We start from the raw sequence: 57,671 nt of genomic DNA, 5'->3' as shown, positions 1-57,671 counted from the left end.
CGGCGTGCGTCTGCGGGGTCGGGGGGTGGATCGGGCGGGGCCGGATCCGCGGCAGGGCCCTCTCGTTCCTCCGGCGGCTGCGGATCCCGCCCGTGGTCGGCGGCGGGCGGCTCCACGTCGGTGTCGGCGTGGTCGCCGGCTCCGGGGACGAGCGTACTGCCCCAGTGGGCGTGGGCCGCCACCCCCGCCAGGCCGGCGGCCAGCGCAGCGCCGGCGGCGGTGCGCAGGGCGTGCCCGTTGTCGCGGGCGTTCGGGTCCCGCGCGTGGAGCAGGTTGTCCGGCCCCGGGCAGCGGGCCACCTCGGCCAGGGCCCGGGTCAGTCGGGCTGCCGGGGTGTCTGGCAACGGGGCCGGTGGCGTCCCGGTTGCCCGGGCCAGGGCATCGCGGCTGGTGAGCAGCGCCACCGGCCGCAGGCCAGACTCGTACAGCAGCGCGCGGGCGGCGTTCAGGTCGGTGTGTCGAGCGGCGAGCAGGCGCGGCCGCCGGCGCTCGTCGCCGAGGCAGTAACGCCAGGCGGAGGCCGGTGCAGGCAGGGCGCGGCGGACGTGCAGGCGCAGCACGGCGCGGTGCTCGGAGCGGCGCAGCCCGTCGGGCAGGCGGAGCCGATGGCGCTGCACGCGGCTCTCGGGCACGGCCATCGCGACCCGCGGCCGGCCAGCGTCGAGCCGGCGGCAGGCCGCGCGCAACGCCTCCCGTCGGCCCTCTGCGCCCGTGCCACGGACGGGTTCCGCGGTGTAGGCGTAGTGGCTACGGCGCCGCAGGCAGACGTGCACGGTTCGTCCGGCCACGGCGACGCCGAGCGTCGCGGTGCTGGGCAGGGGCATCCCGTCTCCTCCCTGAGACGCTGGTTCCCGAGCCGCCGCCACCGGTCCCTGGTGCGCGGCGAAGAGCGTCCCCCCACTATAAGGCGGGAACTCGCCCGTTCAAGAGGTGGTCAGTATACTGCCTACAGAGTTTGCCAAGGCGCCTGCGCCCCGTCCCCATGAAGCGATTCCTGCGTACCCTTCTCTACACCACCGTCGCCCTGGTCGGTGTCGGCGCTGTCCTGGCCGCGGCGGCCGTGGCCTACGCCGTGTTCGTGCTCGCCCCGCAGCTGCCGGATGCCGAGTCGCTGCGCGACGTGCGCTTCCAGCAGCCGCTGCGTGTCGTCAGCGTCGAGGGTGAGCTCATCGCCGAGTACGGCGAGCAGCGGCGCCAGCCGGAGGATATCGACGATCTCCCCACCGATCTGCTGCTGGCGTTCATCGCCGCCGAGGACGACCGCTTCTACGAACACCCCGGGGTGGATTACCAGGGCCTTGCGCGTGCGGTCGGCCACGTGGTCCGCGAGCGTTCCTTCGGGCCCGGTGGTTCCACCATCACCATGCAGCTCGCGCGGAACTTCTTCCTTTCGCGCGAGGTGACCATCCTGCGCAAGGTCAACGAGATCCTCCTGGCGCTGCAGATCGAGCGGACGCTGTCCAAGGAGGAGATCCTCGAGCTCTACCTCAACAAGATCTACCTGGGCCATCGCGCCTACGGCGTGGCGGCGGCCGCGCAGGTCTACTACGGCAAGGACCCCGACGAGCTCGATCTGGCCCAGATGGCGATGATCGCCGGCCTGCCGAAGGCGCCCTCGGTAGCCAACCCCATCCGCAATCCGCAGCGGGCGCTCCAGAGGCGTGCCTACGTTCTCGGCCGGATGCTCAACGAGGGCTTCATCAGCCCGGAGCGCTATCAGGAGGCCATGGCTGCGCCGATCACCGCCGATTTGCACGCCCCGCGCAGCCGCGTGGACGCTCGCTACGTCGGTGAGATGGTGCGCCGGACCATGACCGAGCGCTACGGGCCCGAGGAGGCCTACACCGGTGGCTACACGGTCTACACCACCATCGAGAAGGACCGTCAGGACGCCGCCAACCGGGCCCTGCGCAGCGGCCTCCGCGATTACGACCGGCGCCACGGCTACCGGGGGCCGGAGGGCAGCGTTGAAGCGGAGCTGGTTGGCGATCCGGCGGCCATGGAGGAGGCACTGACCGCCCACCCGCCCTTCGGAGGCCTGCAGGCGGCCGTGGTGCTCGCCGTGGAGCCCGAGGCGGCGTGGGTCTGGCCGCGTGGCGGGCGCGTGCTACAGGTCGACTTCGAGACCATGGAGTGGGCGCGCCCCTACCGGGATGCCAACCGGCGCGGTCCCGCCCCGGAGGAGGCGGGCGACGTGGTGGAGGTCGGCGATATCGTGCGTGTCGCGCCGCGGGGCGAGGGGCGCGGTGCCCTCAGCGCCGTCCCCGATGTCTCCGGCGCGCTGGTGGCCCAGGACCCGATGGATGGCCGGGTGCGGGCGCTTGCCGGCGGCTTCGACTTCCGGCTCAGTTCCTTCAACCGGGCGGTGCAGGCGCGGCGGCAGACCGGTTCGGTGTTCAAGCCGTTCATCTACTCGGCGGCCCTCGAGAACGGCTACACGCCGGCCACCCTGGTCAACGATGCGCCGGTGGTCTTCCGGGACGATGCCCTAGAGAGCTACTGGCGGCCGGGCAACTACTCGGGCCGTTTCTACGGCCCCACCCGGCTGCGCGAGGCGCTGGTCTTCTCCCGCAACCTGGTCTCGATCCGGGTGCTGCGCGACGTCGGCATCGACCCGACCATCGCTCACGCCGCCCGCATCGGCTTCCCGGCGGAGAGCCTGCCGCGGGATCTCTCCCTGGCCCTGGGCAGCAACAGCGCCACCCCGCTGCAGATCTCCAGTGCCTTTGCGGCCTTTGCCAACGGCGGGTACCGCGTCATCCCCAATGTCATCGAGCGCGTCGAGGACGGCGCCGGCGAGGTGGTCTTCCGGCCGGATTTCCCGGAGGCGTGCGAGCTGTGTCGCGACGACCTGCCCATGGCCTCGGTCCCGGGCGAACGCATCGGCCTGTTCGATTTGCCGCCGCAGGCCGAGCGTGTCCTGCCCGAAGACAACGCATGGCTGATCAGCGACATGCTCTCCGATGTGGTGGAGCGCGGTACCGGCCGAGGGGCCCGGCGGGTGCTCGACCGCGAGGATCTGGCCGGCAAGACCGGCACCACCAACGACCTGCGCGATGCCTGGTTCGTGGGCTACAACCAGGACCTAGTGGCCACGGCGTGGATCGGCTTCGACGACCAGCGCAGCCTGGGCCGGGGCGAGACCGGCGCCACGGCCGCGCTGCCGATCTGGGCGCGGTTCATGTCGGTAGCCCTCGACGGGGTCGAGGAGCGCTCCGTTCCGCGCCCGGACGGTCTGGTCACGGTGCGCATCGATCCGGAGTCCGGGCGCGCGACGAGCTCCGAGAACCCAGAGGCAATTTTCGAGACCTTCCGCGAGGAGACCGTTCCGGTCCGCGAGGACCGCGATCGCCGGCAACGCGACGGCGAGCATTCGGAGCGGCAGCTCTTCTAGGCGGATGGCACCAGCAGACGGCCGGAGCAGGGGGGAAGCCATGGGACGCAGAAGTGCCAACCACCAGCGCGATCAGCGCATGCGGCTGAGCCTGATACGCGAGGCAGCGCGGCTGATGGCCGAGGACGGCGTACGTGATTACTACGCCGCCAAGCGCAAAGCGGCGGAGCGCCTGGGCGCCAGCGACACCCGTAACCTCCCCGGTAATCAGGAGATCCAGGAGGCGCTGCTGGAGTACCACGCCGTCTTCGGTGGCGAGGAGCACGAGGCCGCGCTGCGCCATCTGCGCCGGCGTGCCCTGGAGGCGATGGATTTCTTCGCCGACTTCCGCCCGCGGCTGGTGGGGCCGGTGCTCGCCGGAACCGCCGACGCCGAGTCGCCGGTGCAGCTGCACGTCTTCGCCGATACCCCCGAGACGGTTCTGATGTTCCTCATGGACCGGCGCATCCCCTTCGAGTCCGATGAGCGGCGCCTGCGCTTCGGCCGCGACGGGTGGTCCATCCAGCCGATGTTCCGCTTCCTGGCCGGAGATACCGAGGTGGAGCTGACCGTTTTCTCGGAGGCCGGCCTGCGCGAGCCGCCCCGCAGCGAGGTCCACGGCGGGGCGATGGAGCGCGCCGGCGTTGCTGAGGTGACCGCGCTGCTCGAGGCGGTGGTGGGCGAGGAGTAAGGGGGCGGGGGGGCCGGGGGGGGGGGGGGGGGGGGGGGGGCCGCCCGTTGCCGCCGGTGGCGGGGCAACGGGGGTCGAGCTCAATCCTTCCGGCGCTGATCGATGGGGACGTAATCTCGCCGCGCTGCGCCGGTGTAGAGCTGTCGCGGTCGCCCGATGCGCTGCTCCGGATCGGCGACCATCTCGTTCCACTGGGCCAGCCAGCCCGGCGTCCGGCCGAGGGCGAACATCACCGTAAAGAAGTCGGTGGGGATGCTCAGAGCCCGATAGATGATGCCCGAGTAGAAATCCACGTTCGGGTAGAGCTTGCGCTCGACGAAGTAGTCGTCCTGCAGTGCCCGCTCCTCAAGCTCCATAGCCAGCTCGAGCTGCGGGTCGTTCTCGATGCCCAGGTCGTTGAGGACCTCGTGGCAGGTCTTGCGGATGATCCGCGCCCGCGGGTCGAAATTCTTGTAGACCCGGTGCCCGAAGCCCATCAGGCGGAACGGGTCATCCTTGTCCTTGGCCTTTTCGATGTACTTCGGCACCTGGCTGATGTCGCCGATCTCGTGGAGCATGTTCAGCACCGCCTCGTTGGCGCCACCGTGGGCGGGGCCCCACAGGGCGGCGCAGCCGCAGGCGATGGAGGCGAACGGGTTGGTGCCGGTGGAGCTGGCCAGGCGGACCGTGGAGGTCGACGCGTTCTGCTCGTGATCAGCGTGGAGGATCAGCAGCTGATCCAGCGCCCGCGCGTGGATCGGATTGATCTCGTACGGCTCCGTGGGGCGCGAGAACAGCATGTTGAGCAGGTTCTCGGTGTAGTAGAGCCGGTTGAGCGGGTAGACGAAGGGCTCGCCCGCCATGTGCTTGTAGGCCGCGGCGGCGATGGTGGGCATCTTGGCCAGCACGCGGTGGCAGGTGAGCATCCGGTTGCGCGGGTCCCCGAGCTTGATGGCGTCGTGGTAGAAGGCCGACAGCGATGCCACCACGCCGGTGAGCATGGCCATGGGGTGCGCGTTGTAGTGGAAGCCGTCGAAGAAGTCCTTCAACGACTCGTTGATCATAGCGTGCTCGGTCACCGCCCGGTTGAACTGGTCCAGCTCATCCTTGGTGGGCAGCTCACCGTGGAGCAGCAGGTAGGAGACCTCGAGGAAGTTGCTGTTCTCGGCCAGATCCTCAATGGGGTAGCCGCGGTAGAGGAGCACCCCGTTCTCGCCGTCGATGAACGTGATGTCGCTGCGACAGCTCGCCGTCGAGGTGAAGCCGGCATCGTAGGTGAAGTATCCAAACTCTTTGTACAGGTTCTGGATATCGACGACGGCCGGCCCGTGCGTTCCCTCGCGGATGGGCATCTCGACACTGTGGCCGGTGGTGTTGTCGGTGACGGTGACGGTTTTCGACGTCATGATGCCCCTCCGCTGCTGCCCTGGATAACCGCGCTCGGCGCAGTCCGGGGGTTACTGGCTGGAGCTGCCCCGGGTCATGCCGAAGCGCTTGCGGAAGCGGTCGACCTGCCCACCAGAATGGACCACACGCTGCTTGCCGGTGAAGAACGGATGGCTCCGGCTGGAGACCTCGATCTTGACCAGCGGGTACTCGTTGCCGTCCTGCCAGGTGATGGTCTCGTCGGTCTGGACCGTGGAGCGGGTCAGGAAGGAAAAGTCCGTCGAGATGTCCTGGAAAACGACTTCGCGGTACTCGGGATGGATGTCTTTCTTCATGGTGACCCTCTGCGACGTTCAGCCGCGTTCTTGAGCATGTTAAACCGCGGATAGTAGCCGCCGCAGCATAGGGGGTCAAGATGGCCTGCCGGCGCGCCGCAACGCTTGACAGCGGGCGGGTCGCCGCCTAGATTCCACGTCACGTGTCAGCCACACGAGGAGACCGTCATGCCGGACGGTAACGGCAGTACGCCAAGCAACGACGTCGTACCGCGAACCAACGCCCGTCCCGGGGTGCCGGCCGACTGACGGAGTCTCTGCCGTCTCTCTGTCTCCGGTGCCGCGGGTCGGGCACCCGAACACTCAGGAGGCAGAGATGACCATCACCACCGAGCATCAAGACCATGGCCTCGGCGCACCGGCTCGCGCCGAGTATGCAGACCGCCTGCCCGCCGCCGCGGCACGGCGCATCGCACAGATGGCCCCGGCCGAGCGCCCGGCGGCGCTGCGCGCCATGCCGGACGGGGAGAGCCTGGCCACCTTCCTGGAGATGCGCCCCGCTGCGCAGGCGAGCGTGCTCGAGCACATGGACCGAGGCCCGGCCGCCCGCCTGGCCAACCGTCTGCCGTTCAATACGCTGGCCCGCGTGCTTGAGCGCCTGGATCCGGAGTGCCGCGACGAGGTCGTACGCAACCTCCGCCCGCTCAAGCGCAGCCGCGTCGAGACGGTGCTCTCCGGGCGTCTGCAGTAATCCGGCTCGCCGCTCTCGCGGGGGTGCCCCGTCGGGCACCCCCGCGCCGCGGCGCCTGGCTGCGTTTTGTCCTGGCCGTTTCCGGCCGCATAATCGGCCGGAAACCCGGGAGGAAAACCCATGTTCCAGGCGCCTGTATCCCGGCTGGCGACGGCATCCGTCCTGCTTGCAGCCTGCGGGGCCGCGGCGGCCGCGCTGGCCGGCCCCCTCTACCGCATCCAGCTCGTCGAACTCGACCTGGCCCTGGCGATGATCGCCGCCGGCTTCGCTGCCGGTGTGCTCGCCCTTGTCCCCGCCGGTGTCGGTTTCGCCTCCACCTTCGGTCTGCACGGCAAGCGCGGTCGCGGCCGGGCCCTGGCCGGCCTGGCCCTGGGGCTAGGGGTCGCGGTGGTCGCCGGGCCCAAGGTCTACGCCGCCGTCCTCGGTCCCAACCTTCACGATCTGGCCACCGACACCGATGACCCGCCCTCGTATCGGGCCCTCGCCCAGGCCCGAGAGCAGGCCGGCGGCGATCGAGCCTACCCTGGCGGAGAACTGGCCGAACGCCAGGCGGAGGCGCACCCGGATCTCGAGGCGCGCACTTACCCGCAGGATGTCTCGGCCATCCTCAGCGCCGCAGAGAGCGCGGCGCTGAGGCTGGAGTGGACCGTGGCGCGAACCGACATGCAGGGCGGGCTGGAGGCCACCGCACGCAGCTACTGGATGGGTGTCATCCACGATATCGTCGTCCGCGTCGAGGATACCGGTGATCACCGTCGCGTCGACGTGCGCGCCGCCACCCGCGGCGGCGAGGCGGACGTCGGCGGCAACGCCCGGCTGGTCCGCGCGTTCTACGACGAGCTGGAGGCCGAGCTGCAGAACTGAACGGGGCGTCGGTGAGCGGGTGATCAGCCTCACTGGGATGCGTTACTATCGCGGCTTATCCGCGGATCGCGAAGCTGAATAGGGAGACTTCCATGAGCGAACGGGTTCAAGTCGGTGGCCTGCAGGTGGCGCGTGAGCTCTACGACCTGGTGGCCAACGAGATGGTGCCTGGGACCGGCATCGACGCCGACACCGTCTGGGACGAGCTCGGCGGCATCGTCCGCGATCTGAGTCCGCGCAACCGTGAGCTGCTGGAGAAGCGCGAGACCCTGCAGCGGCAGATCGACGAGTGGCACCGCGAGCACCGCGGCCAATTCTCCGTGGCCGATCACAAGGCCTTCCTCGAGCAGATCGGCTACCTGGAACCCGAGACGGAGGAGTTCGAGATCACCACCACCGGGGTCGACCCGGAGGTCGCCACGGTGGCCGGGCCGCAGCTGGTGGTGCCGGTGGATAACGCGCGATTCGCACTCAACGCGGCCAACGCACGCTGGGGCAGCCTGTTCGATGCCCTCTACGGCACCGACATGATCCCCGAGAGTGACGGCCTGGCCAAAGGGAAGACGTACAACCCGGCCCGTGGCAAGCGCGTCATGGAGCTGGCCGCCGAAACCCTCGATGAGGTGGCCCCGCTGGCCCACGGCCTGCACGCCGATGTCACCGCCTACCGCCTGAGCGAGGCGAGCCCGCGCCAGCTGCTGATCACCCTGGCCGACGGCAGCGAGACGGAGCTGGCCGATCCCACCCGTCTTGTCGGCTTCACCGGTGAGCCGCAGCGGCCGGCGACCATCCTGCTGCGTCACAACGGCCTGCATGCCGAGATCGTCATCGACCCCAACGATCCGGTGGGCAAGGATCACCCGGCCGGCGTCAAGGACGTGGTCATGGAGTCGGCGCTAACCGCCATTCAGGATTGCGAGGACTCCGTGGCCGCGGTGGATGCCGAGGACAAGGTCCGTGTCTACCGCAACTGGCTGGGCCTGATGAAGGGCGATCTCGAGACCTCGGTCAGCAAGGGCGGGGAGGCCTTCACCCGGCGGCTCAACGCCGACCGCACCTACACCACGCCGGACGGCGGCTCCCTGACCCTGCCGGGGCGCTCGCTGATGCTGGTGCGTAACGTCGGCCACTTGATGACCACGCCGGCGGTGCTCGACGGCGACGGCAACGAGATCCCCGAGGGCATGCTGGACGCCATGATGACCGTCCTCTGCGCGGTCCACGACCTCAAGGGCCTGGGCCAAGTGCGCAACTCGAAGACCGGCAGCGTCTACATCGTCAAGCCGAAGATGCACGGTCCCGAGGAAGTGGCCCTGACGGTGAACCTGTTCGAGCGCGTCGAGGACGCCCTGGGCCTGGAGCGTGCCACCCTCAAGGTCGGCATCATGGATGAGGAGCGGCGGACCACGGTCAACCTGCGCGCCTGCATCAAGCAGGCCCGGGACCGGGTGATCTTCATCAACACCGGCTTCCTCGACCGCACCGGCGACGAGATCCACACCGCCATGGAGGCCGGCGCCGTGATCCGCAAGGCGGACATGAAGGGGGCATCCTTCATGACCACCTATGAGGACTGGAACGTCGATGTCGGCCTGGCCGCCGGGTTCAAGGGCCGGGCGCAGATCGGCAAGGGCATGTGGCCCAAGCCGGATAAGATGCGCGAGATGTTCGACACCAAGGCGGGCCACCCCAAGGCGGGTGCCAACTGCGCCTGGGTGCCGTCGCCGACGGCGGCGACCCTGCACGCCGTGCACTACCACGAGGTGGACGTCGCCGGCGTCCAGGCCGAGATTGCCCGCGCCGGCTGGCGTTCGGACCTGAACCGGATCCTCACCGTGCCGCTGGCGCCGAGCACCGACTGGAGCGAGGAGGAGATCCAGCAGGAGGTGGATAACAACTGCCAGGGCATCCTCGGCTATGTGGTGCGCTGGATCGACCAGGGCATCGGGTGCTCCAAGGTGCCGGACGTCAACAATGTCGGCCTGATGGAGGACCGCGCCACCCTGCGCATCTCCAGCCAGCACGTGGCCAACTGGCTCTACCACGGCGTGGTCAGCGAGGATCAGGTCATGGATAGCCTCCAGCGCATGGCCCGGGTCGTGGACGAGCAGAACGCCGGCGACCCGAACTACCGGCCCATGGCCGAGGATTTCGACGCCAGCGTCGCCTTCCAGGCGGCCTGCGACCTGGTCTTCAAGGGGCGGGAGCAGCCCTCCGGCTATACTGAGCCGGTGCTCCACCGCCGTCGGCAGGAGGCGAAGGCCAAGTACGCCTGATCCCGCCGCCTGAACGACATCCCGTGAACCGTGCCGGCGTCGGCAGCCTCCGGGCTGTCGGCGCCGTCTTGTCTCCGGAAGCATGACCGTGCGCGAACCGATCCGTATCCGCGGCGCCCGCCAGCACAACCTGCAGGGCCTCGATCTCGACCTCCCGGCCGGCGAGCTGATCGTCGTCACCGGGGTCTCCGGCTCCGGGAAGTCGTCGCTCGCCTTCGACACCGTCTACGCCGAGGGGCAGCGGCGCTACGTGGAGACCTTCTCGGCCTACGCCCGGCAATTCCTCGAGCGCATGGACCGGCCACAGGTCGAGCGTATCGACGGCGTCCCGCCGGCGATCGCCATCGATCAGGTCAATCCGGTGCGCACCTCGCGCTCCACCGTGGGCACGATGACGGAGCTCGCCGACCACCTGAAGCTGCTCTTCGCCCGCGCGGCGCAGCCCTACTGCAGCGGCTGCGGCCGCCCGGTGCGGCCGGATACGCCGCAGTCCATCGCCGACGAGCTCCTCGCCGGCGACGACACGGCGCCATGGCCGGCAGGTACCCGAGTGGCGGTGACCTTCTTCGTGGCCGTGCCTGCCAAGCTCGATCGGGAAGAGCTGCGACAGATGCTCTCCAGCCAGGGATACACGCGCATCTATGAGCGTGAGGGTGGTGTCGAGGTGGTTCAGGACCGGTTGCGCCTCGACGGGGCGCGCCGGGGGCGGCTGATCGAGGCGGTGGAGACGGCCCTCGACAAAGGGCGGGGTCGCTGCCAGGTCCGGGCCCTGGGCGAGGACCGTGAGCCGGCGGGCGAGCCGCGGCGCTACTCCGCCACCTTCCACTGCGCCGGGTGCGACCGCGACTACCCGCGGCCGACCTCAGAGCTCTTCTCCTTCAACTCCCCGGTCGGCGCGTGTGACACCTGCCGTGGGTTCGGCCGCAACATGGAGATCGACCCCGACCTGGTCATCCCGGATCCGGGCCTGAGCCTGGCCGGGGGCGCGATCAAACCGTTCCGCGGCGGTGCCTCGGTGGAGTGCCAGCGGGACCTGCTGCGCGCCGCCCGCCGGCGCGGGGTCGCCGAGGATGTGCCTTGGCGGGAGTTGGATGCGGCGGACCGGCAGTGGGTCTGGGACGGCGAGGATCGCTGGGGCCGTTCCGGCAAGTGGTACGGCGTGCGCGGCTACTTCGACTACCTCGAGCGCAAGAGCTACAAGATGCACGTGCGCGTGCAGCTCTCGCGCTACCGCACCTACCGCACCTGTCCGGACTGCCGGGGTGCGCGCTTGGTCCCGGAGGCCCTGGACTTCCGGCTCGGCGGACAGGCCGACGCCGACGCCGTCCTCGCCCCGGAGGAGCGCTTCCGGCCCCGCCACCTGGCGATGGGTGATGCGCTGCTGGCCGGGCTGCCGGGGCTGACCCTGCACGATCTGGCGACCCTGCCCCTGGCCCGCCTGCAGCGCTTCTTCGAGGAGCTGGAGCTGCCGCCGCCGCTGGACGAGGCGGCGGCTACGGTCCTCGACGAGATCCGCAGCCGGGTCGGCTACCTCAACGAGGTGGGCCTCGGTTACCTGACCCTGGACCGGCAGTCGCGCACCCTCTCCGGCGGCGAGGTGCAGCGGATCAACCTGACCACGGCGCTGGGCACTTCGCTGGTCAACACGCTCTTCGTCCTCGACGAGCCGTCCATCGGCCTGCATCCCCGGGATGTGGAGCGGCTGGTGGGGATCCTGCAGCGCCTGCGCGATGCGGGCAACTCGCTGCTGGTCGTCGAGCACGACCCGCAGGTGATGGCGGCCGCCGACCGGATCATCGATATGGGCCCGGGGCCCGGCGAGCGGGGCGGTCAGGTGGTCTTCAACGGTGCCCCGGCGGAGCTCTATGCGGCGGATTCGGCCACGGCGGACTACCTGACCGGCCGCCGGCGGGTCGCTCGGGGGCGGGATGGTGATGCGGCCGGTTGGGGGGGCGAAGAGGACATGCGCGGAGCGCGCCGCGCCGACGGATCAGCCCCGGAGGGCGCCCGCATGGATGCGGGCGCCGGCCGTGCGCGCAGGGACGCGCGCTCGGCCGGGCCCGGCGGCGCGGCGGAGAAGCGTAGCGCGTCCTCGCCGTCCCCCCGCCCGGCCGCAGCTGCAGACGGCCCCGCGCTGACCATTCGCGGCGCCCGTGCCCATAACCTGCAGGGGATCGACGTGGCCATCCCGCTGGGCGGTCTGGTCTGCCTGACCGGGGTCTCCGGCTCGGGCAAGTCGACCCTGGCCCAGGACGTCCTCTACCGGGGGCTGTTGCGCCAGCAGGGCGAGGCCGTCGAGGCGCCGGGCGAGCACGATGCCATCGATGGGGCCGAGGCGATCACCGAGGTCTCCCTGGTGGACCAGTCGCCCATCGGCAAGAGCGCGCGCTCCTGCCCGGTGAGTTACACCGGCGCCCTCGACCCGATCCGCAAACGCTTCGCCGCGGCGCCCCTGGCCCAGGAGCGGGGCTACACCGCCGGCGCCTTCAGCTTCAACGCCGGCAACGGGCGTTGCCCCACCTGCAAGGGCTCCGGCTTCGAGCACGTGGAGATGCAGTTCCTCTCCGACGTCTACCTGGCCTGTCCCGACTGCGACGGTCGGCGTTTTCGCGCCGAGGTGCTGGAGGTCCAGGTGGAGGGGACTGAGGGGCGACGTGCCTCCATCCACGACGTATTGCAGATGACCGCCGACGAGGCGGTGGCGTTCTTTGCCGACAGCCGCGAGGTGGTGCGCCGCCTGGAGCCGTTGCGCGCCGTGGGCCTGGGCTACCTGCGCCTGGGCCAGCCGGTGCCCACCCTCTCCGGCGGCGAGGCGCAGCGCCTCAAGCTCGCCGGGCACCTGGCCGAGCGCGGCAAGGGGCGGGGTAAGGGGGCCGAGCCGGGCACCGGCACCTTGCTGATCTTCGACGAGCCCACCACCGGGCTGCACTTCAGCGACTGCCAGGTCCTCCTCGACGCCTTCCAGCGGTTGGTGGACGCTGGCTACAGCCTGTTGGTCATCGAGCACAACCTGGATCTGATCGCCAACGCCGACTGGATCCTCGACCTCGGCCCGGAGGGCGGTGAGGGCGGCGGCCGGCTGCTGGCCAGTGGTACGCCGGTGCAGCTGGCGGCCTCCGCCACGGCGACCGGGCGTGCCCTGGCCGACTACGGCACCGGTCTGGAGGAGGACGCGGGGCCCCTGGCGCCCCCGGCCGTGGCCGAGGCGGCAGCGCCGTATGCCGTGGACGCTCCGGCCGCGATCGAGGTGCACCAGGCCCGCGAGCACAACCTGCGCAACATCGACGTGGCCATCCCCCGGGATCGATTGACCGTGGTCACCGGGGTGTCCGGCTCCGGGAAGTCGACCCTGGCCTTCGATATCCTCTTCGCCGAGGGCCAGCGCCGTTACCTGGAGTCGCTCAACGCCTACGCCCGACAGCTGGTGCAGCCGGCCTCGCGTCCGGACGTCGGCGCGGTGACCGGCATCCCGCCGGCGGTGGCCATCGAGCAGCGCACCAGCCGAGGCGGATACCGCTCCACGGTGGCGACACTCACCGAGATCTACCACTACCTGCGCCTGCTCTACCTGCGTCTCGGCGTGCAGTACTGCCCGGAGTGCCAGGTCGCCATCGAGGCGCAGACGCCGGAGGGCATCGCCGCGCGGTTGCTGCGCGAACACCGTGGGCAGCGGATGGCCTTCTACGCCCCCCTGGTGGTCGCGCGCAAGGGGATCTACAAGGAATTGGCGGCCTGGGCGGCCGGCCGCGGATACGAGCAGTTGCGTGTGGACGGTGAACTCCAGCCCACGGCGCAGTGGCCGCGGCTGGACCGCTACCGGGAGCACGACATCGATCTGCCCCTGGGCAGCATCGAGATCCGGGCCGATGCCGAGGCGGATCTGCGCGAGCGCCTCAAGGAGGCCCTGGATCACGGCAACGGGACCGTGCGCATCGCCCCGTTGGACGGCAGCGGCGCCGACGCCGAGCGGGTCTGGTCCACGCGCCGGGCCTGCCCGGCCTGCGGGCAGGGCTTCGCCGAGCCGGATCCGCGGCTGTTCTCGTTCAACGCCCGCCACGGCTGGTGCAGCGGCTGCCACGGCACCGGGCTGCTGGTCCGCGACCCGGACGAGGCCGAAGAGGCGGAGCTGGAGGCAGCCCGGGTCTGTCCGGCCTGCCAGGGCGGGCGGCTGAACCCCGTGGCCCGGGCCGTGCGCTTCCACGGCCGGAGCATCACCGAGGTGACCGCCGACTCCGTGGCCGAGCTCCGGCCCTGGCTCGAGGCGCTGACCCTCGACGAGCGCGAGACCGCCATCGGCGCAGACGTCATCGCCGAGATCGGCGCGCGGCTGGCCTTCCTGGAGCGGGTCGGGCTCGGCTACCTGTCGCTGGATCGCGCCGCGCCGACCCTCTCCGGCGGCGAGGCGCAGCGCATCCGCCTGGCGGCGAGCCTGGGTGCCGGCCTGCAGGGCGTCTGTTACGTGCTCGATGAGCCGACCATCGGCCTCCACGCCCGCGACAACGCCATGCTCCTCGGCGCTCTGCGCGAGCTGGCCGAGGCCGGCAACACCGTGGTGGTGGTCGAGCACGACGAGGAGACCATTCGCGCCGCCGGGCACCTGATCGACCTCGGCCCCGGTGCCGGCCGCCACGGCGGGCGTGTGGTCGCCGAGGGGGACCTGGCAGCCCTGACCGGCAACACCGAGTCGCTGACCGGCCGGGTCCTCGCCGAACCGCCGCGCCATCCCACGCGGGAGCGCCGCAGCCAGGAGGTGGCGGGGCAGCTTACGGTCACCGGCGCCCACCGCCACAACCTGCAGCGGGTGGATGTGGCGCTGCCGCTTGGTCGCCTGATCGGGGTCACCGGCGTCTCGGGCTCCGGCAAATCGAGCCTGGTCCGCGAGGTGATCGAGCCCAGCGTCCGTGCCCGGCTCGCCCGTAAGCGCGGCGCGGCCCTACCGGAGCCCACCGGGTGTCAGGCGCTGGCCGGCACCGAGCACCTGCGGCGGGTCCTGGAGGTGGATCAGACCCCCATCGGCCGTACCCCCCGCTCCTGCCCGGCGACCTACGTGGGGATCTGGGATCCCATCCGCCGGCTCTTTGCCGGCACGGAAGAGGCACGGCTGCGCGGCTGGAACGCGGCGCGCTTCTCTTTCAACACCAAGGGGGGGCGCTGTGAGGCGTGCAGTGGTCAGGGCGTAAAGACCGTGGAGATGAGCTTCCTGCCCGACGTGAAGGTCCCCTGCGAGGCGTGCGGCGGTACCCGGTTCGACGAGGAGACGCGCCAGGTCCGCTACGCCGGCCACAGCATCGACCAGGTGCTGGCGCTGAGCATCGAGGAGGCAGCGGGGTTCTTCAGCGCCCATCCGCGCATCCACCACGTCCTGCGTCTGCTCTGCGATGTGGGCCTGGGTTACCTGAGCCTGGGGCAGCCGAGCCCGACGCTCTCCGGCGGCGAGGCGCAGCGCCTGAAGCTGGTCACCGAGCTGGCCAAGGCCCGCCCGGTGGATGGCGGCCCGGCGCGGGGCAAGCAGGCGGCGCCGACGCTCTACCTGCTCGACGAGCCCACCGTGGGCCTGCACATCGCCGATGTGCAGCGGCTCACGGATGTCTTCCACGCCCTGGTTGATGCCGGCCACACGGTGGTGGTCATCGAGCACAACCTGGATGTGATCGCCGAGGCGGACCACGTCATCGACCTGGGCCCGGAGGGTGGGGACGCCGGCGGTCGTATCGTCGGGGCGGGCACGCCGGAGGCGGTGGCGGCAATGGAGACGCCCACCGGACAGGCCCTGCGGGCCTTCCTCGCCGAGCGGGGGGCGGGTACCGCCTAAGCGGTGCTTTCCCGGCGCTGCCGGGCCCGGCCGCAGGCGGCCGGCCCGGCAAGCCTCGGAGGGTTCAGGAACGCGCCTTGCGGAAGGCCTCGGCCAGCGCGGTGTTGGCGGCTGGCTCGGGCTTCTCGGTCTTGCGGCCCTTCTTCGCGCCACGCCCGGCGCCCTGGCCGGCGCCCTTGCTCTTGCCGCCCGAGGTGCCCTTGCCGCCGCCGGTGCCTTTGCTTGCGGCGCCCTTACGCCCGCCGTCGGCCCGCTCGGCGTTGGGGTCGTCGTCGAGGCGCATGGACAGGCCGATGCGCTGGCGCTCCAGGTCCACCTCCATGACCTTCACCTGAACGACGTCGCCGGTGCGGACCTTGTCGCGCGGGTCGCGGACGAACTCGTGGGCGAGGGCGGAGATGTGCACCAGCCCGTCCTGGTGGACGCCGATGTCGACGAAGGCGCCGAAGTTGGCGACGTTGGTCACCGTGCCCTCGAGCACCATCCCCGGCTCCAGGTCGTCGATCTTCTCCACCCCCTCGCGGAACGCCGCGGTGCGGAACTCCGGGCGCGGGTCGCGGCCCGGCTTGGCCAGCTCGCCGAGGATGTCGCGGACCGTCGGCTCGCCGAAGCGCTCATCGGTGTACGCCTTCGCATCCAGGGTGGCGAGAAAACCCTCATCGCCGATCAGCTCGCCCACGCTGCGGCCCGTCTCCGCGCAGATCCGCTCCACCACCGGGTAGGCCTCGGGGTGGACGGCGGAGGCGTCCAGCGGGTTGTCCCCCTGGGGGATGCGCAGGAAGCCGGCGGCCTGCTCGAAAGCCTTCGGACCGAGCCGGGGCACCTCCTGCAGGTCCTTGCGGGTGCGGAAGCGGCCGTTGTCGAAGCGGTGCTGGACGATCTTCTCGGCCAGGCCCGGACCCAGGCCGGAGACTCGGGCGAGCAGGGGGATGGAGGCGGTATTGGCGTCCACGCCGACGGCGTTGACGCAGTCCTCGACCACCGCATCGAGCTTGCGCCCGAGGTGGCTCTGGTTGACGTCGTGCTGGTACTGGCCGACGCCGATGGACTTGGGCTCGATCTTCACCAGCTCGGCCAGGGGGTCCTGCAGGCGCCGGGCGATGGAGACCGCGCCGCGCAGCGAGACGTCCAGATCCGGCAGTTCCCGCGAGGCGTTCTCCGAGGCGGAGTAGACCGAGGCGCCGGCCTCGGAGACCACCACCTTGTGCAGGCCCAGCTCCGGGTGGCGCTTGATCAGCTCGCCGACCAGGGCGTCGGTCTCGCGGGAGGCGGTGCCGTTGCCGATGGCCACCAGCCCCACCTGGTGCTTGCGGGCGAGTTCGGCCAGGGTCTTCAGCGAGCCCTCGGGGTCCTTGTTGCGGCTGGTGAAGGGGTGGATGGTGGCGGTTTCGACCACGGCGCCGGTGGCGTCGATGACCGCTACCTTGACCCCGGTGCGCAGTCCCGGGTCGAGGCCGATGGTCGGGCGCGGGCCCGCCGGTGCGGCCAGCAGCAGGTCCTCCAAGTTGGCGCCGAAGACGCGGATCGCCTCCTCCTCGGACTGCTCGCGCAGCTGGCGCTTGAGCGCCAGGTCCAGGTGGGTGGAGAGCTTCGCCCGCCAGGCCAGGCGCACGGTGCGCGCCAGCCAGGCGTCGGCCGGCCGACCCCGGTCGGCGATGCCGAAACGCCGGGCGATGGCGGCCTCGCCGACGCTCGGCTCGTCGCTCTCGCCCCGCGCCTCGGCGTCGGACCAGGCGATCTCCAGCCGCAGGATCTCCTCACTCTGCCCGCGCAGCATGGCCAGGGCGCGGTGGGAGGGGATCTTGCGCAGCGGTTCGGCGTGCTCGAAGTAGTCCCGGAAGCGGGCGCCGTCCTTCTCCTTGCCCGCGGCCACGCGGCTGACCAGGTAGCCCTTGCGCCAGCCGTAGTCGCGCAGCTCCTCGAGCAGATCGGCGTCCTCGGCGAAGCGCTCCATGAGGATCTGCCGGGCGCCGTCGAGGGCAGCGTCGACATCGGCCACGGCCGGGGTCTCCTGCTCCTCCTCGGCGGGGCCGGTGACGTAGGGGGCCGCCGCCTCCTCGGGGACGAGGGACGGATCGGCCAGAAGGCTGTCGGCTAGCGGCTCCAGCCCGGCCTCGCGGGCGATCTGCGCCTTGGTGCGGCGCTTCTTCTGGTAGGGGCGGTAGAGGTCCTCGACGCGGGTCTTCGTCTCGGCGGCGCGGATCGCCTCGGCCAGCTCGTCGGTGAGCTTGCCCTGCTCGTCGATGGCCTTGAGCACCGTCTCCTTGCGCTCGTCGAGCTCCCGCAGGTAGGTCAGCCGCTCCTCGAGCGAACGCAGCTGGCTGTCGTCGAGGCCGCCGGTGACCTCTTTGCGGTAGCGGGCAATGAAGGGGACGGTGGCGCCCCCGTCGAGCAGCTCGATGGCGGCCTCGACTTGCCGGTTGCCCACGCCCAGCTCCTGGGCGATGCGCTGCGGGATCGACTCACTGACCATCTCTCGTGAAACCTCGGTGCCGTGGAAAAGGCGCCATGATAACCGAGCCGCCGCCGGCTGCCAGCGACGCGCGCCGCTGTGCCCCGGCCGATTGACAGCCGTTGGCGTGCTGGCACGATAAGGGGCGCGCGACGCGTTCAGGGAGGAGCGCGCATGCACCAGGAGGTGAGCCGGCAGGAGCGGTGCGTCCGCTTCTGCCTGACCACGCACGGCAACCACCCGTGGCTGGCCCGGCCCGAGGCCGTACAGCGGCTGCGCACCGCCTTCCGCCAGGTGGCCCGGCGCCGTCCGCTGACCTGGGACGCCGCCGTCGTCCTGCCCGACGCCGTCCACGGCCTGTGGCGCCTGCCCCGGGATGACCCGGACCCGCGGCCCCGCTGGCAGGCGGCCAAGGCCCACTGCACCCGCCACCTGCGCAACTGGCCGGGGCTGCCCCGCGGGCGGCTTTGGCAGCCCGGTGTGCACTGGTGGGAGGTGGAGCCGGACCGGTGGCGCGAGGCCCTCGACGAGATCCACTGGGAGCCGGTGCGCCGCGGGCTGGCCGGCCGCCCCGAGGGGTGGCGCTATAGCTCCTTTCGCCGCTGCCAGGCCGCCGGGCTTTACCCGGTCGGTTGGTCGGGGCCGTCGGGGGCGGTGTGACTGGGCTCCTCGCCGGCGAGGTTCTGCATCACCCCGCGCAGGTAGCGCGGATTGACCAGCTTGATGCCGATCCGCTCGGCGAACTTGCGCATCCCCTCGTCGGCGGAGACCAGGGTGGCGTCCAGCTCGTAGGCGAGCAGCACCACGTCGATGTCCTCCCGCGAGTCGAGGATCCCGCGGCGCATAGCCTCGCGGTAGCGCTCGCGCAGCTGGGTGATCAGCTCCGGCGGCAGCGATTCCGCTTGGCCGGCCTGCCGGGCGTGCTCCTCGGCGATGCGCAGGCCCCGCTGGATGCGCGTGCGCACCTCCTCGATGAACTCGTAGAGCACTTCCGAGGGGATGGTCATCGAGAAACGCCGGGGCGAGCGGATGTGCACCTCGGTCTCGAACTCGGCGCCGATCATGTCCATCGAGCGCAGGTTGCACAGCTCCTGATAGACCGGCCCCGGCATGTAGAACTCGGCGTCGGCGCGCCGGGCGAGCCCGAGGAAGACCGAGATGGCCTGCATCGGCTCCTCATCGAAGCGCAGGTAGACGTCGGGGTTAGTGAAGACGCTGGTATCGAGCACGAATCGGCGCATGGTTCCGGGCCCGTCGTGGCGAGGTTTCACCCGGCACGTTACAACCTGCGCGGCGTCCTGGCCATCGGCCCCGGGCTGCGTGATCCGCCGCCTGACCGCCGGCGGCACGGACTGATCCGTTCAAACGCACTTTTTCCGGACTCACAGGGAGGTGAGCCATGCAATCGCGTATCCAGCGGCGCCGGCTCTGCGCCGCCTTCACCCTCATCGAGCTGATGATCGTGGTGGCGATCATCGCCATGCTGGCCGCCATCGCGGTCCCGCAGTACCAGAACTACATCGCCCGCACCCAGTTCGCCGAGGCCCTGACCCTCTTCTCCGGTGTGCGTACGGCGGTGGACTCCGAGGTCCATCTGCGGGGCCCCGACGGGCTGGACGCCGGACGCATCGAGGAGCTGGTGGGGGCCGATGGTGGCGACTACGTCGATGCCATCGACGTCTCCGCCGGCGGGGACACGGTGGATGTGTCCATGCAGTTCGCCGACGAGGGGGTCAACACCGAGCTGGCCGGCGAGTCGGTGACCTTCACTGGCCAGGAGGACGATGAGGGCGCCTGGGGGTGGGATTGCGATCCAGGCGGCCTGGCGGAGATCGCCACCGGCCTGTGTGCCGAGTGAGGGCCGCCCGAGCCGGCCCGGCCTTCGCCGGCCGGGCCGGGGGATCAGGCCGCCCCGGCCTGCCCGTCGCGCTACCCCCGCCGGTCGCGGCCGGAACCGGCCGACGGGTGGTCATCCCGTCCCAGCCGACGGTGCTCCGGCGAGCAGTAGTAGGCGCCGTCGCGGGGATAGGCGGTCGAGCGCGGCAGGAAGACGCCGCATCGGGCGCAGCGCACCATCTCCTCGGTGCGCCCGCCGTCGCCGCCGCCCTGGTTGCGCTGTCCCTCGCCATCATCGCGCAGGCGTTTCTGAAGCAGGCTGCGCGCACCGATCCAGGCGAGGATGAGCAGGATGACAAGAAGGATCTGGCCTAGCATGCACGTGCTTTTCCGTGATTACCTTGAGCCCTCGGGCGCAGAGGCCCGGGCGCGCGGCCAACCAAGTTGGCACGGCCGGACGGTTTTGAAAAGCGCGGGTCGCTGAACCACTATAATCGACCGCCCGGCGACCGCGACCCCATGGGAGGAGCTGTTCAATGAATCTGCACGAGTTCCAGGCCAAGCACCTCTTCACCGAGGCGGGGATCGCCATCCCCCGCGGGTATGTGGCGCGCTCCAGCGCCGAGGCCCGCGCCGCCGCCGAGCGCCTCGGTGGCTCGGCCTGGGTGGTCAAGGCCCAGGTCCACGCCGGCGGACGGGGCAAGGCCGGAGGGGTCCGGGTGCTCCGGAAGACCGACGAGATCGAGCGCTACGCGGACTCACTGCTCGGCGAGCGCCTGGTGACCCACCAGACCGACGATCGCGGTCAGCCGATCCACGCCCTGCTGGTCGAGGAGGGGCTGGAGATCGCCCGTGAGCTCTACCTCGGCGCCCTGATCGATCGGTCCAGCCAGCGCGTGGTCTTCATGGCCTCGGCCGCCGGCGGCATGGACATCGAGGAGGTGGCGGCCAGCGAGCCCGAGCGCATCCACACCGTGCGGGTCCACCCGGCCGCCGGGCTGCAGCCGTACCAGTGCCGGCAGCTGGGTTTCGCCCTCGGCCTGGACAAGGCGCAGGTGGGGGAGCTGACGCGGATGATGCAGGGGGTCTACCGTCTGTTCCTGGAGCGGGACCTGTCGCTGGTCGAGATCAACCCGCTGATCGTCACCGGCGAGGGGCGGCTGCTAGCCCTGGATGCCAAGGTGACCGTCGACGACAATGCCGTGGAGATCGGCCGGCAGTCGCAGATTCAGGACATGCGCGATCTGACCCAAGAGGACGAGACCGAGGTCCGGGCCGCCGAGCACAGCCTCAACTACATCACCCTGGACGGCAACATCGGCTGCATGGTTAACGGCGCGGGCCTGGCCATGGCCACCATGGACGTGATCAAGCTCCACGGCGGCTCGCCGGCCAACTTCCTCGACGTCGGCGGTGGCACCAACGCCGATCGGGTGGCCGAGGCCTTCAAGATCATCCTCTCCAGCCCCTCGGTGGAGGGGATCCTGGTGAACATCTTCGGCGGGATCGTGCGTTGCGACATGATCGCCGAGGGCATCGTGGCCGCCGTCCACGACGTCGGGGTCGACGTCCCAGTGGTCGTCCGGCTCGAGGGCACCAACGTCGAGCAGGGCAAGCAGATCCTCGCCGACAGCGGGCTCGACCTCATCCCCGCCGACGACCTGGCAGACGCCGCCACCAAGATCGTCGACATCGCCGGTGACGCGGCCTGATCCCCAGGTCAAGAGAGGAGCAGAACATGAGCATTCTCGTCGATCAGAGCACCCGGGTGCTCGTCCAGGGGTTCACCGGCAAGCAGGGGACCTTCCACGCCGAGCAGGCCATCGCCTACGGCACCCAGGTGGTCGGCGGCGTGACCCCGGGGCGCGGCGGCGGCACACACCTGGACCGCCCGCTGTTCGATACGGTCCGCGAGGCGGTGGCCGAGACCGGCGCCGACGCCTCGGTCATCTACGTCCCGGCGCCCTTCGCCGCCGATGCCATCCTTGAGGCCGCCGACGCCGGCATCCGGGTGATCGCCTGCATCACCGAGGGCATCCCGGTGCTCGACATGCTGCACGTCAAGGAGGCCCTGCGGGGCGAGGACGTGGCCCTGATCGGGCCCAACTGTCCCGGGATCATCACCCCGGACCAGTGCAAGATCGGCATCATGCCCGGGCACATCCACCTGCCCGGGCGAATCGGCATCGTCTCCCGCTCCGGGACCCTGACCTACGAGGCGGTCAAGCAGACCTCGGACACCGGGCAGGGGCAGTCGACCTGTGTCGGTATCGGCGGCGACCCGATCCAGGGGTGGTCTTTCGTCGACTGCCTGGCGCAGTTCGAGGCTGACCCGGCCACCGACGGCGTGGTCATGGTCGGCGAGATCGGCGGCAGCGCCGAGGAGGAGGCGGCGACGTTCATTCGTGACCACATGAGCAAGCCAGTGGTCGCCTACATCGCCGGGGTGACTGCGCCGCCGGGTAAGCGCATGGGTCACGCCGGGGCGATCATCTCCGGCGGCAAGGGGACGGCGAATGACAAGTTCGCGGCCCTCGAGGCCGCCGGCGTGGCCACGGTGCGCTCGCCGACGGAGATCGGCGAACGCATTCGGCAGCTGACGGCAGGCTGAGGCGCACCGTGCGTATCGTCACCGCCCAGCTGGCCTTCCCCGTCGGCGCCATCGACGCCAATGCCGCGCGCATCATCGACGCCATCAGCCGGGCGCGGGATGAGTTCGGCGCCGATCTGGTGGTCTTCCCCGAGCTGGCGGTGACCGGCTACCCGCCCGACGACCTGCTGCTGCGCAGCGACTTCCATGCCGCCGTCGAGCGGGCGCTCGGCCGGATCGCTGCGGCGTGCACCGGGATCACCGCGGTGGTGGGGACGCCGCTCCACCGCCACGGTGTGGTGCGCAACGCCGCCGTGGTCCTCGCCGACGGCGCCGAGGCCGAAGTGGCCTACAAACGCTGCCTGCCGAGCTACAGCGTCTTCGACGACAACCGCCACTTCCGCGCCGGAAACGCCCCTTGCCTGGTCGAGGTCGCCGGCCGGCGCATCGGGGTCACCATCTGTGAGGACATCTGGGCGGCCACACCGGCCGCCGAGGCCGCCGGCGCCGGCGCCGAGCTGCTGATCAGCATCAACGCCTCGCCGTTCCACGACGGCAAGCAGGCCGAGCGCGAGGAGGTGGCGGCCTGCCGCGTGGCGGAGACCGGGATCCCGCTGCTCTACGCCAACCTGGTCGGTGGCCACGACGAGGTCGTCTACGATGGCAGCTCCTTCGCACTGGACGATACCGGTGCGGTCACTGCCCGGGCGCCGGCGTTTGCCGACGGGCTCCACCCCCTCGACTGGCAGGGCGGGGCGCTGCGCGGCGAATGCGCCGAGCGCACCACCGGGCCGCCGGCGATCTACCAGGCGCTGGTCCGGGCCACCGCCGACTATGTCCGTGGCAACGGCTTCTCCGGCGTGGTGCTCGGGCTCTCCGGCGGGATCGACTCGGCCCTGGTGGCTGCGGTGGCCGCCGACGCCTTGGGCGGGGAGCAGGTGCTGGCGGTGATGATGCCCACCCGCTACACCGCCGAGCGCAGCCTGGAAGACGCTCGCGCGGCAGCGCAGACGCTCGGACTGGACTACCGGAGCATCCCCATCGAGTCGCTCTTCGCCGAATACGAGCAGGCCCTGGCGCCGGCCTTCGCCGGGCGCCCGGCGGACGCCACCGAGGAGAACATCCAGGCGCGGATCCGCGGCAACTGCCTGATGGCGCTGTCCAACAAGCTCGGGCTCATGCTGCTGGCAGCCGGTAACAAGAGTGAGCTGGCCGTGGGGTATGCGACCCTGTACGGCGACATGTGCGGCGGTTTTGCCCCGCTCAAGGACGTCTACAAGACCGATGTCTACCGCCTGGCCGCCTACCGCAACAGCCTCGGGCCCGCCGTGCCGCAGGCCATCATCGAGCGCGAGCCCACCGCCGAGCTGCGCGCCGATCAGCGTGACAGTGACAGCCTGCCGCCGTATCCGGTCCTCGATGCCGTGTTGCGCCAGTACCTGGAGGCCGACGCCGCCGAGCACGAGATCCGTGTCGATGGGCTGGACGAGGCGGAACTCTGCCGGGTCATCCGGCTGCTCTACCGCAACGAGTACAAGCGCCGCCAGGCGGCCCCCGGGGTGAAGGTGACCCGGCGCGCCTTCGGGCGTGACCGGCGTTACCCGATTACCTCGGGCTGGTCCGGTTGTCAGGGCTGTGGGGACTGGCCCACGCTATCCTGATAACTGAGTCCTGAATCTGGAAAATCAAACCGAACCGTGCCCCACCCCAAGGAGCTGCTCCCATGAAGAAAGTCGAGGCGATCATCAAACCCTTCAAGCTCGACGACGTCCGGGAGGCCCTCTCGGACATCGGGATCACGGGCATGACCGTCACCGAGGTCAAGGGGTTCGGCCGTCAGAAGGGGCACACCGAGCTGTATCGGGGCGCCGAGTACGTGGTCGACTTCCTGCCCAAGATGCGTCTCGAGGTCGTCGTGGCGGATGCCGATGTCGACCGCTGCGTCGAGGCTATTACCCAGGCGGCCCAGACCGGCAAGATCGGTGATGGCAAGATCTTCGTCACCAACGTCGAGCGGGTCATCCGCATCCGCACCGGCGAAGAGGACGAGAACGCCATCTAGTTCCCCGGGCGGGGGCCGCTGTGCGGCCTACCGCCCGCCGAACTCCGGGGCGGGAACCTCGTGGCGCTCGCGCCGTTCCCGCTCCACGTCCTCGTCCAGGGGGTCGAGGCCAAGGTTGCGGTAGGCCTCGGCGAGCATCCCCATGGCCTCGCCCACGGCCGGCGTGCCGGGGTAGCGGGCGATGATCGTCCGCGCCCGGTTGGCGGTGGCGATGTAGGCGCCCCGCTCCAGGTAGAACCGCCCGACGTGGAGTTCATGCTCGGCCAGCGCCGTGCGGATCTGCTCCATGCGCTCGGTGGCGTCGTCGATATACTCGCTGTCCGGGTACTGCTCGGTCAGGTCGCGGAAGTCGGCGAAGGCGCGGCGCTTGGGCTCGGGATCGCGCAAGTTCGGGTCGACATTGAACAGATCGCCGAGGCCGCCGGGCCCCTGGGCCTGCCGTGCCACGCCGCTCATGTAAAGTGCATAGGCGACGTGCTCATTGCGCGGATGCATGCGCTGGAAGCGTTCCGCGGCGGCGATGGCCGACTCGTGCTGGCCAGCCAGGTAGTGGGCGTAGATGATCATCAGCTGGGACTGAACCGCGTGATCGCCGAAGGGGTAGCGCGCCACCAGGTTCTCGAAGCGCTCCACGGCCTGTGAGTAGTTCCCGGAACTCAGGCTGCTGCGGGCGTCGGCGTAGAGTTCCTCGACGCTGCGCTCGGCGGCCCCGTCGGGGTCGGTGCCGGCACAGCCGGCCAGAAAGAGTGCCACCAGGGCGATCGTGGCCCAGCGCTGGATGCGGTGCATGATTTCCGTGACTCCGCGGCCTGATGCAGGCCCGTCATTGTAGCGATAGCAAAGGCTCGTACTATACGTATGGAACGACCTCGTCACCAAGCCGACGTCCCCGAGGAACTGGCCGGGCAGCGTCTGGATCGGGCCCTGGCGGCCCTGTTTCCCGATTATTCACGCAGCCGCCTGCAGCAGTGGGTGAAGGCCGGCTGGATCACCGTCGACGGCGCCGTGCGCCGTCCCCGCGATCCGGTTTACGCCGGCGAGCGAATCCACGTCGATGCCGAGCCCGAGCCGGAGACCCCGCTGGCCCCGGAGCCCATCCCGCTGCGGCTGCTCTACGAGGACGGGGATCTGCTGGTCGTGGACAAGCCGGCGGGGCTGGTGGTTCATCCGGGGGCCGGCAATCCGGGCGGCACCCTGGTCAACGCGCTGCTCCACCACGATCCGGGGCTCGAAGCCCTGCCACGGGCCGGCATCGTGCACCGGCTGGACAAGGAGACCTCGGGGCTGCTCGTGGTGGCGCGGACCTACGCCGCCCACCATGCCCTGGTCGCGCAGCTGCAGGCGCGCACGGTGGGGCGCGGCTACCAGGCCGTGGTGGTCGGCCGCCCCACCGCCGGCGGGCGGGTGGACGCCCCCATCGCCCGCCACCCCCGGGACCGCAAACGCATGGCCGTGGTGGCCACCGGTCGCCCGGCGGTGACCCATTACCGGGTCGCGGAGCGCTTCAGCGCCCACACCCTGCTCGACGTGGAACTGGAGACCGGCCGCACCCACCAGATCCGCGTGCACCTGGCGCACGTCCGGCTGCCGCTGGTGGGTGATCCCGTCTACGGCCGTCGGCCGGTTTACCCGCGGGGCGCGAGCGACACCCTGCGCGCCGTCCTCGACGGCTTCCGCCGCCAGGCCCTGCACGCCCGCCATCTGCGCCTCGAGCACCCGCGCACCGGCGAGACCATGCACTGGGAGGCGCCGCCGCCGGAGGACTGGCACCACCTGCTGGAGGCCCTGCGCCATGGATGAGGTGGACGGTGGCCTGTTCTTCACGCCCCGGTGGCCGGCGCCGGAGGGTGTGCGGGCCCTGAGCACGCTGCGCTGCGGCGGCTGCAGCGCCGCGCCGCGCGACAGCCTCAATCTGGCCGAGCATACCGGGGATGACCCGTCCGCCGTGGCCGCCAATCGGCATCTGCTGCGCACCCGCGCCGGTCTGCCCGCCGAGCCCGTGTGGCTGGAGCAGGTCCACGGCACCGAGGTGGTCGCCGCGCACCGGGTCGCCCCCGGCGCACGTGCCGACGCGGCCTGGACCGATCGCGCCGGCGTGGTTTGCGCCGTGCTCACCGCCGACTGCCTGCCGGTGCTCCTCGCCGCCGGGGACGGGCGGGCGGTGGCCGCCGCCCACGCCGGCTGGCGGGGCCTCGCCGCGGGCATCCTCGAGGCCGTGGTGGCGGCGCTGCCGGTGCCGGCCGGCGAACTCCACGCCTGGCTGGGGCCGGCCATCGGGCCCGACGCCTTCGAGGTAGGGCCGGAGGTGGCCGAGGCGCTGCGCGCACGGGATCCCGCTGCGGCCGAGGGGCTCACCCCCGCGGCCGGTGATCGCTGGTACGCTGACCTCTACAGCCTGGCTCGGAGTCGCCTGCGGCAGGCCGGGGTGACATCGGTCCACGGTGGCGGCTGGTGCACGCACACGGATCGGGCGCGTTTTTTCTCCCATCGCCGGGACGGATCCACCGGCCGGATGGCAAGCCTGATCTACCGAGAGGAGCCGTGAGCATGTCCGAGGAGCAGTACGCCGCCGGCCGCATCCTGGTGGTGGAGGACAGTCGCTCCGTGGCCGGCTGGTTGGCCGGGCGCATCGAGGACGCCCTGGGGCTGAAGGCGCTGGTCGCCGGCAGCCGCGCCGCCGCGCGGCAGCTGCTGGAGCATGACGGTGAACGGATCGTCGCCGCCGTGCTCGATCTCGACCTGCCGGATGCTCCGCGCGGCGAGGTGGTCGGGGACCTGGTGGAGCGCGACATCCCCTCCGTGGTTCTGACCGCCACCATCGAGGACGACCTGCGCGATCAGCTGGTGGGGGCCGGGGTGTGCGACTACATCCTCAAGGATGCCCCGGACGCGGTGGACTCGGTGCTGCGTACCCTGCAGCGCATCCACCGCAACCGGTCCATCGGCGTGCTGGTGGTCGACGACTCCCGCTCGGCCCGCGAGTACCTGGTGCACCTGCTCAGCCGCTGGGGGTTCCGCTGCTACCAGTCCGGCAATGGCCAAGAGGCGCTGGAACGGATCACCTCGGATGAGGACGCCACCATCCGCCTGGTGCTCTGCGACCAGAACATGCCGGGCATGGACGGCATCACCCTGATCCGCGAGCTGCGCCGCCGGCACGCGGCCCCGCGGCTGGGGATCATCGGTGTCTCCAGTCACGGCTCGGGGCTGCTCTCCGCGCGGCTGCTCAAGGCCGGGGCCGACGACTTCCTGACCCGCCCCTTCCTGGAGGAGGAGCTCAGCGTCCGCGTCAACCAGAACGTGGACCTGATGGAGCTGCTGCGCGAGGCCCGCGAAGGGGCCCGGCGCGACCCGCTGACCGGGTTGCACAATCGGCTCTACCTCGACGAGATCGCCGATCAGCTCGGCGAGACAGCGCGGCGGACGCGGCAGCCGCTGGCGGCGCTGGTGGTCGATCTGGATCACTTCAAGGCGATCAACGACCGCCTCGGCCACTTCGGCGGCGATACGGTGCTCCAGCGGGTGGCTGCGCAGCTGCGCGAGACCGTCCGCCGCGCCGACGTGCTCATCCGCTCCGGCGGCGAGGAGTTCTTCATTGTCACCGTGGGGATCGATGGTCCCGGTGCCTGGACCCTGGCCGAGCGTATCCGCAATGGCATCGAGACCCTGGAGCTGGTCTACGAGGGCGAGACCGTGGCCCTCAGCGCCAGCGTCGGCGTGGCCGTGCTCGACGGCGGCTCCGTCGAGGAGGTCCTGAAATCCGCCGATCTGGCCCTCTACGAGGCCAAGCGCCAGGGCCGCAACCGTGTCGCCGGCCTGCCCGCGCCGGATTGAAAACCCGTCGCCGCTGCCCCATCTATCCTGACAAGAAACCAGCCACCGCCGCGGCGCGGTGGAGCGGATTGTCGGCCCGTGATGCGGCCAAGGGGGTAGAGACATGCGGATGGACAAGCTGACCACCAAATTCCAGATGGCCATCGCCGAGGCGCAGAGCCTGGCGGTGGGTCGCGACCACCAGTTCATCGAACCGGTCCATCTGATGCTGGCCATGCTCGATCAGGAGGGCGGCGGCGTGCGTCCGCTGCTCCAGCAGGCCGGCGTCAACCTGAACAAGCTGCGCTCGCAACTCGGCGAGGCCCTCGAGCAGATGCCGCAGGTCTCCGGCACCGGCGGCGAGGTGCACCTGTCCAACGAGCTGGGGCGGCTGCTCAATCTCACCGACAAGCTCGCACAGAAGCGCAAGGACCAGTACCTCTCCAGCGAGCTCTTCGTGCTCGCCGTGCTCGAGGATGGCAAGAGCCGGCTGGCGAAGATCCTCGAGCAGGCCGGTGCCGCGCGGGAGCCCCTTGAGCAGGCCATCGAGCAGGTGCGCGGCGGCCAGGCGGTGGATGATCCCAACGCCGAGGACCAGCGCCAGGCGCTGGAGAAGTACACCATCGACCTGACCGAGCGCGCCGAGCAGGGCAAGCTCGACCCGGTCATCGGCCGCGACGACGAGATCCGGCGCACGGTGCAGGTCCTCCAGCGCCGGACCAAGAACAACCCGGTGCTCATCGGTGAGCCGGGCACCGGCAAGACCGCCATCGTCGAGGGCTTGGCCCAGCGCATCGTCAACGCCGAGGTGCCCGAGGGGCTCAAGAACAAGCGGGTCCTATCGCTCGACCTCGGTGCACTGCTCGCCGGGGCCAAGTACCGCGGCGACTTCGAGGAGCGGCTCAAGGCGCTGCTCAAGGAGCTCGGTCAGCAGGAGGGGCAGATCATCCTGTTCATCGACGAGCTCCACACCATCGTCGGCGCCGGCAAGGCCGAAGGCGCCATGGACGCCGGCAATATGCTCAAGCCGGCGCTCGCCCGGGGCGAGCTGCACTGCATCGGTGCCACCACCCTCAACGAATACCGCGAGAACATCGAGAAGGACGCCGCCCTGGAGCGCCGCTTCCAGACGGTCCAGGTGGATGAGCCGAGCGTCGAGGACACGGTGGCCATCCTGCGCGGGCTCAAGGAGCGCTACGAGGTCCACCACGGTGTCGAGATCACGGACCCGGCCATCGTCTCGGCGGCGACGCTCTCGCACCGCTACATCACGGATCGCAACCTGCCGGACAAGGCCATCGACCTGGTCGATGAGGCGGCGTCGCGGATCCGCATGGAGATCGACTCCAAGCCGGAGTCGATGGATCGCCTCGAGCGCCGGCTGATCCAGCTCAAGATCGAGCGCGAGGCGCTGCGCAACGAGGAGGACGACGCCTCCAGAAAGCGCCTGGCGACCCTCGAGGACGAGATCAACGAGCTGGAGCAGGAGTACGGGAACCTCGAGGAGATCTGGAACTCCGAGAAGGCCGCGGTCGAGGGCACGCAGTCGATCAAGGAGGAGCTTGAGCGCGCCCGCCAGGAGGTGGAGACCGCCCGTCGCGCCGGCGACCTGCAGCGCATGTCCGAGCTGCAGTACGGCCGCATCCCCGAGCTGGAGCGCCAGCTGGACATGGCCTCGCAGGCGGACATGTACGACATGAAGCTGCTGCGCAACCGGGTCAGCGACGAGGAGGTCGCCGAGGTGGTCTCCAAGTGGACCGGCATCCCGGTCTCGAAGATGCTCGAGGGCGAGCGGGACAAGCTCCTGCGCATGGAGCAGGCCCTGCACGAGCGGGTGGTCGGCCAGGATGAGGCCATCGCCGCGGTGGCCAACGCCATCCGCCGCTCCCGGGCCGGGCTGTCGGACCCGAACCGCCCCAATGGCTCGTTCCTCTTCCTGGGCCCCACCGGCGTGGGCAAGACCGAGCTGTGCAAGGCGCTCGCCGAGTTCCTGTTCGACACGGAAGAGGCCATGCTGCGCATCGACATGTCCGAGTTCATGGAGAAGCACTCCGTGGCGCGGCTGATCGGTGCGCCGCCGGGGTACGTCGGCTACGAAGAGGGCGGTTATCTCACCGAGCACGTGCGTCGCAAGCCGTACTCGGTGATCCTCCTCGACGAGGTCGAGAAGGCCCACGGTGACGTCTTCAACGTCCTGCTGCAGGTCCTCGATGACGGTCGGTTGACCGACAGCCACGGCCGCACCGTGGATTTCCGCAACACGGTCATCGTGATGACCTCGAACCTCGGCTCGGAGATCATCCAGAGCATGGCCGGGGAGGAGGAAGAGGACTACCAGCGGATGAAGAGCTCGGTGATGGACATCGTCGGGACCCACTTCCGTCCCGAGTTCATCAACCGTATCGACGAGGTGGTGGTCTTCCGGCCGCTGTCGCGGGAGCAGATCCGCGCCATCACCAGCATCCAGGTCCGCTACCTCAGCGAGCGGCTGGCCGAGCGAGACATGGCGCTCGAACTCAGCGAAGCGGCCCTGGACCGCATCGGCGAAGCGGGCTTCGACCCGGTCTACGGCGCCCGCCCGCTCAAGCGGGTCCTGCAGCACGAGGTCGAGAACCCGCTGGCCCGGGAGATGCTCGAGGGCAACTTCGGGCAGGGCGATCGCATCCGGGTCGATGTGCAAGACGGCGCGTTCCGCTTCGAGCGCGGCGAGCCGGTGGTCGAGGGCGAGGTGGTCTGAGCCGGGCTAGCGGATGCGGCGCTCCGAGGCCGTGGCCGCCAGCAGGAGCCGGTCCAGCCAGCGCGTGGGCAGCAGGCGCTTGAGGGCGGCGAAGAGGTGGGTGGGAACGGTGACGTGGTAGCGGGCCTTCGGGCGCGGGTGCTCCAGGGCGTGGACCAGCTTGGTGGCCACCGCCTCGGCTTCGAGCGTGAAGGGCGTCGAGGCCCCGGCGCCGGCCAGGCGCTGCTCCACCGCACGATAGGTGGCAGCGTGGGCGCTGTTCTGTGGATCGATCCGGGCCTGGAAGGCGCGGTGGGCGTTGTCGCGAAAACGGCTGGCGATGGGCCCGGGCTGGATCAGGCTCACGTGGATGCCGCTGCCGCGCAGTTCTTGGCGCAGGGCGTCGGTGAGCCCCTCGAGGGCGAACTTGGAGCAGACGTAGGCGCCGCGGTAGGGCAGGGCGATGAAACCGAGTACCGAGCTGTTTTGCACGATGCGCCCGTGGCCCTGGCGGCGCATGTACGGCAGCACCCGCGTGGTCAGTTCGTGGGTGCCGAGCAGGTTGGTCTCTAGCTGCTCGCGCAGCGTCGCCCGGGAGAGATCTTCCACCGCGCCGGGCTGACCATAGGCCCCGTTATTGAACAGGGCGTCGATGCACCCGCCGGTGCGCTCGGCGACCTGCTCCACCGCGCCCTCGATGGAGGCGCTGTCGGCCAGGTCCAGCACCAGGGCGTCCTCCCAGCCGGCCTCGCGCAGGCGGGCCACGTCCTCGCTGCGGCGGGCGCTGGGGAAGACCCGCCAGCCGCGCCGGGCCATGTGCGCTGCAGCGGTCTCGCCGATGCCGCTGGAACAGCCGGTGATCAGCAGCGCGGGGCGGTGATCGGTGTGGTCGTCGTTCATGGCCCGACAGGCTAAAGCCTGCGCCCGCCGATCTCCACATCGGGTATCCTGTCGCCTCTTTGAGCACCGGTCGCGTGAGGCGGGCATGACGCCAGGGCGAATCCTGTGGATCCTTGGGGTTGCGGTGCTGCTGGTGGTGCTGGTCGGATGCGCCCATCGCCCGCAGCCATCGGACATCGACGACATTTGCGTCATCTTCGAGGAGAACCCCGAGTGGTATGATCACGCCCGGCGCTCCGAGGAGCGCTGGGGGACGCCGATCCCCATCCAGATGGCCTTCGTCCATCAGGAGTCGTCGTTCATCGCCGACGCCCGCCCGCCGCGGCGCCGGCTGCTCGGGATCATCCCCTGGCGCCGGCCGAGTTCCGCCTACGGCTACGCACAGGCGCAGGATCCGGTCTGGGGCGAATATCGGGAGGATGCCGCTCACTGGGACGCCCACCGGACCCGGATGCGCGACGCGCTGGATTTCATCGGCTGGTACAACCAGCGCACCCGGGAGCGGGTCGGGGTCGATCTGGACGACCCGAGGCGGTTGTATCTGGCCTATCACGAGGGGCACGGCGGGTACCGGCGGGGCACGTACCGCCAGAAGCCGACCCTGCAGCGCGTCGCCCGCAATGTTGAGTCCCGGGCCCGGCGCTACGAGCAGCAGCTGGCCGAGTGCGAGGACGAGCTGCAGTGCTGGCGGTGGTATCAGTTCTGGCCCTTCTGCCGCTGAGCGGGCGGGCCTTGTTTTCAGCCGTGGCAGTCCCCATTCAAAAGCCGTCACGGCTTGGGTGGTTGACCAAGAGGGAGAGGATCGATGCCGATTTACGAGTATGAGTGCTGTGGCTGCGGCCACCGTCTCGAGGCCATCCAGTCCGTATCGGACGGCCCGCTGACCGACTGTCCCGAGTGCGGCCAGGCGTCGCTCAAGCGGCTGGTCTCGGCGGCGGCGTTCCGCCTGAAAGGCGGCGGTTGGTACGAGACCGACTTCAAGTCGGGCCAACGCAAGAACGTCGCCGAGGGGGGCGGCAATGGCGCCGACAAGGGCGGGAGCGACAAGAGCAGTGACAAGAGCGGCGACAAGTCGGCGTCATCGGCGGGCACCTCCGCAGGCAGTGGCGGTGGGCAGTCGGGGGCTGCGGCGGCTGGCTCCTCCGGTTCTGCTTCCAGCTGAAACGCCGCGGCGCCGGCCTTGGACCCCGTCGGCGCTTTTTGGCACGCTGCCAGACGGGCAGCCCACCTCGGAGCAAGGCATGGCACAAGGCAGCACCTCCGCGAGCGAACGCGCCCGGCGCAGCAGCGCCGCCCGGCGCGGGGCGCAGACCGCGGCCACTGGCATTCAGGGTCTGGACTTCATCCTCGACGGCGGGCTACCCGAGGGGCAGCCGACGTTGCTGCGCGGCGGCCCGGGGGCCGGCAAGACGGCGATTGCGCTGACCTTCTTCTGCCACGGGCTGGAGCAGGGCGAGCCATCGGTGCTGGCCACCTTCGACGAGTCGCCGGAAGCCCTTACGCGCCACGCCCACGCGCTCGGCTTCCCGCTGGACGAGCACCTGGCGGCGGGGCGGGGGCGCATCCTCGACATGCGCCCCGATCGCTCCGAGCTGGTCTCCGGCGGTGAGGTCGAGCTGACGGCGCTGCTCGCGCGCATCGGCTACGCCCTGGACGCCCTCGGCGCACGGCGGCTGGTGGTGGACGCCATCGACGGCATGGACGAGAGCTTCGCCCCGGGCAACAGCCTGCGCGCGGAATTGACCCGGGTGTTCGACTGGATCCGCGAGCGCGACGCCACCACCCTGATCACCTCCGGCGAACACTCCGGCTTCAGCGAGCGCTTCGGGCTGGAGGATTACATTGCCGACTGCGTCATCCTCCTGCGCCAGGAGGTGCGCTACCGGCGCATGACCCGCCTGCTGCGCATCCTCAAGCGCCGCGGTGGCGGACACGGCACCAACGAGTTCCCCTTCCTCCTCGATCACGAAGGGGTGTTCCTGTCCCCGATCACCGGTACGCGGCTCGAGGCCCGGCCCTCCTCGGAGCGGCACACCACTGGCGTCGAGGGCCTCGACGCCATGCTCGGGGGCGGCGGCCCGTACCGCGGCTCGGCGGTGATGGTCTCGGGGCAGTCGGGCACCGGCAAGACGAGCTTCGCCGCAGCCTTCGCCGCCGCCGCGTGCCGGGCCGGCGACTCCGTGCTCTACCTCAGCTTCGAGGAGGCCACCGAGGAGCTGCTGCGCAATCAGCGCAGTGTGGGCCTGGATCTGGCGTCGTGCATCGATAGCGGCCGGCTGGTGCTGGAGCCGCTGCTGGCGGTGGAACTGGGCTGGGAGGAACACCTGCTGCGGGTGATGCGCTCAGTGCAGGGGCAGACCCCGGGCGTGGTGGTCCTCGACCCGGCCAGCGCGCTGGGCGATCCCCACGACGACCGCCAGGGCAAGGAGATGCTGCTGCGCCTGTTCTACATGCTCAAGCGCGAGGGCGTGACCGTCCTGGCTACGGAACTGCTGCCCGACTACAGTGATGGTGTCAGCAACATGGATGTCTCCTCCATTATCGACGTCTGGATCAAATTGCGCCGCGACGAGCGTGACGGCAGGTTGTGCAGGCTGCTGAATGTCGTTAAGGCGCGCGGTCTGCCGACCTCGGACCGGGTTCTGGAGTACTACCTGTCCGGAGACGGCGTGCACGTGGCCAATGGTGCCGAGACGGGGGGAGCGTCGTGAGCGAGCTGGTCCTGCGGCTCTACATCGCCGGGCGGACGCCGGCGGCGGAACGAGCCATCCGCAACCTTGAACGCATCATCCGGGAGGCCTACGGCGACGACGCCTCCTGTGACCTGGAAGTGATCGATATCCTCGAGCGCCCCCAGCTGGCCGAGGACGAGCGCATCCTGGCCACTCCGGTGGTCATCAAGAAGCTGCCGCCCCCCGTGCGCCGGGTGGTCGGTGACCTCTCCGAACGAGAAAAGGTGCTCATCGGGCTCGACCTCAAGGAGGGCTGAGCGTCCCGCCGCGTTGCGACCCGTTTGCTTGCACCCCCCGGGGGGCGTGCTTACCATTGCCCCCCTTTGGCCCGACCACCAATCCGGAAAAAACCATGCGTAGTCACTACTGCGGCGAGATCTGCGAAACCCACCTGGACACTGAAGTCACGCTCTGCGGCTGGGTGCACCGGCGGCGGGACCACGGCGGCATCATCTTCATCGATCTGCGCGATCGGGCCGGCCTGGTGCAGGTGGTGGTCGATCCCGACACCGAGGCGGCGTTCGCTGCCGCCGACCGCGCTCGCAACGAGTACGTCCTGCGCATCACCGGCCGCGTCCGGCACCGCCCGGAGGGCACCGAGAACCCGGACCTGCACTCCGGCCGGGTCGAGGTCCTGGGCCAGGCGGTGGAGGTGCTCAACACCGCCAAGACCCCGCCGTTCCAGCTCGACGAGCACGAGCAGGTGGGCGAGGACGTGCGCCTGCGCCACCGCTACGTGGATCTGCGCCGTCCCGAGATGCAGCAGCGACTGCAGCTGCGCGCCCGGGTGAGTTCGGTGATCCGTCGCCACCTGGAGGACGAGGGCTTTCTCGACATCGAGACGCCGATGCTGACGCGGGCCACCCCCGAGGGCGCGCGCGACTACTTGGTGCCCAGCCGCACCCACACCGGCCGCTTCTTCGCGCTGCCGCAGTCGCCGCAGCTGTTCAAGCAGCTGCTGATGATGGCCGGCTTCGACCGCTATTACCAGATCGTGCGCTGCTTCCGTGACGAGGACCTGCGCGCCGACCGCCAGCCGGAGTTCACCCAGCTCGACATGGAGGCCGCCTTCGTCGACGAAGAGGCCGTCATGGGGGTCACCGAGCGGATGCTGCGCCAGCTCTTCCGCCAGGTCCTCGGCGTCGAGCTGCCCGATCCCTTCCCGCGCATGCGCTATGCCGAGGCCATGGACCGCTTCGGTTCCGACAAGCCGGATCTGCGCATCCCGCTCGAACTGATCGAGGTGGCCGACCTGGTCCGCGACGTGGACTTCAAGGTCTTCTCGGCGCCGGCGCAGGATCCGCGCGGCCGCGTGGCGGCCCTGCGCGTACCCGGCGGGGGGGCGCTGACCCGCAAGCAGATCGACGACTACACCGAGTTCGTCGGCCGTTACGGCGCCAAGGGGCTGGCCTACATCAAGGTCAACGACCCGGGCCAGGGCGTGGAGGGGCTGCAGTCGCCCATCGTCAAGTTCCTCACCGAGGACGCCGTACAGGGTATCCTCGAGCGCACCGGCGCCCAGGCGGGCGATGTGGTCTTCTTCGGCGCCGACCGGGCCAGCGTCGTCAACGACGCCCTCGGCGCGCTGCGGGTGCGTATCGGCCACGACATGGAACTGGTCGAGGACGCCTGGCGCCCGCTGTGGGTGGTCGATTTCCCGATGTTCGAGTACGACGAGAAAGACGGGCGTCTCTACTCCCTGCACCACCCGTTCACCGCACCGTGTGTCCAGGACCCGGCCGAGCTGCAGCAACAGGACGCCGAGGCGCTGGTCTCGCGGGCCTACGACTGCGTGCTCAACGGCGTCGAGCTCGGCGGCGGCTCGATCCGTATCCACGACCCGCAGATGCAGCAAGCGGTCTTTGGGCTTCTGGGTATCGGCGAGGAAGAGGCCCGTTCCAAGTTCGGCTTCCTGCTCGACGCCCTGCAGTACGGCTGCCCGCCCCACGGCGGGATCGCTTTCGGCATGGACCGTCTGGTCATGCTCATGGCCGGGGCGGACTCGATCCGTGAGGTCATGGCCTTCCCCAAGACCCAGACCGCCACCTGCATGCTCACCGAGGCGCCGGCCGAGGTGGGCGAGGCGCAGCTGCGCGAGCTGGGCATCCGCCTGCGGCGGGTCAGCGGCTCCGAGTAGCCGCCCGGCGCCGCGTCAGCCGGCCCACCGGCCGTGGCTGGCGTAGCGCAGGGCGAGGCGCTTGGCCGGCCCGGCGTGGTCGGCCAGGCGCAGCCCAAAGCGGCGCAGAGAGGCCAGGCGCCGGCACGGGGCGCCGAAGAGCCCGTGGATGGCCGTCATCGCCGACTGCATCAGTTGGTTGTCCTGGCGTCGCTCGCGGGCGTAGGCGCTGAGCACCCGCGGGTCGTCCGGTGCGTAGCCCGCCTCGACCGCTGCCGACACGTGGCGGGCCAATGCCCGGGCGTCCCGCAGCCCCAGGTTGACGCCCTGGCCGGCCAGCGGGTGGATGGTGTGCGCGGCATCCCCGATCAGGACCAGGCCCGGCGCCTGGTAGCAGTGGGCGTGCTGCGCCCGGATCGGGAAGTTGGCCCGCTGCACCACCGACTCGATCCCGCCGAGTTCGGCCGGGAAGGCCGCCTCGATGCTCTGGCCCAGCTGCTCCGGCGCCAGCTCGGCGAGTTGCCGAGCCCGGTCCGGGGTGGTGTACCACACCAGCGAAGCCCGCGAGCCGAGCAGTGGCAGGAAGGCTTGCGGTCCCTCGGGCAGGAAACGCTGCCAGGTGATGTCCTGCTGTCCCGGCCGGGTGGTCACCTCGGCGACGACTGCGTGCTGGCGATAGTCGCGGACCGTCACCGGGATCCCCGCCGACTGGCGCAGCCGTGACTGCGCACCGTCGGCGGCGATGACCAGGTTGCCGTGGACCCGGCGGCCGTCATCGAGGCGCACCGTGGCGCCGAAGGGGGCCGGCTCCAGGCGGCTGGTCTCGTTCGGGCAGTACCGGTGGACCGTGCCGGCGTGCTCGAGCACCGACCAGAGCGCGTCCTGGACCAGGTCGTTCTCCACGATGTGCCCGAGGTGATCGGTGTCGGGGCCGAGCTCCCCGGCGGTGAAGGTCAGCCGGGCCGGGCTGTCATCGTCCCAGACCTGCAGCCGCCGGTAGGGGCAGGCGCGGGTGGTGCGGATTGCGTGCCAGGCCCCGAGCTCATCGAGGTAGAGCTCCGAGCCGAGGTTCAGTGCCGAGACCCGGAGGCGGTAGGGGGTGCCGGCGTCGACGGGCTTGGGGCCGGTGGTCTCGATCAGTCCCACCCGCCAGCCGCGGCCGGCGAAGTCGGCGGCCACGGCGGCGCCCACCATGCCACCGCCGACGACCACCACATCGTGGCAAAGCCGGGGCGTGTTCACCTGCGACCTCCCGCATCATGGTTCCCAGCCTGCAATGTAGCCCAGCGCGCGCACGCTGTCAGGCGGGTCCGCCGCGGCGACCGCATTCCGCGGGCTGCCCGAGCGGGTGTCAAAAAAACCGACGAATGGCCGCTCGCGTCTTCATCCGTGCCGGGCGGCGGGGGGCGTGCCAGGCCGCGGCTCAGCCGTCTGTCTGGAAATCTTACAAATCCAGCTCAAGGGCCGGGCATTGCGGCGCGGAGCGCCCGCCGGGCACCGCCTGCAGCGCATTGGCACGGAACCTGCTCAAGCAAGGGAACCTGCACTGGAGCAGTCACCCACACGGAGCAACCCTGCCATGTCGGCGATCCGGACCCCGCGAGAACTCGATACCCTTTGCACCTGCCTGACCAGCGAGGCGCAGTTCCAGAGCATGCAGATGATCCTGGCGCTCAACGCCTCGCCCGGGGCGCTCGCCGCCGAGCGGGCGGCGGTGGTCCGGCTGATCGATTTCGCTGAGCATGTCCAGTGTCGGCTCGACGAGGCGCGCCAGGCCACGCCGCTCGACCCCCGCGGGGCGGTCGCCGCCCTGCTGATGGAGACCCGGGAGCGGCTGCAGCGTAACCACCAGGGACTGGTGGCTGCACGCAAGGTCGTGCTGGTGGACCCCCAGCTGGCGTGGCCGGCCCGCAAGCGGTGGTTCGAGGAGATCGTGCGGGCCGAGACCGAGCACGAGGTCCTCGTTGCCGTGCTCGACGGCGTGCTCTATCTGGTGCGGGACCACGACGCCGGCGTCTCGGTGGCCACCGCCCCGGACGGCGCCGACTGGCAGCAGGCGCAGGCGGTCCTGGCACGCTTCTGAGGGTGCGCGCCCGGCACGGCGAACGCGAGGCGATGGCGGTATAGGTATACTGGGTGGGTTCGATCAAGGACCCATCGCCATGGAGCTGACCTACTACACCGACTACGCCCTGCGCGTGCTCCTCTACGCCGGCGCCCAGGGCGCGCGGCGCGTGACCATGCGCGAGATCGCCGGCGCCTACGGGATCTCTCAGGAGCATCTGCGCAAGGTGGTCCATCGGCTGTCCCGCCACGGCTACCTGCACACCACCCAGGGCCGGTCGGGCGGATTGCAGCTCGCCCGCGAGCCGGCGGAGATCCGCGTCGGCGAGGTGGTGCGCCTGATGGAGGACAGCCTGGAGCTCATCCACTGCGACCGCGGTCCCTGCCCCCTGTGTGGGCACTGCTCGCTCAAACGGGTCCTCAACGGCGCCCGGGACCAATTCATCCAGTACCTGGACGGTTTCACCCTCGAACAGTTGCTTGCCGACCCCGGCACGGCGCAACAGCTGCGGCGCCTGCCCCTCAACGAGACCCCGGCCACCTTCGCCGGGGGCTGATCCACCGCCCGCGGCCGCTCGCCATCGCTGCCGGCCACCGCCGGGCCCCGGTCCCTTGACCGAGGGCAGCCGACTGGGCACTATTCGGTGTACCAAAAATACATCGTTAAGTGAGGGGGTGCCCATGTTCTGCGATCAGTGCGAGCAAGTCCGCCGTCAGGAGGCGTGCAATGTCTCCCCCGGCGTCTGTGGCAAGGATGAGGACTGCCACTCGGCGCAGCAGCTGCTGCTCTACGGCCTCAAGGGGATGGCCGCATACGCCCACCACGCCCGCCGGCTCGGCCGTCACGACCCGGAGGTGGCAGCCTTCATGGAGGAGGCGCTGTTCGCCACCATGACCAACGTCAACTTCGATCTCGAATCGCTGCTCGAGCTCTGCCTGCGCTGCGGGCAGATGAACCTGCGGGTCATGGAGATGCTCGACGCCGCCCATGTCGAGACCTTCGGTCAGCCGCAGCCGGCCACCGTACCCGAGGGTACCCGGGCGGGTCCGGGGATCCTGGTCAGCGGCCACGACCTGCTCGACCTCTACCATCTGCTCCAGCAGGTGGAGGGGACCGACATCCAGGTTTACACCCACGGCGAGATGCTGCCGGCGCACATGTACCCGACGCTCCACCAGCACCCCAACCTGGCCGGTCACTACGGCGGGGCCTGGCAGGAGCAGAAGCGCGAGTTCAAGGCGTTCCCCGGGGCCATCCTGGTTACCACCAACTGTGTCATGCCGCCCGCCGAGCGGTATGCGGAGCGACTGTTCACCACGCGCAGCACGGCGGTCAGCGGCGGCCAGCGCATCACCGACGGCGACTTCACCCCGGTGATCGAGGCGGCGCGTCGCTGCGCGCCCTGTGACGAGGCGATCACGGGCGAATCCACCGTCGGTTTCCACCACACCGTCCTGCTGGAGAACGCCGGCACGCTGCTCGAGGCCTACCAGAACGGTCAGATCAGCCAGTTCTACCTGATCGGCGGCTGCGATGGCGCCCACCGCAGCCGGAATTACTTCAACGACTATGCGGCGGCCACCCCGGCGGACAGCTTCGTGCTGACCCTCGGCTGCGGCAAATTCCGCATCCGCGACCAGTCGTTCGGTACCCACCTGGGCTTCCCGCGGCTGCTCGACATGGGCCAGTGCAACGACGCCTACGGCGCCATCCAGGTGGCTCTGGGCCTGGCCCGGGCGCTCGATTGCAACGTCAACGACCTGCCGCTGACCCTGGTTATCAGCTGGTTCGAGCAAAAGGCGGTGGCGGTGCTGCTGACACTGCTCAGCCTCGACGTGCGGGGGATCACCCTCGGGCCCAACCCGCCGGCCTTCCTCAGCGACAACCTGTTCCGGGCCCTGGCCGAGCGCTACGACCTGCGACTTACCGGCGACACCCCGCAGCTGGACGCGCAGCAGGCGGCCGCCACGGCCTGAGCTGGCGTCACCACCACCACGCAACCAGCCCATCGGCGGCGGAGCCCTGTGGCTCCGCCGTCGCTCCATGCCGGAATCAGCCCGATGCCTTTGAGCGGCTCGCCTGGGCCGTTCGATCCGGCCGCCTAGTTGGGCCGACGCTGGGGCCTGCCATGTGCGGCAGAAAGGCGCACTGCCCTCTTCCGGCTCGGTGATTGCGCTGCATCAATAGCAATGCGAAGCGTTCTCATTTAGATTGCGCCCGTATCCTGCAGGCATCCGAGAGAGGGCATCGATATGACCACCTGGAAACCGGGCCGTTCCCTGATCCTATTGGGGATCTTCGGCTTGGCTGTCAGCTCTGGATGGGCGATGGCCGGCTCTGAGCAGGCGCCGGCAAGCGGCGGCGTCGATCCGGCCCACGCCAAGGTTCTGCCCGAGGTGACCGTCACCACGGGCACCCGCAGCGAGCGGGCGCGGGAGCGAAGTCCGAGCAGTGTGGAAGTCATCGACCGTGAGCAGATCGAGCGCAGCGGCGGCGCCGATCTCGGTGAAGTCCTGCGCCGCGAGTCGAGCCTGTTCGTCAGCCCCGACGGCACCCAGGCAAGCATCCGCGGGGCGCGGCGCGAGGACAACGTGATCCTCATCGATGGCCGCCGGGTCCTCGGCGAGCCCAGCCGGCGCTACGAACTCAACCGCATCCCCACGGGGAGCATCGAGCGCATCGAGATCGTCAAGGGGCCGGGCAGCGTGCTCTACGGCGCCGACGCCCTCGGGGGCGTGATCAATGTCATCACCCGCAAGCCGGAACCCGGTCTCCATGGGGACATCGACGTGCAGGCCGGTGCCCGCACGGAGGATGCCGAGGCGGAGCGTTACCAGGCCGCCCTCGGTCTGCACGGCGGCGGTCTCGACACCCGCTTCCGGATCGACGCCCAGGCCACATCTCGGGCGGCATACAGCGAGACCGCCACGGTGCTGCCAGAGGGGCGACGGGGCATTAAGCCCGACAAGTTTGCGGATTACGACGTCCAAGAACGCTATACCATCGACGAAGACCGCCGGGACGAAGCCGACGTCTACACCCTAGCCGGTACGCTGGAGCACTTCTTCACCGATGACCTGCAGGTTACCCTGCAGGCCGATTACCTGCACGAAGAGCGGGAGCGCGACTACATCAACATCGGACCGACGCAGGTTGATGATGGGAATGACGGCGCGGTGGCGAACATCCCCGCCCGCTGGCTCGATGACAACCAGCGCCTGGGGCTCGCCGCGGCGGCGGACTGGCAGGCCACCGGGACGCTCAACCTCTTCTTCCGCAGCTACCGTAGCGTCTACGAGAAGGAGCGGATCGTCACCAGCGAGCCGTGGACCACGCTGGGCTATTCCGCGGGGGAGCGGCCCAAGGAGCGCGACCGGGACGTGACACTCACGGACTGGCGCCAGGAACTGATCGCCAGCTGGACCCCGGGGCGGGCGCACAGCGTGCAACTCGGTGCCGAGCACCGCGACCACGAGTACGAGGACCACCAGTTGGTCAGCGGCAGCGAAACCCGCTGGGATGCCGCCGCCTTCGCGCAGCACGAGTGGGCGGTTACCGACCGGCTGGATCTGGTCTACGGCGCCCGTTACGACGACAGCAGCCTGGACGACGCCGACAATACCGCGGTCGAAGGCGGTATCGTCTATGCCCTCGCGCCGGCGGCGCGGCTGCGGCTCAATTACGCCCAAGGGTACAGTGTGCCTGCAGCGCGTGATCTTTACGCCGACACGGCGCAGCCCTCCGGGAGGCGCCAGCTCGGTGCCGCCGTTGAGACGTCGGAGAAAGCCCCCCACAACCTCGATCCAGAGCGCAGCGAGAGTGTTGAGATCGGTCTCAGCGGCAGTCTCGGGGCCTTGGGCCCGGTGCGCGAGAGCCGCTACGACCTGGCGGTCTTCCACACTGTCATCGAGGATCGCATCACCCGTGAACGGCGGGGCGAGCCCTATGTCAGTTTCTACAACCTTGACGACGAGGCACGGATTGGCGGCAGCGAGGGCAGCCTCGAGCTGGCCCTGCCAGCCGGGCTGCGGGTGGATCTGGGGGTGACCTGGCTCGACGCCATCGAGCGTGGCGAGCGACACGAGCTGCCCTACGCCCCGGAGTGGAGCGCCCGGGCGGCCCTGGCCGGCGAGCACGGGGAGCGCTTCGGCTGGCGGGCGCGGGTGCAGTACACCGGCTCCCATGTTGATGAGATCGACCCGGATGACCAGCAGGCGCAGGAGGCCTTCACCCAAGTGGATCTGCAGGGCCATTACCGGCCGCCTGCCTGGGAGCAGGTCCGCCTCTACGCCGGCATCGACAACGTCTTCGATACCAGCAACGATACCTCGCTCTACGCCGATCCGGGTCGCTACGCCCGGCTCGGCCTGCGGGCTAGCTTCTGAGGAGGGCTGCGATACCATGCGCAACCGACTGTCCCGGCGCACGCTTGCAGCGGCCACCGCCGTGGGTCTGATGATGGCCATCGGCGGATTGGCGGCCGACGACCGCAAGGCCATCGAACTGAGCGAGGAGGACCGGACGCACTGCCTGGAGCGCATGCGCCTGTACCTGGAGGTGAGCAACGAGATCCTGCGCGCCACGCTCGAGCCGGATATGGAGGCCGCGCGCAGCCACGCCCTGACCGCGGTGCCACATCGTTACCGGGAGGATGACCTGGCGGATGCCGAGGTACCGGCGCGGGGCGCCGGGGCGGACGGTGAAGGCCGCGGCGAGGCGGGCCAGGGCGGGGGCGGCCAGGGCGGGGCCGGGATGGGGCGTTCCGGCCGCCCGGAGCGGATGGAGGCGGCCACGCCGGAGGCGTATCAGGGCATGATGCACCACCAGCACGAGGCCTTTCAGGAGATCGCCCGCGACGCCCGCGAGGTGGCCGATCCGGCCCACACCCAGCGGCAGCTGACCGAGCTCCAGGACAACTGCGTGGCCTGCCACAGCGCCTATCGCTTTGAGTGAGGCGCCCCCGTTGATCAGAAGAGCCGGCCCTGGTGGTCGTCCGGTTTCGGGCGCCTTCGTCGGCTGGGGGCGGGGCGGCGGCTGCCGTGGGCCTGCTGGATGGCATCCGCCTCACGATGGGCGGCAGGGTCTCGGCGGATGGCGCGAAAACGCTCGCGGGCGTGCCGGGCGGCCTGCTGGTGATCCACGACCGGCGCCGGGTAGTCACGGCCGATCCAACACCCCGTGGCCCGCTGCACCGAGGTGGGCATATGCCACGGCTCGTGGAGCCAGCGATCGGGTACGTGGGCCAGCTCCGGCAACCACTGCCGGATGAAGGTGCCCGCAGGGTCCTGCTCCTGGCTCTGCTTGACCGGGTTGTAGATGCGCAGGGTGTTGATCCCCGTCGTCCCGGACTGCATCTGCATCTGGCAGCAGTGGATGCCCACCTCGTAGTCCGTGAATTGTCGCGCCAGGAAGGGCGAGGTCCGTTTCCAGTCCAGCCACAGGTGGTAGCTGGCGAAGGCAACCACCATCGCGCGCATGCGGAAGTTCAGCCAGCCCCGGGCGTTGAGCTGGCGCATGCAGGCATCCACCAGCGGAAACCCGGTGGCGCCGCGGCACCAGGCCTCGAATCGCGCCGGGTCGAACTCTGCCTCGCGGAGCCCGTCGCAGGCGCGCTGCATGTTCTCGTGCTCGAAGCGCGGCTCCGATTCGAGTTTCTGCATGAAGTGGCAATGCCAGTGCAGTCGCTCCTCGAAGCCCTTCAGGGAGCGCAGCCACTGACCGCGTTCGGCGGAGCGGGGTTGCTCGCGCAGCGCCGCGCGTCGGGCACGGGTGGCGTGGACCACCTCGCGCAGGCTCAGCGTGCCGTGGGCCAGGTGCGGGCTCAGGCGCGAGCTGGCCAGCCAGGCCGGACCAGGGCTGGAGATCCCGCCGGAGTAGTGCTCGGCGCGGTTGGAGAGGAAGTCGAAGAGCACGGTGCGTCCCATGCGCCGCCCTCCGGGCTGCACGCGCATCTCGGGTGGCTCCGGGGCGAGCTCCGGCGTTGGCCACTCGGGGATGGGACCGATGTCCAGGCCGGGCAGGGGCGCAATGGCCTGCGGCGCCCTTGCCCGGGGTGCGCCCATCAGCGCCTCCCACTGATCCGCCCAGCCGTCACGGGAGCGCAGGCCGCGGACCACCCCGTGCTGTCGGTACTCCAGCCAGGGGATGCCGGTAGCTTTGAGGTAGGCGGCAACGCGGCGGTCGCGGGCGTAGGTCCAGCCGTTACCGGTCTCCTGGTGCGCGTGGACGGCGGCGATCGTGTAGTGCTGCTGCAGCTCCGCCAGTACCTCGCAGAGATCCCCGCGGCGGACCACCAGCGGCTGGCCGAGGGTGGCCAGCGCCTTGCGAAGATCCTTCAGGCTCGCCCGCACGAAGTGCCACTGCCGAGCGGAGGCATCGGGCTGGCGCCAGAGCTCCGGCTCCACCACGTACAGAGGCAGGACCACGCCGCGACGTGCGGCCTCGGTGAGCGGGGCGTGATCGTGGATGCGCAGGTCGCGCTTGAACCAAACCAGCTGAACCTCGGTTGCCACGGCACCTCCGCACGGATGTCCTGGGGTGGGGTTGGCCCGGCCGCGCGCGGGCTGCCCGCGATCCCGCTCGACGCTACGGGGCCTGCGCCACTACCTGAACGATGTGGGCCAGGCCGCTGTGGTAGCGCCCCTCCTCGACCCGGCGCTCGATCTCCTGACCGACCAGCAACTCCAGGCCCGGCAACTCGGCGCGCAGGCCCGCCAGGTCCATCATCATCTCCGCCGTCGGTGGTCCGCCGGTGCCGTAGGCCAGCTGCCGCGGGGTATAGGCCTCGAGCAGGAAGAGGCCTCCCGGGCGCAGACCGTTTGCGGCGCGTCGATGCACCTCGCGGCGGATGTCGGGGGGCAGGTGGCCGAAGATCGACACGATCCCCGCCCACGCCTCGGGCTCGATGGGGTGGTTGGCCAGATCCGCGTGGACGGTCTCGATCTCCACGCCGCGCTCAGCCGCGAGCCGGCGTGCCTTTTCCAGCCCCGCGGCAGAGCCGTCCACTGCGGTAACGGCGTGGCCGCGCTCGGCCAGCCAGACCGCGTTGCGCCCCTCGCCCTCGGCCAGGAAGAGCACCGGGCCGTCGGGGATGCGCCAGGCCTCACTGGCGAAGAACGTGTTTGGCTGCGTGCCGTAGGCGTACTCGTCGGGGTCTGCGTAACGTTCGTCCCACATGCTTGCGCTTGCGCCTTTACCGGATCCGTCCATCCGGGACGCTACCCGGGTCGGGACGCGGCGTCCATGGCGCGGTTAATGAGGGCTCCACGACTCACTCTCCCTCGTGCACGGAGTTACGCCGAGCCGTGGCGGACCAACCCACCCCCAACATCGAGTGGCGCTGGGTGCCCGTGGCTTACTTGGGCGATCAAGCGCGGGCCGGGGCCATCGACTGGCTCGACGCGGAGCGCCGCCTCGATGATGCCGCGGCGGCTGTGGATGCCAACACGCAAAAGGCACAGGCAGCCCGTATCGCGCAGGTGCCGCGACTGGTCTACGAGGATCCGGATGGGGAGGTGCGCTCCCTAACCGGTGGTGGTCCCCATGAGGTCCGCCAACTCGAGGAACTCGCCGCCGAAATGCCGTAGCGGGGCCCTCAATGGAACTCAAGGACGCCGCGCCCCCCAGCTTCCTGGGGGCGTCCTGGCTCGTCTAACGGCTCCATGAAGGGGCGGACTGCAGAGCTCAGTGCCGTGTAGACTGACGCAATACTCACTGTTTGCACGGGGAATCCATGGCTCTGTTTCACAAAATCCTGATCGCCAATCGCGGCGAGATCGCCATTCGGGTGATGCGTGCGGCGAATGAGCTTGGCAAGCGTACCGTCGCGATCTACGCCCAGGAGGATAAGCTCGGGCTCCACCGCTTCAAGGCGGACGAGGCCTATCAGATTGGCCAGGGCATGGGGCCGGTCGAGGCCTACCTCTCCATCGACGAGGTCATCCGGGTCGCGAAGATGGCCGGGGCGGACGCCGTTCACCCTGGTTACGGGCTGCTCTCGGAGAACCCTGAGTTGGTCGACGCCTGCGAGCGCGCCGGTATCACCTTTATCGGGCCGCGGGCGGAGACGATGCGCGAGCTTGGGGACAAGGCGAGCGCACGGCGGGTGGCCATCGCTGCCGGTGTTCCGGTGATCCCCGCCTCCGAGGTGCTTGGAGAGGATATGGCGGCTGCCCGGCGCTGGGCGGACGAGATCGGCTACCCGCTGATGCTCAAGGCCTCCTGGGGTGGCGGTGGACGCGGCATGCGACCGATCCACGGCCCCGAAGAGCTGGAAGCGAAAGTCCTGGAGGGGCGGCGCGAGGCGGAAGCGGCCTTCGGCAGTGGCGAAGGGTATCTCGAGAAGGTGATCGAGCGGGCCCGCCACGTCGAGGTGCAGGTGCTGGGCGATACCCACGGCGACCTCTACCACCTCTTCGAGCGCGACTGCACGGTGCAACGGCGCAACCAGAAGGTGGTGGAACGCGCACCGGCGCCGTACCTGACCCCGGAGCAGCGCGCCGAGGTCTGTGAGCTGGGGCTCAAGGTCGCCCGTCATGTGGGTTACCGGAACGCGGGTACGGTCGAGTTCCTCATGGACATGGAGACCGGTGCCTTCCACTTCATTGAGGTCAACCCGCGCATCCAGGTCGAGCACACCGTGACCGAGGAGGTTACGGGGATCGACATCGTCAAGGCGCAGATCCGAATCGCCGAAGGCGAGCACCTGGATACGGCCACGGGCAAGGCCGACCAGGGCGAGATCTGGCTCAACGGTCACGCCATGCAGTGCCGGGTCACCACGGAGGATCCGCAGAACAACTTCATCCCGGATTACGGCCGCATCACGGCCTACCGTTCGGCGACCGGCATGGGGATCCGGCTCGATGGCGGCACGGCCTACGCCGGCGGGGTCATCACCCGCTACTACGACTCGCTGTTGGTGAAGGTAACGGCCTGGGCGCCCACACCGGCGGAGACGATTACGCGGATGGATCGCGCCCTGCGCGAATTCCGCATCCGTGGCGTCTCCACCAACATCCCGTTCGTGGAGAATCTGATCAAGCACCCGGTGTTCCTCGACAACACCTACACCACGCGCTTTATCGATAACACGCCGGAGCTCTTCGCGTTCGACAAGCGCCGGGACCGGGCCACCCGGCTGCTGACCTATCTGGCCGAGATCACCGTCAACGGTCACCCGGAGGTCCTCGATCGGCCCCGGCCGGCGGCTGGGCTGCCCCTGCCGGTGCCGCCCGCCCCGCGGGGTGAGCCGGTGCCGGGCACCCGCAACCTGCTCGATGAGCAGGGGCCGCAGGCCGTCGCCGATTGGTTGGCGGGACGGAAGGAGTTGCTGCTCACCGATACCACCATGCGCGATGCCCACCAGTCGCTGCTGGCAACCCGCATGCGCACCTTCGATATGGCCCGGGTTGCGCCGGCGTATGCGGCCAATCTGCCGCAGCTGTTCAGCGTCGAGTGCTGGGGCGGGGCCACCTTCGATGTCGCCTATCGCTTCCTGCAGGAGTGCCCCTGGCAGCGGCTGCGGCAGATCCGGGAGGCGATGCCGAACGTGATGACGCAGATGCTGCTGCGCGGCTCCAACGGCGTGGGCTACACCAACTATCCGGACAACGTGGTGCGCGCCTTTGTCCACCAGGCCGCCGAGAGCGGCGTCGACGTCTTCCGCGTCTTCGACAGCCTCAACTGGGTCGAGAACATGCGCGAGGCGATGGACGCGGTGCTAGAAAGTGGCAAGGTGTGTGAGGGGACGATCTGCTACACCGGCGATATCCTCGATCCGGGCCGCGCCAAGTACGACCTCAAGTACTACGTGGCGATGGGCAAGGCGCTGCGCGATGCCGGTGCCCACATCCTTGGGGTGAAGGATATGGCCGGGTTGCTCAAGCCGGCGGCGGCGCGGGTGCTGTTCCGGGCGCTCAAGGAGGAGGTGGGGCTGCCGATCCACTTCCACACCCACGACACGAGTGGCATTGCCGGTGCCACCATCCTCGCCGCGGCCGATGCCGGCGTCGATGTGGCCGACGTGGCCATGGATGCCTTCTCGGGCAACACCTCGCAACCGGTCCTGGGCTCCATCGTCGAGGCGCTGCGGCATACGGAGCGGGACACCGGGATCGACATGGCGGATGTCCGTGCCATCTCCAATTACTGGGAGCAGGTGCGGGCCCACTACGCCGCCTTCGAGACCGGCCAGCAGTCACCGTCGTCCGAGGTCTACCTCCACGAGATGCCGGGTGGGCAGTTCACCAACCTCAAGGCGCAGGCCCGCTCGCTGGGGTTGGAGGAGCGCTGGCACGAGGTGGCGCAGGCCTACGCCGACGCGAACGAGATCTTCGGCGATATCGTGAAGGTCACCCCCTCCTCCAAGGTGGTGGGTGATATGGCGCTGATGATGGTGAGCCAGGGCCTGACCCGCGAGCAGGTCGAGGACCCGGCCGTGGAGGTGAGCTTCCCGGATTCGGTCATCGACATGCTGCGCGGCAACCTCGGGCAGCCGCCCGGCGGTTGGCCGCAGGGTATCCAGCAGAAAGTGCTCAAAGGGGAGCAGCCGCTGCAGGATCGCCCCGGCAAGTACCTCGAGCCCCTCGATCTGGAAGCAGCCCGGCAACAGGTCAGCGACGCGCTCGACGGCGCCGAAATCGACGACGAGCACCTCCATGGCTACCTGATGTACCCGAAGGTCTTCACCGAGTACATGCGGCGTCGCGAACGCTTTGGTCCCGTGAGCGCTCTGCCAACGCGCAACTTCTTCTACGGCATGGAGCCGGAGGAGGAGATCAGCGTTGACATCGACCACGGCAAGACCTTGGAGATCCGGCTGATGACCGTCAGCGAGCCGGGTGACGACGGGGAGCGCCGCGTTTTCTTCGAGCTCAACGGCCAGCCCCGGACCGTTCGAGTGGCGGACAGCAAGGCCAAGGCGAACGTGGTGCAGGCCCCCAAGGCCGAGTCGGGCAATCCCGCCCATGTGGGCGCTCCCACGCCCGGTGTGGTGGTCTCGGTGGCCGCAACACCGGGGCAGCATGTCCAGGCCGGTGATCTGCTGCTGACCATTGAGGCGATGAAGATGGAGATGGCGCTGCAAGCCGAGCGCGATGGCGAGATCAAAGCCGTACACGTTCAGCCCGGCAGCCAGATCGAGGCCAAGGACCTGCTGATCGAGTTCGCAGCCTAGGGGGCAGTCAACACCGCGAAGGTCTTCTGGTTGACGGGGCACCAGCCGCTGTCATCGGTGAGGGTCTGGAGTTACCCCGCTGCCGTGGACGGTTTTCGGCTTTCTGGCGTTACCTCGCTACCGAGGACGGTTTTTAGCTGGTTTCGTCGCTGCGTTTCCGGCGGGGCAGGGAGCTGAGGGTACTGCTACACTGCGGGTGGTGTTTGTGTTCGGTTAATGTCTCGCTCTACTCGGTTACCAGGGAGCTAACGAATGTCAAGGATGAGGCGCCGGATGTCCGGTATCGGAGGCGAGGCATGACCGACGAACAGGCCAGTGGACAGGCTGGCTGCGGAGAGAACCAGCTGGGCCCGCTCGCGGCAAGCTCGGCGTGCTACGCCGCTGCCGGCGGGGCTCCACTTCGTGGAGATGCACCGACCCACCCCGCACGCCCGGCGCCGGGGCGCTCTGCCGGCAGCGCGCAACTGCCGTCGAAGCGGGTAGCACTCGTGGGCCGCGCCGATATCCAGTCACGCCTGCTGCGCGAGTTGATCGAGCACAGTGGTGTCTGCCGGGCCGAGTTGATCGAGCCGGCCTCGCTGGACGCGGCCATAGCCGGCGGTGATCGGGATCTGTTCCTGGTTCCGTGGCGCTGCCTTGGAGAAGAGCAGCCTTCGACGTCTACTTGGGAGGCGGCGGGGCTCGCGGCCTGCAGCCGGGTGGCCCTGCTCGATGTCCCCCTTCCGGAGGACGTAGCGCCGCTGCTCGGGTGCCCCGGCCTCGTGGGCGTGTTCACCGCGGATACGTCGCCGGAGATCCTCCTCCGAGGGGTCGATGCCATGCTCGATGGCGAGATCTGGCTGCCGCGCCGCGCGCTCAGCGCCTGGATCGCGGCGGAGCGGTGCCGACCCGCCACAGCGGGGGTGGCATCGGGCGGGGTGCTCGATGCGCTTACGGCCCGCGAGCGTGCGGTGCTCCATGCCCTCGCGGAAGGGGCGCCGAACAAGACCATCGCCCACCGGCTCTGCGTCAGTGTCCATACCGTCAAGGCCCAGCTGAACGCGCTCTACCGCAAGCTGCGGGTCGCCAACCGGGTCGAGGCGGCCATCTGGGCGTGCCGCTGGCTGGACGCCCTACCCGAAAGTCGTAGACCAGAGTCGGATCTCCTACCTTTCTACTAGCGCGCGCCTGGCCGGAGCCGTCCGTGATCTAGACCCTTGGTCGGTACTCCGGCGCAGCCCCGCGCGCTACCTTACCTGGTATCCGGGTTCCGACGGGTGACCTGCAAGGGCGCCTGCCCGCCAGGTAGTGCACCCGGAGACGCCATCGCCGAGGGAGGATGCCCCATGCCCGCGTCCGGCAACGATACGGTGTACCAGGTCACCGCCGCGGAGGTCTGCCTGCTCTGTAAGCCGTGGCTGCAGAACCGGCTGCTGGCGGAGCATCTCGACCAACAGTTGCCCCTTGAGTGCCGGATGGCGGATGACGCTTACCTGGAGCATCTCCTCGATGATGGGGCTGCCCGGCTCCTGCTGCTGGACGTGGCCTCGGGCGCTCACGCCTTGGACCGGGCATCCCGGATGGAAGAGGCCGGTGCCCCGGGGGCGGGGCCCGGTGTGGCGCTGCTGAATGTACCTCCTGGCGTCGAGCTCGGACGCTACCTGGCGCACAGCCGGATCCTGGGCGTCTTCTCGGAGGGTACGGGGCCGGATCAGCTGGTCCGTGGGGTGCAGGCCATGCTCGACGGCGAGCTGTGGTTCCCGCGGGAGGCCTTAAACGAGTATCTGCTGCAGCTGCGCAGGGAGGGGGGTACTCCGGCTGCGGCAACCGCTGCGACGCCCGAGGCGGGTGACGCCGCGGAGCGCGCGCGGCTGGACGGGCTCACCGCCAAGGAGCGCGAGGTCCTGCGTGCGCTGGGCGAGGGTGCGACGAACGAGGCCATCGGGCGGGAGCTGGGCATGAGCGTGTGCACGGTCAAGACGCACCTCTACAGCATCTACCGCAAGCTCGGCGTCGCCAACCGGACGGCCGCGGCCCTGATCGGGTGGCGGTACCTGAGTGGGGCGCGGTCCGGGCAGGGGGCGGGATAGTGTCCGGAAGCCGCCTTCCGCGCTCCGACTCACGCGAGGGATTATCCCCGCCTCCCGGCGATCAGAAAACCTTGCGATGCGGGATGGAGCGAACTCCTACCAATGGCTATCCGGGCCGGGAATACATCATGGAGCTATGGTCGATTCGCGTACGGCTGCCCCGAGGCTAGCCTGACTCGGACGCCAGCGAGCCGGTTCGGCGGCGCGCGCGGCGCAGGAGCGTACCGCGGCGGGATCCCGGCAACGGGTCCCTGAGCGGTCCATCAGGCAACTCAACATTCGTGTTGATGTAAAAGGGGATCAAGTCATGAAGAAAATTGCAGCGGGTGCAACCACGCTTGTGGCTCTCGGGATGGCCCTTCCGGCTGCGGCGGAGGACGCGGTGGTCGATATCGATGTGACAGTCGAGGAGATCGCGGTCCTCGACGTCATTACTCCACAAGGCTCGATGGTCATCGACGATGACTCGGATACGTTCATGGGCAAACCCTCGTCCGAGGGTAGCGTGTTCAGTGGCAGCGACCTCGCTGTCATTCGTCTTTCGACCAACTACGAGGTGAACGCGATCCAGGTCGATTTCGACCGTCAGAGTGGGTTTCGGCAGCCGGATTCCGCTACCTATTTCGGTGTAGCTAAGGGCAATAACACTGATAATACGCTCGGAGTCTGGCCCCAGATCGCGAACTGGGATATAGAGAACCAAGACATTCCTGGCGGCGGGGGCGCTATGACCTCGCACGGTGGAGATGACCAGCCCCTTACCCATAATAATAATGGTGCACCTTTCGGGAACGGTGAGCACTACTTCGCCCTCGGTGTCTCGACCAATTGGGACCGGACGCTTGATGACGATGACGAGCCACTGTTTGCTGCGCCGGATACTTACAATATCGAGCTCACGGCGACCGTGGTCCCGGATTGATGCCGTTGCGGGTGTCCGCGATGGATGTCGCACCATTGCGGTAACGGAGCGGCGGCCCTGCCGGGCCGCCGCTCGCAGGATGAGGGGAGGCGGAGGGCGGTGCCATGGAGTCTCGAGCAAGAATGGGGGTCGGACTGCTCCTGGCGATAGGGCTGTCGCCCTGCGCGCAGGCGCAGCACTCGGAAAGCGCCCAGATCGTGGAGGTGGCGGTGACGGTCGAGGACGTTGCGGTGCTGGAGGTCGGCGAGACGAGTGGCTCGATCCTGATATCCGATAACCTGCGAACGGGCTGGCTACCGGACCCCGCCGCGGACGAGCCGGGGCAGATTCGCCTTGCGACGAACTTCTGCGTGGATGCGATCCGGATTGACTTCCCGCGTAGCGACGCGTTCCGCGATACCGGTGGTGATTTCTTCGGCGAGGCCCTTGGCATCGGTACAGGCCATACCATCGGCGTGGTGCCGGTTGCCGCTGTCCCGGACCCTGCCGGGGGCGGTGTCAATTTCCAGGCCTTCGGGGGAACGAGCCAGCTTTTTGGCGTGTCGCCCGAAGCGCCGCTGCGGGGTGGGGCCGACACCCCGTTCGAGGTGAACGGTCACGCTGCTACGGGCGGTAACTTCTGCGCCGGCATCCACGATGTCTATCTCAGCGTGGTCGGCAAGTGGGACGTGACCCTGCCGAACGAGCCGACGTTCGCTGACCCCGATACCTACAGGATCGAGCTGACCGCGACGATCCTGCCCTGATGGCGACACCGCTCGCCGCTCGCTTGACGTGAGGAGATAACAACGTGTTCCGGATGCCCCGCATGCTGGCTGCGGCAGCGCTGGCGGCCGCCCTGATCGGTCCCGGCATTGACCCGGCCTCGGCCCAGCAAAATCTCACGGTGCGGCCGATGAAGGTGGAGGCCGACATCCCAGCGAACCGGACCTCCCGGGTGACGCTACGGGTTCAGAACCACCACGCGACCCAGGCGGAGACGCTGCGCCTCGAGGTGGTGGACCTGGCCCAGAGAAAGGATGGCCGGCTGAGCATTGTTGACGGGACACGGCGCGAGACGCTCGGCGAGCTCGCGCGCCAGGCCTCCAGCCGGGACTGGATCGAGCTGCCGTCCGATACGGTGGTCGTCGAGCCCGAGACGGTGGCGGAGATCCCTGCCCTGCTCCGGGTCCCGCCCGATGCGCGCGGCGCCTACGTCTCGGCCATCCGGGTGCTGACCGAGGCGCCGCCGACGCCTGAGCGCGGCGAGGAGCAGGACCAGCAGGGTTTTTTCGCGGTGAGCTTCGGCTTCCTGATTCCCTTGCTCACCGAGATCGAGGGCCGCCCCGTGCGCCAGGATGTCGGGCTTAGCGACGTGTCCATGCGCTTCGACGACGGCCGCGATGCGGACGGCAACGAGATCGGCGAGCCGACCACCCGCGTGGCCTTCGCCATCGACAACCGGGGGCGTACCCACTCCAGCGTGCAAGGCGACCTGCGGGTGGAGAGGCGCGTCGGGGATAGCTGGCGCCTGGTTACGCGCACGGAGCTCGCTCGGAGGAACGTCCTGCCCGGTGCGAGTCTGGAGCTCGCCCGGGACCTGGAGCGGCGCCTGCCCTCGGGCGAGTACCGTCTGGTCGGCGAGATCGCGGTGGACGGGCGGCGCGAGCCACGCCTCGTCAAGGAGATCGACTTCGAGGGAGACCCGGACACGGACTCGGTGGCGTATGACACGGCGCTCCGTCTGGAGCCCGCCTCCATCGACCTGGGCGTGGTCCCCGGTGCCACGCGAGCCGAGACGGTGGCGGTGACGAACCCGGCCGACAGGCCGGTGACCGTGGAGGCTGCAGTGCGCACGCCGGAGGCGCTGCGGGGTGTAGCGATGGGCGACCTGATGGGGGATCAGCTCTCCGCTGCGCCTTGGGTGCAGATGCGCCCGGAACGCTTCACGATCCGCCCGGACGGCCAGCGCACCATCCGTGTGATGAGCCGGGTCCCGAGGGAGGGCGTGGAGCAGGCGAACTACTATGCGGATATCGTCCTCGAGGGCCGGTACGCGGATGGGCAGAGCGCCGGGCAGACTCGCTCGATGCTTCGCCTGCAACACGAGGCGGTGGAGCCGGTGGTGGAGGCCTCGATCGGCCGTATCGGTGTCGCTCTCGGCGATGAGCCGTCGAGCGCGGTCGTGCAGTCGAGGCTCACGAATACGGGCAGTGTCCATCTCGAGCCGGCCGCCGGTGTCGAGCTGATCAGCGGGACCGGCCGGATTGTCGTTCGCTCGGACCTTGTCGGTGAGGCGGGGGTCCTGCTCCCGCTGGGGGTGCGCGATCTCGGCGGCACGCTGGACCTGTCCTCGGTGGAGCCGGGCGAGTACACCCTGCGCATTACCTCCTACCAGGGTGGGACACGGATCGCGCAGGAGTCGGTCGCCGTCCACATCGGCGACGTCGCTGATGGCGGCGAGCGGGAGCTGATGGTCACGGGCGGATCGGGCGCAGCAGCGCGGGCGGAGTGAAGACGGGGGTGCCGACGCGGCTTGCTCCGCAGGCGGCGGAGCGGTGAGCGCGGTTTGCGCGCACGCTTGGGGGGAGTGGATGATCAAGGGGGTTCTTCGTCACGTTGTGCTCGGCACTGCCGTGTGGATCAGCCTGCCGTTCGCCATGGCGGAGCAGGACGAGATCCTGATCAGCAATGTTTTCGTGGATGCCCGCCTGCGCATGGCCCTGGAGGATGTCAGCGCCCAGGCGGGCGTGAACATCATCGCCGATCCCACCGTCAGCGGGCTGGTCACGGTTGAGCTCGACGAGGTCAGCGTCGACAAGGCCCTGGAGCTCTTGCTCGCAGGGTCGGATTACCAGGTCTATCGGCATCCCGACTATTACCTGGTTTTCAGCCCCGATGAGTCGTCGGCGATCTTCCCCTCGGTCTCCGAGACGCGGCTCATCCGGCTTGATCATAAAAGAGCGGAGGAGGCGCGGGCGATGTTGCCCAACGCGCTTCAGCGCTACGCGCGGGTGGGTCGCGAGTCCAACATGCTGGCGATCACGGCGCCGGTCTCGCTCCTGGAGCAGATCGTGGCGGAGCTCGGGGTCATTGATACCCCGGGGGGTGAGCAGACCCGCTTTGTGGGGCTGGAGCACATCAGGGCGGGGTCGGCTCGCGACTTGCTGCCGCCGCGGCTGCAGCGATACGTGCGGGTGGACGACGAGCGGAACACAGTCGCGGTAACGGCCCCGGCGGGACCGCTTGAGCGGATCCTTGGGCAGCTGGACGAGCTCGATACGCCCGGGCTCACCGTGGACCTTGACCTTCCTGCATCGGGGGGTACGGAGCTGGTCAAGCTAGGGCACGTTTCTGCAGGGACGGCGATGGACCTGTTGCCGGAGGCGCTGCACGCCTATGTGCGCCCGAACGCGGAGTCCAACACCCTGGCGGTCTCCGCGCCGGCGCAGATACGCGCCGGGATCCTGGCAGATCTCGCCGCGATCGACGTACCGCGCCACCATGTGATGCTCGACGCGCGGGTCGTAGTGCTCGAGCGCGGGGATCTGCTCGACTTTGGCGTCAACTGGGACTTCCCCACCGCCACTGCGGGCACGTTCATCGACGACGAGACGAGCCCGAGCTGGCCCTGGGGGCTGCGCATCGGGTTCACGCCGGGGCGTGAGTTCACCAACGCCCTGGCCATGACGCTCAATATGCTGACCCAGAATGAGGAGGCCACCATCGTCTCCACCCCCCAGGTGTTGGCCCAGGACGGCAAGGAGGCGGAGATCAGTGTCGTCACCGAGGAGTGGTTCGAGATAACCACGGATGCGACGACCTTCGCGCGCGCGCAGCTGGAGCAGATCGAGACCGGAACCGTCCTCGCGATCACGCCACAGGTCGGATCGAACGGCGAGCTGACCCTGGACATGGATATCGAGGTCAGCGATGTGGTCGGGCGGGGGGCGTCGAACCTGCCGGTGGTCAGCCGCCGCACTGCGCACAGTACGGTGCAGGTCGAGAACGGGGGGACGGCGGCCGTGGCAGGCTTGGTGGATACGCGCTCGCGGTTTACGCGAACCGGCGTTCCGGGGGTTGGTAGGCTGCCGCTGCTCGGACGCGCCTTCCGCAGTGATCAACTCGACCACGAGGCGCGGCAGGTGGCCGTCTTTGTGACCGCCACCCTCGTCGAGGAGTCGGATCGGTTGTTCAGCGACGGACGCCGCGAGCTGCCGCCGGTAGAGGTTATCGATGAGGACGAGTTCCGGGATGCGCTGGCAGCGGCCCTCAGCCGGCTGGAGACCGGGGCGAGGAGAGACGAATGACCAGGGCAGAGGCGAGCAGTCGGCGTCGGCCGCGCCTGCTGCTGCTTGCGCTTCTGGTCGTCCTGGGGTTGAGCGGCTGCGCGACCACAGAGCGGGGCGTGGCCATGAGCCGGGAGGCGGTGACGCCGATCACGGTTGGCCAGGCTACTCCGGTAGGTGCCGATGAGCTGGCGGAGGCGATGCTCCGGGCAGGATTCGATCGGGACCAAATCCTTGATATCGGCCCAGCGATACGGAACGCCCTGGCAACATCGGGCGGGGCGCAGGTGCGGGATGACAGTAGCGTGGAGGCGCTTTTCGCGGTTCACTCTGGCCGGCTCTATGTGACGAGCCGCAGTCGGGGCAACTTCATTCAGGAGCTGCCCGGGGCAAGTGCCGCCAACGGCGGCGGTTGATCCTGGGGCGGGGCATCGATGATGGTCTGGTCTTGCGCGCGGCCATCGGAGGCCGGACCGCCGGACAGCGCGCTTGGCTGCGACCCTGACAGCCCAGGGCGCCGTCGGTTTCTGACCGGCGCTACCGCCGA

General features: G+C 69.6%; 46 protein-coding genes (1 of these 46 running past the window's edge). 35 read left to right on the top strand and 11 right to left on the bottom strand.

The genetic code is table 11. The features are described from left to right. A protein-coding gene (locus tag LRF89_RS03395) for a hypothetical protein (RefSeq protein ID WP_238634981.1) crosses the window boundary here: on the bottom strand, positions 1–824 show its 5' portion. 547 nt of this gene lie to the left of the window's left edge; the window shows 824 of its 1,371 coding nt (coding positions 1–824); its start codon is at positions 822–824; the stop codon falls past the left edge of the window. 158 nt (positions 825–982) lie between these two features. Here LRF89_RS03395 and LRF89_RS03390 point away from each other — a divergent pair, with 158 nt between their 5' ends. Further along, positions 983–3,394 (top strand): penicillin-binding protein 1A, encoded by a 2,412-nt coding sequence (locus LRF89_RS03390; protein ID WP_238634980.1) that lies wholly within the window; start codon positions 983–985, stop codon positions 3,392–3,394. A 40-nt stretch (positions 3,395–3,434) separates the two neighbouring features. Further along, positions 3,435–4,064: a hypothetical protein gene (locus tag LRF89_RS03385; RefSeq protein ID WP_201173137.1), complete on the top strand. Its 630-nt coding sequence runs from the start codon at positions 3,435–3,437 to the stop codon at positions 4,062–4,064. Positions 4,065–4,144: 80 nt separating this feature from the next. Here the strand turns inward: LRF89_RS03385 and LRF89_RS03380 are convergent, their stop codons facing one another. Together LRF89_RS03380 and LRF89_RS03375 are read right to left on the bottom strand one after the other, a co-directional pair. After that, positions 4,145–5,449 carry a citrate synthase gene (locus LRF89_RS03380; protein WP_201173135.1) on the bottom strand — a complete coding sequence of 435 codons (1,305 nt, stop codon included), beginning with the start codon at positions 5,447–5,449 and terminating at the stop codon, positions 4,145–4,147. A 51-nt stretch (positions 5,450–5,500) separates the two neighbouring features. Then, positions 5,501–5,764: a type B 50S ribosomal protein L31 gene (locus tag LRF89_RS03375; protein WP_201243097.1), complete on the bottom strand. Its 264-nt coding sequence runs from the start codon at positions 5,762–5,764 to the stop codon at positions 5,501–5,503. A gap of 316 nt (positions 5,765–6,080) precedes the next feature. On the opposite strand from LRF89_RS03375, the gene LRF89_RS03370 reads away from it, so the two are divergent. The 4 genes from LRF89_RS03370 to LRF89_RS03355 all read left to right on the top strand — a co-directional run bounded on the left by LRF89_RS03370 (position 6,081) and on the right by LRF89_RS03355 (position 15,407). After that, on the top strand, positions 6,081–6,455 hold the full coding sequence (locus LRF89_RS03370) for a magnesium transporter MgtE N-terminal domain-containing protein (RefSeq protein ID WP_201173112.1): 375 nt from the start codon (positions 6,081–6,083) through the stop codon (positions 6,453–6,455). 120 nt (positions 6,456–6,575) lie between these two features. After that, the gene (locus LRF89_RS03365) at positions 6,576–7,319 is read left to right on the top strand and encodes a DUF1499 domain-containing protein (protein ID WP_201173110.1); all 744 of its coding nucleotides are present in this window, start codon (positions 6,576–6,578) and stop codon (positions 7,317–7,319) included. A gap of 92 nt (positions 7,320–7,411) precedes the next feature. Next, positions 7,412–9,595: a malate synthase G gene (locus LRF89_RS03360; RefSeq protein ID WP_201243096.1), complete on the top strand. Its 2,184-nt coding sequence runs from the start codon at positions 7,412–7,414 to the stop codon at positions 9,593–9,595. Between the two features lie 88 nt (positions 9,596–9,683). Then, positions 9,684–15,407, top strand: coding sequence for an excinuclease ABC subunit UvrA (locus tag LRF89_RS03355; RefSeq protein WP_443134958.1), 5,724 nt, complete (start codon positions 9,684–9,686; stop codon positions 15,405–15,407). A 64-nt stretch (positions 15,408–15,471) separates the two neighbouring features. On the opposite strand, the gene LRF89_RS03350 is transcribed toward LRF89_RS03355, so the two are convergent. Next, positions 15,472–17,880, bottom strand: a complete 2,409-nt coding sequence (locus LRF89_RS03350; protein ID WP_238636605.1) for a Tex family protein — start codon at positions 17,878–17,880, stop codon at positions 15,472–15,474. A gap of 153 nt (positions 17,881–18,033) precedes the next feature. On the opposite strand from LRF89_RS03350, the gene LRF89_RS03345 reads away from it, so the two are divergent. Further along, complete coding sequence (locus LRF89_RS03345; RefSeq protein WP_201173099.1) at positions 18,034–18,519, top strand: REP-associated tyrosine transposase; 486 nt, start codon at positions 18,034–18,036, stop codon at positions 18,517–18,519. On the opposite strand, the gene LRF89_RS03340 is transcribed toward LRF89_RS03345, so the two are convergent. Continuing rightward, on the bottom strand, positions 18,480–19,100 hold the full coding sequence (locus tag LRF89_RS03340; protein WP_201173096.1) for an RNA ligase partner protein: 621 nt from the start codon (positions 19,098–19,100) through the stop codon (positions 18,480–18,482). The two genes, LRF89_RS03345 and LRF89_RS03340, sit on opposite strands and share 40 nt — an antisense overlap. 158 nt (positions 19,101–19,258) lie before the next feature. Here LRF89_RS03340 and LRF89_RS13465 point away from each other — a divergent pair, with 158 nt between their 5' ends. Then, positions 19,259–19,717 carry a pilin gene (locus LRF89_RS13465; RefSeq protein WP_274519760.1) on the top strand — a complete coding sequence of 153 codons (459 nt, stop codon included), beginning with the start codon at positions 19,259–19,261 and terminating at the stop codon, positions 19,715–19,717. A gap of 71 nt (positions 19,718–19,788) precedes the next feature. Here LRF89_RS13465 and LRF89_RS03325 read toward each other — a convergent pair whose 3' ends face one another. After that, complete coding sequence (locus LRF89_RS03325) at positions 19,789–20,073, bottom strand: PP0621 family protein (RefSeq protein ID WP_201173091.1); 285 nt, start codon at positions 20,071–20,073, stop codon at positions 19,789–19,791. Positions 20,074–20,231: 158 nt separating this feature from the next. Between LRF89_RS03325 and sucC the strand changes: the two genes are divergently transcribed. The 4 genes from sucC to glnB all read left to right on the top strand — a co-directional run bounded on the left by sucC (position 20,232) and on the right by glnB (position 24,347). Continuing rightward, the gene (gene sucC, locus LRF89_RS03320; protein WP_238636604.1) at positions 20,232–21,407 is read left to right on the top strand and encodes an ADP-forming succinate--CoA ligase subunit beta; all 1,176 of its coding nucleotides are present in this window, start codon (positions 20,232–20,234) and stop codon (positions 21,405–21,407) included. 26 nt (positions 21,408–21,433) lie between these two features. Beyond that, positions 21,434–22,306, top strand: coding sequence for a succinate--CoA ligase subunit alpha (sucD, locus tag LRF89_RS03315; RefSeq protein ID WP_238635119.1), 873 nt, complete (start codon positions 21,434–21,436; stop codon positions 22,304–22,306). A gap of 8 nt (positions 22,307–22,314) precedes the next feature. Further along, positions 22,315–23,946 (top strand): NAD+ synthase, encoded by a 1,632-nt coding sequence (locus LRF89_RS03310; RefSeq protein ID WP_238635118.1) that lies wholly within the window; start codon positions 22,315–22,317, stop codon positions 23,944–23,946. A 62-nt stretch (positions 23,947–24,008) separates the two neighbouring features. Further along, positions 24,009–24,347 (top strand): nitrogen regulatory protein P-II, encoded by a 339-nt coding sequence (gene glnB, locus LRF89_RS03305; RefSeq protein WP_201173081.1) that lies wholly within the window; start codon positions 24,009–24,011, stop codon positions 24,345–24,347. A 27-nt stretch (positions 24,348–24,374) separates the two neighbouring features. Here the strand turns inward: glnB and LRF89_RS03300 are convergent, their stop codons facing one another. Next, a complete protein-coding gene (locus tag LRF89_RS03300; RefSeq protein ID WP_238636603.1) occupies positions 24,375–25,136 on the bottom strand; it encodes an outer membrane protein assembly factor BamD in 762 nt (253 codons plus the stop codon). Positions 25,137–25,205: 69 nt separating this feature from the next. Here LRF89_RS03300 and rluD point away from each other — a divergent pair, with 69 nt between their 5' ends. The 4 genes from rluD (at position 25,206) to clpB (ending at position 30,897) form a co-directional block, all read left to right on the top strand. Then, positions 25,206–26,147 (top strand): 23S rRNA pseudouridine(1911/1915/1917) synthase RluD, encoded by a 942-nt coding sequence (rluD, locus tag LRF89_RS03295; RefSeq protein WP_201173067.1) that lies wholly within the window; start codon positions 25,206–25,208, stop codon positions 26,145–26,147. Further along, positions 26,140–26,892 (top strand): peptidoglycan editing factor PgeF, encoded by a 753-nt coding sequence (pgeF, locus tag LRF89_RS03290; protein WP_201241697.1) that lies wholly within the window; start codon positions 26,140–26,142, stop codon positions 26,890–26,892. Before rluD ends, pgeF begins: the two co-directional genes overlap by 8 nt. A gap of 2 nt (positions 26,893–26,894) precedes the next feature. Next, positions 26,895–28,181 carry a diguanylate cyclase gene (locus tag LRF89_RS03285; RefSeq protein WP_201173061.1) on the top strand — a complete coding sequence of 429 codons (1,287 nt, stop codon included), beginning with the start codon at positions 26,895–26,897 and terminating at the stop codon, positions 28,179–28,181. 103 nt (positions 28,182–28,284) lie between these two features. After that, the gene (clpB, locus tag LRF89_RS03280) at positions 28,285–30,897 is read left to right on the top strand and encodes an ATP-dependent chaperone ClpB (protein WP_238635117.1); all 2,613 of its coding nucleotides are present in this window, start codon (positions 28,285–28,287) and stop codon (positions 30,895–30,897) included. A 6-nt stretch (positions 30,898–30,903) separates the two neighbouring features. Here clpB and LRF89_RS03275 read toward each other — a convergent pair whose 3' ends face one another. Beyond that, the gene (locus LRF89_RS03275; protein ID WP_238636602.1) at positions 30,904–31,776 is read right to left on the bottom strand and encodes an SDR family NAD(P)-dependent oxidoreductase; all 873 of its coding nucleotides are present in this window, start codon (positions 31,774–31,776) and stop codon (positions 30,904–30,906) included. An 85-nt stretch (positions 31,777–31,861) separates the two neighbouring features. Between LRF89_RS03275 and LRF89_RS03270 the strand changes: the two genes are divergently transcribed. The 5 genes from LRF89_RS03270 to aspS all read left to right on the top strand — a co-directional run bounded on the left by LRF89_RS03270 (position 31,862) and on the right by aspS (position 36,645). Then, positions 31,862–32,497, top strand: coding sequence for a transglycosylase SLT domain-containing protein (locus LRF89_RS03270; protein ID WP_238636601.1), 636 nt, complete (start codon positions 31,862–31,864; stop codon positions 32,495–32,497). Positions 32,498–32,581: 84 nt separating this feature from the next. Next, positions 32,582–32,938: an FmdB family zinc ribbon protein gene (locus tag LRF89_RS03265; RefSeq protein WP_201173038.1), complete on the top strand. Its 357-nt coding sequence runs from the start codon at positions 32,582–32,584 to the stop codon at positions 32,936–32,938. A gap of 79 nt (positions 32,939–33,017) precedes the next feature. Continuing rightward, entirely contained in the window at positions 33,018–34,487 is a 1,470-nt protein-coding gene (gene kaiC, locus LRF89_RS03260) for a circadian clock protein KaiC (protein ID WP_201241700.1), read from the top strand. Continuing rightward, on the top strand, positions 34,484–34,765 hold the full coding sequence (locus LRF89_RS03255; RefSeq protein WP_201173032.1) for a circadian clock KaiB family protein: 282 nt from the start codon (positions 34,484–34,486) through the stop codon (positions 34,763–34,765). The genes kaiC and LRF89_RS03255 overlap by 4 nt, the downstream gene beginning before the upstream one ends. 95 nt (positions 34,766–34,860) lie before the next feature. Further along, positions 34,861–36,645, top strand: a complete 1,785-nt coding sequence (gene aspS / locus LRF89_RS03250) for an aspartate--tRNA ligase (RefSeq protein ID WP_201173024.1) — start codon at positions 34,861–34,863, stop codon at positions 36,643–36,645. A gap of 15 nt (positions 36,646–36,660) precedes the next feature. Here the strand turns inward: aspS and LRF89_RS03245 are convergent, their stop codons facing one another. Further along, positions 36,661–37,866: a UbiH/UbiF/VisC/COQ6 family ubiquinone biosynthesis hydroxylase gene (locus tag LRF89_RS03245; protein WP_238636600.1), complete on the bottom strand. Its 1,206-nt coding sequence runs from the start codon at positions 37,864–37,866 to the stop codon at positions 36,661–36,663. A gap of 337 nt (positions 37,867–38,203) precedes the next feature. Between LRF89_RS03245 and LRF89_RS03240 the strand changes: the two genes are divergently transcribed. The 5 genes from LRF89_RS03240 to LRF89_RS03220 all read left to right on the top strand — a co-directional run bounded on the left by LRF89_RS03240 (position 38,204) and on the right by LRF89_RS03220 (position 43,642). Then, on the top strand, positions 38,204–38,707 hold the full coding sequence (locus LRF89_RS03240) for a hypothetical protein (RefSeq protein WP_201173018.1): 504 nt from the start codon (positions 38,204–38,206) through the stop codon (positions 38,705–38,707). Positions 38,708–38,786: 79 nt separating this feature from the next. After that, positions 38,787–39,245, top strand: coding sequence for an RrF2 family transcriptional regulator (locus tag LRF89_RS03235; RefSeq protein WP_201241704.1), 459 nt, complete (start codon positions 38,787–38,789; stop codon positions 39,243–39,245). Between the two features lie 124 nt (positions 39,246–39,369). Next, positions 39,370–40,665, top strand: a complete 1,296-nt coding sequence (gene hcp, locus LRF89_RS03230) for a hydroxylamine reductase (protein WP_201173012.1) — start codon at positions 39,370–39,372, stop codon at positions 40,663–40,665. A 276-nt stretch (positions 40,666–40,941) separates the two neighbouring features. After that, positions 40,942–43,074 (top strand): TonB-dependent receptor plug domain-containing protein, encoded by a 2,133-nt coding sequence (locus LRF89_RS03225; RefSeq protein ID WP_238636599.1) that lies wholly within the window; start codon positions 40,942–40,944, stop codon positions 43,072–43,074. A gap of 16 nt (positions 43,075–43,090) precedes the next feature. After that, positions 43,091–43,642, top strand: a complete 552-nt coding sequence (locus tag LRF89_RS03220) for a hypothetical protein (RefSeq protein WP_238636598.1) — start codon at positions 43,091–43,093, stop codon at positions 43,640–43,642. 14 nt (positions 43,643–43,656) lie between these two features. Here the strand turns inward: LRF89_RS03220 and LRF89_RS03215 are convergent, their stop codons facing one another. Together LRF89_RS03215 and LRF89_RS03210 are read right to left on the bottom strand one after the other, a co-directional pair. Continuing rightward, entirely contained in the window at positions 43,657–45,201 is a 1,545-nt protein-coding gene (locus LRF89_RS03215; protein WP_238636597.1) for an FAD-binding domain-containing protein, read from the bottom strand. A 73-nt stretch (positions 45,202–45,274) separates the two neighbouring features. After that, complete coding sequence (locus tag LRF89_RS03210; RefSeq protein ID WP_238636596.1) at positions 45,275–45,865, bottom strand: SAM-dependent methyltransferase; 591 nt, start codon at positions 45,863–45,865, stop codon at positions 45,275–45,277. A gap of 128 nt (positions 45,866–45,993) precedes the next feature. On the opposite strand from LRF89_RS03210, the gene LRF89_RS03205 reads away from it, so the two are divergent. The 9 genes from LRF89_RS03205 to LRF89_RS03165 all read left to right on the top strand — a co-directional run bounded on the left by LRF89_RS03205 (position 45,994) and on the right by LRF89_RS03165 (position 57,540). Beyond that, positions 45,994–46,275 (top strand): hypothetical protein, encoded by a 282-nt coding sequence (locus LRF89_RS03205; protein WP_238636595.1) that lies wholly within the window; start codon positions 45,994–45,996, stop codon positions 46,273–46,275. 146 nt (positions 46,276–46,421) lie between these two features. After that, positions 46,422–49,865, top strand: a complete 3,444-nt coding sequence (gene pyc, locus LRF89_RS03200) for a pyruvate carboxylase (RefSeq protein WP_238636594.1) — start codon at positions 46,422–46,424, stop codon at positions 49,863–49,865. 296 nt (positions 49,866–50,161) lie between these two features. After that, positions 50,162–51,025, top strand: a complete 864-nt coding sequence (locus tag LRF89_RS03195; protein ID WP_238636593.1) for a helix-turn-helix transcriptional regulator — start codon at positions 50,162–50,164, stop codon at positions 51,023–51,025. Positions 51,026–51,190: 165 nt separating this feature from the next. Beyond that, the gene (locus LRF89_RS03190) at positions 51,191–51,934 is read left to right on the top strand and encodes a response regulator transcription factor (protein ID WP_238636592.1); all 744 of its coding nucleotides are present in this window, start codon (positions 51,191–51,193) and stop codon (positions 51,932–51,934) included. A 307-nt stretch (positions 51,935–52,241) separates the two neighbouring features. Then, entirely contained in the window at positions 52,242–52,856 is a 615-nt protein-coding gene (locus LRF89_RS03185) for a hypothetical protein (RefSeq protein ID WP_238636591.1), read from the top strand. Positions 52,857–52,978: 122 nt separating this feature from the next. Then, positions 52,979–53,602: a hypothetical protein gene (locus tag LRF89_RS03180; RefSeq protein ID WP_238636590.1), complete on the top strand. Its 624-nt coding sequence runs from the start codon at positions 52,979–52,981 to the stop codon at positions 53,600–53,602. Positions 53,603–53,646: 44 nt separating this feature from the next. Continuing rightward, positions 53,647–55,350, top strand: coding sequence for a hypothetical protein (locus LRF89_RS03175; RefSeq protein WP_238636589.1), 1,704 nt, complete (start codon positions 53,647–53,649; stop codon positions 55,348–55,350). Between the two features lie 79 nt (positions 55,351–55,429). After that, positions 55,430–57,145: a type II secretion system protein GspD gene (locus LRF89_RS03170; RefSeq protein WP_238636588.1), complete on the top strand. Its 1,716-nt coding sequence runs from the start codon at positions 55,430–55,432 to the stop codon at positions 57,143–57,145. Continuing rightward, positions 57,142–57,540 (top strand): hypothetical protein, encoded by a 399-nt coding sequence (locus tag LRF89_RS03165; protein ID WP_201168191.1) that lies wholly within the window; start codon positions 57,142–57,144, stop codon positions 57,538–57,540. Before LRF89_RS03170 ends, LRF89_RS03165 begins: the two co-directional genes overlap by 4 nt. Positions 57,541–57,671 lie beyond the last annotated feature (131 nt).

It is taken from the genome of Halorhodospira sp. 9621 (assembly GCF_022228055.1).
GTDB classification, from domain to species: domain Bacteria; phylum Pseudomonadota; class Gammaproteobacteria; order Nitrococcales; family Halorhodospiraceae; genus Halorhodospira; species Halorhodospira halophila_A.
The sequence above is the reverse complement of the archived record's forward strand: the minus strand, read 5'-3'. Positions and strand labels throughout refer to the sequence as shown.

Excerpts from the sequence above, each read along its gene's own strand:
- sucD (WP_238635119.1), top strand. The coding sequence starts at position 21,434 with ATGAGCATTCTCGTCGATCAGAGCACCCGGGTGCTCGTCCAGGGGTTC.
- LRF89_RS03285 (WP_201173061.1), top strand. The coding sequence starts at position 26,895 with ATGTCCGAGGAGCAGTACGCCGCCGGCCGCATCCTGGTGGTGGAGGAC.
- glnB (WP_201173081.1), top strand. The coding sequence starts at position 24,009 with ATGAAGAAAGTCGAGGCGATCATCAAACCCTTCAAGCTCGACGACGTC.
- aspS (WP_201173024.1), top strand. The coding sequence starts at position 34,861 with ATGCGTAGTCACTACTGCGGCGAGATCTGCGAAACCCACCTGGACACT.
- LRF89_RS03190 (WP_238636592.1), top strand. The coding sequence starts at position 51,191 with ATGCCCGCGTCCGGCAACGATACGGTGTACCAGGTCACCGCCGCGGAG.
- LRF89_RS03340 (WP_201173096.1), bottom strand. The coding sequence starts at position 19,100 with ATGCGCCGATTCGTGCTCGATACCAGCGTCTTCACTAACCCCGACGTC.
- LRF89_RS03165 (WP_201168191.1), top strand. The coding sequence starts at position 57,142 with ATGACCAGGGCAGAGGCGAGCAGTCGGCGTCGGCCGCGCCTGCTGCTG.
- LRF89_RS03300 (WP_238636603.1), bottom strand. The coding sequence starts at position 25,136 with ATGCACCGCATCCAGCGCTGGGCCACGATCGCCCTGGTGGCACTCTTT.
- kaiC (WP_201241700.1), top strand. The coding sequence starts at position 33,018 with ATGGCACAAGGCAGCACCTCCGCGAGCGAACGCGCCCGGCGCAGCAGC.
- LRF89_RS03365 (WP_201173110.1), top strand. The coding sequence starts at position 6,576 with ATGTTCCAGGCGCCTGTATCCCGGCTGGCGACGGCATCCGTCCTGCTT.
- rluD (WP_201173067.1), top strand. The coding sequence starts at position 25,206 with ATGGAACGACCTCGTCACCAAGCCGACGTCCCCGAGGAACTGGCCGGG.
- LRF89_RS03265 (WP_201173038.1), top strand. The coding sequence starts at position 32,582 with ATGCCGATTTACGAGTATGAGTGCTGTGGCTGCGGCCACCGTCTCGAG.
- LRF89_RS03240 (WP_201173018.1), top strand. The coding sequence starts at position 38,204 with ATGTCGGCGATCCGGACCCCGCGAGAACTCGATACCCTTTGCACCTGC.
- LRF89_RS03210 (WP_238636596.1), bottom strand. The coding sequence starts at position 45,865 with ATGTGGGACGAACGTTACGCAGACCCCGACGAGTACGCCTACGGCACG.
- LRF89_RS03225 (WP_238636599.1), top strand. The coding sequence starts at position 40,942 with ATGACCACCTGGAAACCGGGCCGTTCCCTGATCCTATTGGGGATCTTC.
- LRF89_RS03275 (WP_238636602.1), bottom strand. The coding sequence starts at position 31,776 with ATGAACGACGACCACACCGATCACCGCCCCGCGCTGCTGATCACCGGC.
- hcp (WP_201173012.1), top strand. The coding sequence starts at position 39,370 with ATGTTCTGCGATCAGTGCGAGCAAGTCCGCCGTCAGGAGGCGTGCAAT.
- LRF89_RS03220 (WP_238636598.1), top strand. The coding sequence starts at position 43,091 with ATGCGCAACCGACTGTCCCGGCGCACGCTTGCAGCGGCCACCGCCGTG.
- LRF89_RS03380 (WP_201173135.1), bottom strand. The coding sequence starts at position 5,449 with ATGACGTCGAAAACCGTCACCGTCACCGACAACACCACCGGCCACAGT.
- LRF89_RS03345 (WP_201173099.1), top strand. The coding sequence starts at position 18,034 with ATGCACCAGGAGGTGAGCCGGCAGGAGCGGTGCGTCCGCTTCTGCCTG.
- LRF89_RS03185 (WP_238636591.1), top strand. The coding sequence starts at position 52,242 with ATGAAGAAAATTGCAGCGGGTGCAACCACGCTTGTGGCTCTCGGGATG.
- LRF89_RS03270 (WP_238636601.1), top strand. The coding sequence starts at position 31,862 with ATGACGCCAGGGCGAATCCTGTGGATCCTTGGGGTTGCGGTGCTGCTG.
- clpB (WP_238635117.1), top strand. The coding sequence starts at position 28,285 with ATGCGGATGGACAAGCTGACCACCAAATTCCAGATGGCCATCGCCGAG.
- LRF89_RS03325 (WP_201173091.1), bottom strand. The coding sequence starts at position 20,073 with ATGCTAGGCCAGATCCTTCTTGTCATCCTGCTCATCCTCGCCTGGATC.
- LRF89_RS03350 (WP_238636605.1), bottom strand. The coding sequence starts at position 17,880 with ATGGTCAGTGAGTCGATCCCGCAGCGCATCGCCCAGGAGCTGGGCGTG.
- LRF89_RS03170 (WP_238636588.1), top strand. The coding sequence starts at position 55,430 with ATGATCAAGGGGGTTCTTCGTCACGTTGTGCTCGGCACTGCCGTGTGG.
- LRF89_RS03180 (WP_238636590.1), top strand. The coding sequence starts at position 52,979 with ATGGGGGTCGGACTGCTCCTGGCGATAGGGCTGTCGCCCTGCGCGCAG.
- sucC (WP_238636604.1), top strand. The coding sequence starts at position 20,232 with ATGAATCTGCACGAGTTCCAGGCCAAGCACCTCTTCACCGAGGCGGGG.
- pgeF (WP_201241697.1), top strand. The coding sequence starts at position 26,140 with ATGGATGAGGTGGACGGTGGCCTGTTCTTCACGCCCCGGTGGCCGGCG.
- LRF89_RS03390 (WP_238634980.1), top strand. The coding sequence starts at position 983 with ATGAAGCGATTCCTGCGTACCCTTCTCTACACCACCGTCGCCCTGGTC.
- LRF89_RS03385 (WP_201173137.1), top strand. The coding sequence starts at position 3,435 with ATGGGACGCAGAAGTGCCAACCACCAGCGCGATCAGCGCATGCGGCTG.
- LRF89_RS03235 (WP_201241704.1), top strand. The coding sequence starts at position 38,787 with ATGGAGCTGACCTACTACACCGACTACGCCCTGCGCGTGCTCCTCTAC.
- LRF89_RS03375 (WP_201243097.1), bottom strand. The coding sequence starts at position 5,764 with ATGAAGAAAGACATCCATCCCGAGTACCGCGAAGTCGTTTTCCAGGAC.
- LRF89_RS03195 (WP_238636593.1), top strand. The coding sequence starts at position 50,162 with ATGACCGACGAACAGGCCAGTGGACAGGCTGGCTGCGGAGAGAACCAG.
- LRF89_RS03360 (WP_201243096.1), top strand. The coding sequence starts at position 7,412 with ATGAGCGAACGGGTTCAAGTCGGTGGCCTGCAGGTGGCGCGTGAGCTC.
- pyc (WP_238636594.1), top strand. The coding sequence starts at position 46,422 with ATGGCTCTGTTTCACAAAATCCTGATCGCCAATCGCGGCGAGATCGCC.
- LRF89_RS13465 (WP_274519760.1), top strand. The coding sequence starts at position 19,259 with ATGCAATCGCGTATCCAGCGGCGCCGGCTCTGCGCCGCCTTCACCCTC.
- LRF89_RS03370 (WP_201173112.1), top strand. The coding sequence starts at position 6,081 with ATGACCATCACCACCGAGCATCAAGACCATGGCCTCGGCGCACCGGCT.